Origin of the sequence: Actinomadura hibisca NBRC 15177, assembly GCF_001552635.1 — a bacterium.
Taxonomy (GTDB): domain Bacteria; phylum Actinomycetota; class Actinomycetes; order Streptosporangiales; family Streptosporangiaceae; genus Spirillospora; species Spirillospora hibisca.
The window spans coordinates 1-56609 of record NZ_BCRO01000070.1 but is presented as its reverse complement, the minus strand read 5'-3'; the positions used below and the strand labels follow the sequence as shown (position 1 = coordinate 56609).

At 72.5% G+C, this 56609-nt stretch carries 51 protein-coding genes, 1 other RNA gene and 1 pseudogene (1 of these 53 running past the window's edge); 21 read left to right on the top strand and 32 right to left on the bottom strand.

The window, feature by feature from the left end; translation table 11 throughout:
* Both AH6_RS29045 and AH6_RS29040 read left to right on the top strand, forming a co-directional pair.
* Positions 1-168, top strand: the end of a protein-coding gene (locus AH6_RS29045; RefSeq protein ID WP_067486147.1) for a hypothetical protein. It extends 744 nt beyond the left edge of the window; only the last 168 of its 912 coding nucleotides appear in the window; its start codon lies beyond the left edge, outside the window; it ends in the stop codon at positions 166-168.
* A gap of 104 nt (positions 169-272) precedes the next feature.
* Entirely contained in the window at positions 273-950 is a 678-nt protein-coding gene (locus AH6_RS29040) for a hypothetical protein (protein WP_067486146.1), read from the top strand.
* A 54-nt stretch (positions 951-1004) separates the two neighbouring features.
* On the opposite strand, the gene AH6_RS29035 is transcribed toward AH6_RS29040, so the two are convergent.
* Positions 1005-1400 (bottom strand): DoxX family protein, encoded by a 396-nt coding sequence (locus AH6_RS29035; protein ID WP_067486145.1) that lies wholly within the window; start codon positions 1398-1400, stop codon positions 1005-1007.
* Positions 1401-1553: 153 nt separating this feature from the next.
* On the opposite strand from AH6_RS29035, the gene AH6_RS29030 reads away from it, so the two are divergent.
* From AH6_RS29030 to AH6_RS46125, 3 genes are read left to right on the top strand one after another with little or no spacing between them, the layout of a single operon-like run.
* Complete coding sequence (locus AH6_RS29030; RefSeq protein ID WP_245679517.1) at positions 1554-2381, top strand: ATP-binding cassette domain-containing protein; 828 nt, start codon at positions 1554-1556, stop codon at positions 2379-2381.
* Positions 2378-4495, top strand: coding sequence for a YhgE/Pip domain-containing protein (locus AH6_RS46130; RefSeq protein ID WP_067486143.1), 2118 nt, complete (start codon positions 2378-2380; stop codon positions 4493-4495). The genes AH6_RS29030 and AH6_RS46130 overlap by 4 nt, the downstream gene beginning before the upstream one ends.
* A gap of 11 nt (positions 4496-4506) precedes the next feature.
* Positions 4507-5082 (top strand): TetR/AcrR family transcriptional regulator, encoded by a 576-nt coding sequence (locus AH6_RS46125; RefSeq protein WP_245679519.1) that lies wholly within the window; start codon positions 4507-4509, stop codon positions 5080-5082.
* A 19-nt stretch (positions 5083-5101) separates the two neighbouring features.
* On the opposite strand, the gene AH6_RS29015 is transcribed toward AH6_RS46125, so the two are convergent.
* From AH6_RS29015 to AH6_RS28990, 6 genes are all read right to left on the bottom strand, one after another.
* Entirely contained in the window at positions 5102-5575 is a 474-nt protein-coding gene (locus AH6_RS29015) for a MarR family winged helix-turn-helix transcriptional regulator (RefSeq protein ID WP_067486139.1), read from the bottom strand.
* A 199-nt stretch (positions 5576-5774) separates the two neighbouring features.
* On the bottom strand, positions 5775-7346 hold the full coding sequence (locus tag AH6_RS29010) for an acyl-CoA synthetase (protein WP_067486137.1): 1572 nt from the start codon (positions 7344-7346) through the stop codon (positions 5775-5777).
* Between the two features lie 18 nt (positions 7347-7364).
* Positions 7365-8522 carry a thiolase family protein gene (locus AH6_RS29005; RefSeq protein WP_067486135.1) on the bottom strand — a complete coding sequence of 386 codons (1158 nt, stop codon included), beginning with the start codon at positions 8520-8522 and terminating at the stop codon, positions 7365-7367.
* Complete coding sequence (locus AH6_RS29000) at positions 8515-9552, bottom strand: thiolase family protein (RefSeq protein WP_067486133.1); 1038 nt, start codon at positions 9550-9552, stop codon at positions 8515-8517. Before AH6_RS29000 ends, AH6_RS29005 begins: the two co-directional genes overlap by 8 nt.
* Positions 9549-10517 carry a Zn-ribbon domain-containing OB-fold protein gene (locus AH6_RS28995; RefSeq protein WP_083983572.1) on the bottom strand — a complete coding sequence of 323 codons (969 nt, stop codon included), beginning with the start codon at positions 10515-10517 and terminating at the stop codon, positions 9549-9551. Before AH6_RS28995 ends, AH6_RS29000 begins: the two co-directional genes overlap by 4 nt.
* Entirely contained in the window at positions 10507-12072 is a 1566-nt protein-coding gene (locus tag AH6_RS28990; RefSeq protein ID WP_067486131.1) for an acyl-CoA synthetase, read from the bottom strand. The genes AH6_RS28995 and AH6_RS28990 overlap by 11 nt, the downstream gene beginning before the upstream one ends.
* Before the next feature lie 164 nt (positions 12073-12236).
* On the opposite strand from AH6_RS28990, the gene AH6_RS28985 reads away from it, so the two are divergent.
* From AH6_RS28985 to AH6_RS28975, 3 genes are read left to right on the top strand one after another with little or no spacing between them, the layout of a single operon-like run.
* On the top strand, positions 12237-13049 hold the full coding sequence (locus tag AH6_RS28985) for a crotonase/enoyl-CoA hydratase family protein (protein WP_067486128.1): 813 nt from the start codon (positions 12237-12239) through the stop codon (positions 13047-13049).
* Positions 13050-13099: 50 nt separating this feature from the next.
* Entirely contained in the window at positions 13100-13369 is a 270-nt protein-coding gene (locus AH6_RS28980) for a hypothetical protein (RefSeq protein WP_067486126.1), read from the top strand.
* The gene (locus tag AH6_RS28975) at positions 13366-13605 is read left to right on the top strand and encodes a type II toxin-antitoxin system RelE/ParE family toxin (protein WP_083983571.1); all 240 of its coding nucleotides are present in this window, start codon (positions 13366-13368) and stop codon (positions 13603-13605) included. The genes AH6_RS28980 and AH6_RS28975 overlap by 4 nt, the downstream gene beginning before the upstream one ends.
* A 37-nt stretch (positions 13606-13642) precedes the next feature.
* Here the strand turns inward: AH6_RS28975 and AH6_RS28970 are convergent, their stop codons facing one another.
* Positions 13643-14479 (bottom strand): nitroreductase/quinone reductase family protein, encoded by an 837-nt coding sequence (locus AH6_RS28970; protein WP_067486125.1) that lies wholly within the window; start codon positions 14477-14479, stop codon positions 13643-13645.
* 344 nt (positions 14480-14823) lie between these two features.
* Between AH6_RS28970 and AH6_RS28965 the strand changes: the two genes are divergently transcribed.
* From AH6_RS28965 to AH6_RS28955, 3 genes are all read left to right on the top strand, one after another.
* Positions 14824-15747, top strand: coding sequence for an RNA polymerase subunit sigma-70 (locus AH6_RS28965; protein WP_067486123.1), 924 nt, complete (start codon positions 14824-14826; stop codon positions 15745-15747).
* 76 nt (positions 15748-15823) lie between these two features.
* A complete protein-coding gene (locus AH6_RS28960) occupies positions 15824-16258 on the top strand; it encodes a hypothetical protein (RefSeq protein WP_157431787.1) in 435 nt (144 codons plus the stop codon).
* Between the two features lie 79 nt (positions 16259-16337).
* On the top strand, positions 16338-16754 hold the full coding sequence (locus AH6_RS28955; protein WP_067486115.1) for a hypothetical protein: 417 nt from the start codon (positions 16338-16340) through the stop codon (positions 16752-16754).
* 69 nt (positions 16755-16823) lie between these two features.
* Here AH6_RS28955 and AH6_RS28950 read toward each other — a convergent pair whose 3' ends face one another.
* Positions 16824-17936 (bottom strand): NAD(P)H-dependent flavin oxidoreductase, encoded by a 1113-nt coding sequence (locus AH6_RS28950; protein ID WP_067486113.1) that lies wholly within the window; start codon positions 17934-17936, stop codon positions 16824-16826.
* A 149-nt stretch (positions 17937-18085) separates the two neighbouring features.
* Positions 18086-19378, bottom strand: a complete 1293-nt coding sequence (gene pgfA, locus AH6_RS28945; RefSeq protein ID WP_067486111.1) for a cell envelope lipid trafficking protein PgfA — start codon at positions 19376-19378, stop codon at positions 18086-18088.
* Positions 19379-19500: 122 nt separating this feature from the next.
* Between pgfA and AH6_RS28940 the strand changes: the two genes are divergently transcribed.
* The 3 genes from AH6_RS28940 (at position 19501) to AH6_RS46120 (ending at position 23108) form a co-directional block, all read left to right on the top strand.
* Positions 19501-21006, top strand: coding sequence for an MFS transporter (locus tag AH6_RS28940; RefSeq protein WP_083983570.1), 1506 nt, complete (start codon positions 19501-19503; stop codon positions 21004-21006).
* Positions 21007-21097: 91 nt separating this feature from the next.
* Positions 21098-21859: a class I SAM-dependent methyltransferase gene (locus AH6_RS28935; protein WP_067486109.1), complete on the top strand. Its 762-nt coding sequence runs from the start codon at positions 21098-21100 to the stop codon at positions 21857-21859.
* Positions 21860-21863: 4 nt separating this feature from the next.
* On the top strand, positions 21864-23108 hold the full coding sequence (locus AH6_RS46120; protein ID WP_083983569.1) for an acyltransferase family protein: 1245 nt from the start codon (positions 21864-21866) through the stop codon (positions 23106-23108).
* A gap of 1015 nt (positions 23109-24123) precedes the next feature.
* On the opposite strand, the pseudogene AH6_RS46115 reads toward AH6_RS46120, so the two are convergent.
* The 11 genes and pseudogenes from AH6_RS46115 to AH6_RS28880 all read right to left on the bottom strand — a co-directional run.
* A pseudogene (locus AH6_RS46115) lies at positions 24124-27219 on the bottom strand (alpha-(1->3)-arabinofuranosyltransferase domain-containing protein); the annotation flags it as partial.
* Between the two features lie 188 nt (positions 27220-27407).
* Complete coding sequence (locus tag AH6_RS28920; protein WP_083983568.1) at positions 27408-28769, bottom strand: glycosyltransferase family 4 protein; 1362 nt, start codon at positions 28767-28769, stop codon at positions 27408-27410.
* The gene (locus tag AH6_RS28915; protein ID WP_067486100.1) at positions 28766-29572 is read right to left on the bottom strand and encodes a glycosyltransferase; all 807 of its coding nucleotides are present in this window, start codon (positions 29570-29572) and stop codon (positions 28766-28768) included. The genes AH6_RS28920 and AH6_RS28915 overlap by 4 nt, the downstream gene beginning before the upstream one ends.
* 4 nt (positions 29573-29576) lie before the next feature.
* Entirely contained in the window at positions 29577-29708 is a 132-nt protein-coding gene (locus tag AH6_RS46780) for a hypothetical protein (RefSeq protein ID WP_281180292.1), read from the bottom strand.
* On the bottom strand, positions 29708-31411 hold the full coding sequence (locus AH6_RS28910) for an MmpA family trehalose lipid delivery protein (protein ID WP_067486097.1): 1704 nt from the start codon (positions 31409-31411) through the stop codon (positions 29708-29710). The genes AH6_RS46780 and AH6_RS28910 overlap by 1 nt, the downstream gene beginning before the upstream one ends.
* A gap of 110 nt (positions 31412-31521) precedes the next feature.
* Positions 31522-32307, bottom strand: coding sequence for an SDR family NAD(P)-dependent oxidoreductase (locus AH6_RS28905; protein ID WP_067486096.1), 786 nt, complete (start codon positions 32305-32307; stop codon positions 31522-31524).
* 31 nt (positions 32308-32338) lie between these two features.
* On the bottom strand, positions 32339-34456 hold the full coding sequence (locus tag AH6_RS28900; RefSeq protein WP_067486095.1) for an acyl-CoA dehydrogenase family protein: 2118 nt from the start codon (positions 34454-34456) through the stop codon (positions 32339-32341).
* A 70-nt stretch (positions 34457-34526) separates the two neighbouring features.
* Positions 34527-36332 (bottom strand): hypothetical protein, encoded by a 1806-nt coding sequence (locus tag AH6_RS28895; protein ID WP_157431786.1) that lies wholly within the window; start codon positions 36330-36332, stop codon positions 34527-34529.
* 75 nt (positions 36333-36407) lie between these two features.
* Complete coding sequence (locus AH6_RS28890) at positions 36408-37325, bottom strand: EI24 domain-containing protein (RefSeq protein WP_245679516.1); 918 nt, start codon at positions 37323-37325, stop codon at positions 36408-36410.
* A gap of 9 nt (positions 37326-37334) precedes the next feature.
* Positions 37335-38204, bottom strand: a complete 870-nt coding sequence (locus AH6_RS28885; RefSeq protein ID WP_067486089.1) for an SDR family NAD(P)-dependent oxidoreductase — start codon at positions 38202-38204, stop codon at positions 37335-37337.
* A 57-nt stretch (positions 38205-38261) separates the two neighbouring features.
* Positions 38262-38840 carry a TIGR03086 family metal-binding protein gene (locus AH6_RS28880; RefSeq protein WP_067486087.1) on the bottom strand — a complete coding sequence of 193 codons (579 nt, stop codon included), beginning with the start codon at positions 38838-38840 and terminating at the stop codon, positions 38262-38264.
* 64 nt (positions 38841-38904) lie between these two features.
* Between AH6_RS28880 and AH6_RS28875 the strand changes: the two genes are divergently transcribed.
* The 3 genes from AH6_RS28875 to AH6_RS28865 all read left to right on the top strand — a co-directional run bounded on the left by AH6_RS28875 (position 38905) and on the right by AH6_RS28865 (position 40561).
* The gene (locus tag AH6_RS28875; RefSeq protein ID WP_067486085.1) at positions 38905-39687 is read left to right on the top strand and encodes a helix-turn-helix domain-containing protein; all 783 of its coding nucleotides are present in this window, start codon (positions 38905-38907) and stop codon (positions 39685-39687) included.
* A 152-nt stretch (positions 39688-39839) separates the two neighbouring features.
* Positions 39840-40295, top strand: coding sequence for a helix-turn-helix domain-containing protein (locus AH6_RS28870; protein WP_067486083.1), 456 nt, complete (start codon positions 39840-39842; stop codon positions 40293-40295).
* A gap of 2 nt (positions 40296-40297) precedes the next feature.
* Positions 40298-40561, top strand: a complete 264-nt coding sequence (locus AH6_RS28865; protein ID WP_067486081.1) for a hypothetical protein — start codon at positions 40298-40300, stop codon at positions 40559-40561.
* A 142-nt stretch (positions 40562-40703) separates the two neighbouring features.
* Here the strand turns inward: AH6_RS28865 and AH6_RS28860 are convergent, their stop codons facing one another.
* From AH6_RS28860 to ftsE, 9 genes are all read right to left on the bottom strand, one after another.
* Positions 40704-41672, bottom strand: a complete 969-nt coding sequence (locus tag AH6_RS28860; RefSeq protein WP_157431785.1) for a hypothetical protein — start codon at positions 41670-41672, stop codon at positions 40704-40706.
* Entirely contained in the window at positions 41659-42207 is a 549-nt protein-coding gene (locus AH6_RS28855) for a DUF6932 family protein (protein ID WP_083983567.1), read from the bottom strand. The genes AH6_RS28860 and AH6_RS28855 overlap by 14 nt, the downstream gene beginning before the upstream one ends.
* Before the next feature lie 195 nt (positions 42208-42402).
* The gene (locus tag AH6_RS28850; protein WP_067486079.1) at positions 42403-43395 is read right to left on the bottom strand and encodes a hypothetical protein; all 993 of its coding nucleotides are present in this window, start codon (positions 43393-43395) and stop codon (positions 42403-42405) included.
* A 327-nt stretch (positions 43396-43722) separates the two neighbouring features.
* Positions 43723-44095, bottom strand: a transfer-messenger RNA (tmRNA) gene (gene ssrA, locus AH6_RS28845).
* A gap of 393 nt (positions 44096-44488) precedes the next feature.
* Positions 44489-46483, bottom strand: coding sequence for a penicillin-binding transpeptidase domain-containing protein (locus AH6_RS28840; RefSeq protein ID WP_245679515.1), 1995 nt, complete (start codon positions 46481-46483; stop codon positions 44489-44491).
* Between the two features lie 8 nt (positions 46484-46491).
* Positions 46492-46965 carry an SsrA-binding protein SmpB gene (gene smpB, locus AH6_RS28835; protein ID WP_067486078.1) on the bottom strand — a complete coding sequence of 158 codons (474 nt, stop codon included), beginning with the start codon at positions 46963-46965 and terminating at the stop codon, positions 46492-46494.
* Between the two features lie 4 nt (positions 46966-46969).
* On the bottom strand, positions 46970-48154 hold the full coding sequence (locus AH6_RS28830) for a S41 family peptidase (protein ID WP_067486077.1): 1185 nt from the start codon (positions 48152-48154) through the stop codon (positions 46970-46972).
* A gap of 52 nt (positions 48155-48206) precedes the next feature.
* Positions 48207-49112: a permease-like cell division protein FtsX gene (gene ftsX / locus AH6_RS28825; RefSeq protein WP_067486073.1), complete on the bottom strand. Its 906-nt coding sequence runs from the start codon at positions 49110-49112 to the stop codon at positions 48207-48209.
* A gap of 170 nt (positions 49113-49282) precedes the next feature.
* Complete coding sequence (gene ftsE, locus AH6_RS28820; RefSeq protein ID WP_067486071.1) at positions 49283-49972, bottom strand: cell division ATP-binding protein FtsE; 690 nt, start codon at positions 49970-49972, stop codon at positions 49283-49285.
* A 615-nt stretch (positions 49973-50587) separates the two neighbouring features.
* Between ftsE and AH6_RS28815 the strand changes: the two genes are divergently transcribed.
* Entirely contained in the window at positions 50588-50773 is a 186-nt protein-coding gene (locus AH6_RS28815) for a hypothetical protein (RefSeq protein ID WP_067486069.1), read from the top strand.
* 124 nt (positions 50774-50897) lie between these two features.
* On the opposite strand, the gene AH6_RS28810 is transcribed toward AH6_RS28815, so the two are convergent.
* Positions 50898-51929 carry a DUF8094 domain-containing protein gene (locus tag AH6_RS28810; protein WP_157431784.1) on the bottom strand — a complete coding sequence of 344 codons (1032 nt, stop codon included), beginning with the start codon at positions 51927-51929 and terminating at the stop codon, positions 50898-50900.
* Between the two features lie 139 nt (positions 51930-52068).
* Here AH6_RS28810 and prfB point away from each other — a divergent pair, with 139 nt between their 5' ends.
* The 3 genes from prfB to AH6_RS28795 all read left to right on the top strand — a co-directional run bounded on the left by prfB (position 52069) and on the right by AH6_RS28795 (position 55324).
* A complete protein-coding gene (gene prfB, locus AH6_RS28805) occupies positions 52069-53175 on the top strand; it encodes a peptide chain release factor 2 (RefSeq protein WP_083983566.1) in 1107 nt (368 codons plus the stop codon).
* A 96-nt stretch (positions 53176-53271) separates the two neighbouring features.
* Positions 53272-54240, top strand: coding sequence for a DUF8094 domain-containing protein (locus AH6_RS28800; RefSeq protein WP_067486065.1), 969 nt, complete (start codon positions 53272-53274; stop codon positions 54238-54240).
* A gap of 196 nt (positions 54241-54436) precedes the next feature.
* Positions 54437-55324: a DUF8094 domain-containing protein gene (locus AH6_RS28795; RefSeq protein WP_157431783.1), complete on the top strand. Its 888-nt coding sequence runs from the start codon at positions 54437-54439 to the stop codon at positions 55322-55324.
* A gap of 57 nt (positions 55325-55381) precedes the next feature.
* Here AH6_RS28795 and AH6_RS28790 read toward each other — a convergent pair whose 3' ends face one another.
* Positions 55382-56092 carry a formylglycine-generating enzyme family protein gene (locus AH6_RS28790; RefSeq protein ID WP_174555131.1) on the bottom strand — a complete coding sequence of 237 codons (711 nt, stop codon included), beginning with the start codon at positions 56090-56092 and terminating at the stop codon, positions 55382-55384.
* Positions 56093-56609: the final 517 nt, after the last annotated feature.

Below are 56609 nucleotides of genomic sequence, written 5' to 3'. Positions count from 1 at the left end.
GACTTCCGCGCCGGGCTTCCGGCCAAGGCGGGCACCAACACCGCGATCTTCGACTTCTACAGCACCAACCAGGGCTACACCGGCCAGGCGCTGAACAAGTCGCAGGTGGCCGCGTTCAAGGCGAAGGCCAAGGCCGCGGCGAAGGCCGCCAAGGCCAAGCGCAAGTAGCCGCCGCCCCGACCCGGCCCGCGCCGCCCGCCCCCGCCGGGCGGCGCGGGCCCGGTCCGGCGGTCTTGCGAACCCCGCTCCTCCTCCCACCCAAGCGAGGAAGCATGCGAACGCCCGGCAGGACCGCCCTGTCCCTCCTCGGCTCCGCCGCCCTGCTCGTCGCGGGGGCGACCGCGGCGCACGCCGCCCCCGGTTACTTCTACGACGACACCGTCGGCGGCGTGTACGCGGGCACCGCCCACGGCACCAGCATCGCCAACCCCACGCTGGCCACCCCGAGCGCCTTCGCGCTGGTGCACGCGTGCGGCACATCGCAGTTCGACGCCGCCGTCTCGGGCCTGGGCGGGTGGAGCTTCTCGTCGTTCTCCATGACCTGCCTCAACAACAAGGGCGGGACCACCACCCTCAACGCCCTCGGCGCGTTCGGCACGACGGGCGGCCAGTACAGCCCGGTCGCCGGTGGCAGGGACGGGCTCATCGCCCTCCCGGCCCCCTCCCCCGGCCTTGTCCTCCGGGTCGTGATGACCCTCCCCGGCCTGGGGATTCCCAGCCTGACGTGCGACTACGGCCTGACCACGACCACGCCGGCGTACTTCAACTGGTTCAACCGGACGAACGCGAACCGCCCCGTCGCCTACAACCCCCACGCGCAGCTCGCGCTGACCGGGGCGAGCTTCCAGCGCCTGACCGCCGACGTCCGGTGCTCGGCCGCGCTGGGACTGTCCGGCAAGTACCAGGTGCTCGCCACGCCCAGCGGCCACGACCTGCGCCTGGGGCCCTGACCGGGCACGTTCTCTCCGGCCCGCCCCTGGTGCGGGGGGCGGGCCGGAGGCCGGTCACGCGGGGGGCGTCGCCGCCGGGCGGGCCGAGCGGGCCACCTTCAGCGCGTAGGCGATCAGCGGGGCCTGGAACGGCAGCCGCCCGTAGGCGGCGGCGCGCAGCGGCAGCGCGCGGCGTCGCCAGTCGTAGGCCATCTTGAGGTTGGCGGGGTAGACGGCCACGAACAGCGCGGCGGCGGCCAGCGCCCCCTTCCGGCGGGTCCGCGGCAGGGCGACGGCCGCGGCCAGCGTCAACTCGGCGACCCCGCTGGCGTAGGTCCAGGTGCGGGCCGAACCGGGGATCTGCTCGGGCACGATCGCGTCGAACGGGCGCGGCACCAGGAAGTGCAGCGTGCCCATGGTGCCCAGCAGCGTGGCCAGGCGGCGGGCCGGGCGCGTGGAGTCGGTCGTCATGCGGAGAGTCTGCCATGTCGGACGGATAGTCCAATAGGGCGACCCGGGCCTGGACGGGGCGACGTGGTCGAGGTCACCCGGGTGACGGGTGACGGCGGCCGGGCGCGCGGCTAAATTTGAACTGACCGGTCAGTTCAAATTCTGCGAGGAAGCGTGCCGACCTCCGAACCCCCCGCCGACGGCCGCCAGGCCGCTCCCGACGCCGCGCCGTCCGATCGGGCCCCGGCCGAGCAGACCCCGTCGGAGCAGGCCCCGTCCGAACACGCCCCGCCCACGCGGGCCCTGCCCGTGCGGGCCGAGGGCCTGTCGTTGCGCGGGGCGCGCGGCTGGGTGTTCCGCGACGTGGCGCTGGACGTCCCGGCGGGCGGGCTCGTCGCCCTCACCGGCATCGCCGGGTCGGGCCGCACCGCCCTTCTCCTGTCCCTCAGCGGCCGCATGAAACCCACCTCCGGCACCGCGACCGTCGGCGACCTCGCCCTGCCCGCCGACCTGCGGGCCGTGCAGCGCGTCACCGCGCTCGGCGCGGTCACCGGCGTGACCGACCTGGACCCGGCGCTCAGCGTGCGCGAGCACGTCAGCGAGGCCCTGGACCTGCGGGAGGGCGTGTTCGGCCGGTGGCGCGGCCGGTCCGCGCGCATCCGGCGCGCGCTGGACGAGGTCGGGCTCGGCGACCTGGACCCCAAGGCCCTCGCCGAAGAACTGGACCCCGACCAAGCCCAGCTCCTCGGCGCGGCCCTCGGCCTGGTCGGCCGTCCCGGCGTGCTCATGCTGGACGACGTGGACGAGGGCCTGCCCCTCGACCGGCAGCGCGCACTGTGGCAGCGGCTCCGCGCCATCGCCGACTCCGGCGTCACCGTCCTGGCCACCTGCCACGACTCCGCGCCCGCCGACGGGCTCGCGCAGCGCGTCGAGCTGCCCGACCCCCGCGCCGCCCTCAGCGACGCCCCCAGCACCACTCCCGCCGAGGAGGAACCCCGATGAGACTTCCCGCCCTGACGACGGGCGGCCTGGAGCTGCGCCGCTTCCAGCGCAACCGGCTGACCAGGATCGCCCTCGCCGGGCTGGTCCTGCTCCCCCTGCTCTACGCCGGCCTCTACCTGTGGTCGTTCTGGGACCCCTACGGCAAGCTCAGCCACATCCCCGTCGCCCTCGTCGTGGAGGACAAGCCCGCCAAGGCCGACGGCAAGGAGGTCCACGCGGGCGCGGACCTGGCCGACGAGCTGAAGAAGCGCAAGGTCTTCGACTGGCGCACCGTCAGCGCCGAGACCGCCGACCGGGGCGTGCGCGAGGGCCGCTACTACATGGCGCTCACGATCCCGTCCGACTTCAGCGCGCGCATCGCCTCCCCGTCCGGCGACGGCACCCCCTCCCCCGCCGGGCTCAAGCTCCAGATGAACGACTCCAACAACTACGTGGTGGGCACCGTCGCGCAGGCGGCGTTCAAGGAGGTGAGCACGGCGGCCAGCGGCAAGGCCGTGCGGGGCTACTTCGACCAGATCTTCGTGTCGTTCGGCAAGCTGCACGGCAAGCTCGACGAGGCCGCCAAGGGCGCGGGCAAGCTCGCCGACGGGTCCGGCAAGGCGCACGACGGCGCGGGCGAGCTGGCCAAGGGCGCGGGCGAGGCCAAGACCGGCGCGGGCCGGCTCAAGGGCGGCCTGGACGAGGCCCACGCGGGCAGCGGAAAGATCACCACCAGCCTGGACACGCTGCACGACGGCACCCGCCAGGTCGCCGCCGGGACGCAGAAGTTGTCGGCGTTCGTCAATCAGGCGAGCGGCACCCTGCTCCCGGTGCTGCGCGAGAACGCCCCGCAGATCCGCGAGGCCGCCCTGCTGGTCGCGCGCGGGGCCGACGCGCTCGCCGACGGCGCGGGCGGGCTGCCCGCGCAGACCCGGCAGGCCGTCCAGCGCGCCGAGTCCGCCAGGGCCGGGCTGCGCGCCCACCTGGCCGCGCACCCGGAGATCCCGGCGAACGTCCGGCAGGACCTGCTGCGCTCCGCCGACCAGGTGGTGGACGTGGCGCGGCAGGTGGACCGCTACGTCCGCGCGCACACCGCCGACCTGCGCAAGGTCGCCGCCGACGCCCGCCGGGTCGAGAAGGCCGCCCGTCGCGTCGCCGAGGAGGCGCCGACGCTGGCCGCCAAGATCGCCCAGGCCCGCCGCGACGTCAACCGCCTCAACGCCGGGGCGCAGCAGATCGACGCCGGGACCGGCAAGATCCTGGCCGGGTCGGCGAAGCTGACCGACGGCCTGGTGACGTTGCAGGGCGGCGCGGGGCGGCTCCAGACCGGCCTCGGCAAGCTCGCCGACGGCTCGGTCACCCTGGAGACCGCGCTGCTCCAGATCTCCGACGGCAGCGGCAAGCTCGCCACCGGCCTGGACGAGGGCGTCAAGCAGGTGCCCGACTACGGCGACGACGAGCGCGGCGCGCGCGCCGACATGATGAGCGGCCCGGTGAAGCTGGCCAGCTCCACCGACAACGAGGTCCCCAACTACGGGACCGGCTTCGCGCCGTTCTTCGTGCCGCTGGCCCTGTGGGTGGGCGCGATGTTCGCCTACATGATGTTGCGGCCGATCAACCCGCGCGCCCAGGGCAGCACCGCGCCGGGCTGGCGGGTCGCGCTGGCCGGATGGCTCCCGGCGGCGGTGATCGGCGCGGGCCAGGTGCTGGTGGTGCTGGCGGTGCTGCGCTTCGCGCTCGGCCTGGAGGCCGAGCACTGGGCGGGGCTGGTCGCGTTCCTGGTGCTGGCGTCGGCGGCGTTCATGGCGCTGGTGCAGTGGGTCAACGCGCGGTTCGGGCCGGTCGGCCGGGTGATCGCGCTGGCGCTGCTGATGTTGCAGCTCACCTCGGCGGCCGGGACCTACCCGATCGAGACCAGCCCCGGCTTCTTCCAGGCGATCCGCCCGTTCCTGCCCATGTCGTGGGTGGTGGACGGGGCGCGTCGGCTGATCAGCGGCGGCGACCTCGCCGTGGTGTGGCAGGGTGGTGCGGTGCTGGCGGCGTTCCTGGCCGGGGGCCTGGCGCTCTCCGCCCTCGCCGTCCGGCGGAACCGGGTGTGGACGATGAAGCGGCTGCACCCCGCGCTGAGACTGTGAGGGGCGTGGCAGTGGGCCGGACGGCGACGCGGGAGCGGCTGTTCACCGCGGCGATCGAGCTGATCGCCGAGCGCGGGTTCGCCGCGACCACCGTGGACCAGATCGCCGAGCGCGCCGGGGTCGCCAAGGGCACGGTCTACTACAACTTCGGCAGCAAGGCGGCGCTGTTCTCGGCGCTGCTGGAGTACGGCATCGAGCGGTTCGCCGCGACGCTGCGCGAGGCCGCCGACGGGCAGGAGCCGCTGACCGCGCTGGAGGCGGTGGTGGGCGCGGAGCTGGCGTTCATCGGCGAGCACGAGTCGTTCGCGCGGCTGCTGATCGCCGAGGCGTGGCGGTCGGGCGGCGACTGGCAGCACGCCGCCGGGCTGATCCGCGAGCGCGCGATCGGGGTGCTGGCCGGGGTGTTGCGCGAGGCGGTGGCGGCCGGGCGGCTGCGGCCCGACCTGGACGTGGAGGTGGGCGCGTCGGCGGTGTTCGGGATGGTGCTGACGGTCGCGCTGGAGTGGCGCACGTTGCAGCCCGAGCGCGACCGGGCCGAGATCCAGGCGACGCTGATGGACCTGCTGCGCGGCCGCCTGGTCTCCTGAGACCTGGGCGGCGCGCGGGCTAGGGCAGGTCGCGGACGCGTTCGATCACGCGCGGCATGTCGGCGTTGGTGTCGTCGATCCAGCGCCGCAGGAACGCCAGCTCGCCGTCGCTGTAGGCGCTCACCCGGTCGTCGAACGACGCGCCGACCGGCTCGAAGTAGGAGCCGAAGCGCGCCAGCGCCTCCGGCACCACCTCGATGATCACGCGGCGGCGGTCGTCGGCGTCGCGCGAGCGCCGCACGTACCCGGCCTTCTCCAGCCGGTCGATCACGGCGGTGATCGCGCCGCCGGTGGTGATGCCCATCAGCCGGGCCAGCCCGCCGGGCGTCTGCGGGCCGTCCAGCGACAGCGCGTTCAGGGCCTGCGCGTCGGTGACGTTGAGCCCGGCCCTGGTCGCGGTGGCGTGGTGCAGCAGCACCGTGTACATGGTGCTGCGCTGGACCGCCAGCCGCAGCTCCGCCACCATCGCCGCGCGCTCCTGCGCCGTCGCCACGCCGCCTCCCGCCCGCTGAGTCTCCACAGAAGAGAGGTCGTCATTTCAACCACTCTGTACCGGAGAGCCTAGCGCGTGCGGCGGACCGGACGGCTCGACGACGTCGCGGGGGCCGTAAAATGGTTTTTTGTTAGGGCCGCTAACAACGGTCCTGACCGGCCCCGGGACCCACAAGGCCCCGGGGCCAACAAAGCCTCACTCAGGAGGCGGCGTCCTCCGCGACCCGCTTGGCCCACCGGTAGTCGGCCTTGCCCGCCGGGGAGCGCTTCATCTCCGCCACGAACGCGTAGGCGCGCGGCACCTTGTAGCCCGACAGCTCCTTGCGGCAGTGCGCGTCCAGGTCCTCGGGGTCCGGCTTCTCGCCGGTGGGCTGCACGACGGCGGCCACGCGGTTGCCCCACCGCTCGTCGGGGATGCCGGTGACGACCGCGTCGTACACGCCCGGGTGCCCCTTCAGGACGGCCTCGACCTCCTCGGGGAAGACCTTCTCGCCGCCGGTGTTGATGGTCTGCGAGCCGCGCCCGTAGACGGCGATCGAGCCGTCCTCCTCCACGGTGGCGATGTCGCCGGTCAGCAGCCAGCGCTTGCCGTCCACCTCGGGGAAGGTGCGGGCGGTCTTCTCCGGGTCGTTGTAGTAGCCGCTGGCGATGTAGCCGCTGCGCGCCACCTGGCCGAGCACGCCGGAGCCGGGTTGGACGGGGCGCAGCGCGTCGTCCAGCACCGTCACGTTCTCCACGTCGGGGGCGAACCGCAGGCCCTTCTCCGGGCTGGAGCCCGCGACGGCGGCGGCGGTCGAGCCCGACTCGGTGGACCCGAACCGGTCCAGCACCATCGCGTGCGGCAGCAGCGCCTGGATGCGGTCGCGGACCGTGCCGGTCAGGATCGCGCCGGTGGAGACGTAGGCGAACAGCGAGGAGGTGTCGTAGCCGCCGCGCGCCAGCTCGTCGGCCATCGGGATCGCCATCGCGTCGCCGGTGATGGTGAGGGAGTTGACCTTCTCGCGCTCGATCGTGCGCCACACCTCGGCGGCGTCGAACTTGCGCGTGTAGACCAGCGTCGCGCCCATGGCCCACGCCACGAACGTCGCCATCTGCGCCGCGCCGTGCATCAGCGGCGCGACCGGCATCATCACCAGCGGGCCGGACTCGGCGGCCATGCGCACGACGTCCTCGGGCCGGTCGGGGCGCGGCAGCGTCGGGTTCCAGAACGCGAACAGCAGCCGGTGCACCGTCCACATGACGCCCTTGGGCATCCCGGTCGTGCCGCCGGTGTAGATGATGTAGGTGTCCTCGCCCGAGCGCGCCGGGAAGCCGCGCGTGTCGGGCTGGTCGCGCAGCGCGTCCTCGTAGGCGACCGCGCCGGGGACGGTGGTCGCGCCGCCCACCGCGATCAGGTGCCGGAGCGCGGGGACCTGCGGGGCGGCGCTGGCGACGCGGTCGTCGAACTCGGTGTCGTACAGCAGCGCGACGCTGTCGGAGTCGCGGTACAGGTACAGCAGCTCGCTCTCGACGTACCGGTAGTTCACGTTGATCGGCACGGCGCGGATCTTGAGGGCGGCCAGGATCGCGGCGACGTACTCGACGCCGTTGTAGAGCTGGATCGCCACGTGCTGCCCCGGCCCCACCCCGGCCGAGGCCAGGTGGTGGGCCAGCCGGTTGGCGTGCGCGTCCAGCTCGGCGTAGGTCAGGCGGCTCGCGCCGCACACCACCGCGACGCGGTCCCCGATCGCGTCGGCGATGCCCTCGAACAGGTCGGCGTGGTTGAACTCCATCGGGGGGCCTCCGGGAGGTTACGGCTTGTCGCTGCCGACGATCCACATCGCGAAGAACTGGGCGCCGCCGCCGTAGGCGTGGCCGAGGGCGCGGCGCGCGCCGTCCACCTGGTGCTCCCCGGCCAGGCCGCGCACCTGGAGGGCCGCCTCGGCGAAGCGGATCATGCCGGACGCGCCGATCGGGTTGGACGACAACACCCCGCCCGAGGCGTTCCAGGGGATGTCGCCGTCCAGGGCGGTCGCGCCCGCCTCGGTGAGCTTCCAGCCCTCGCCCTCGCCGCAGAAGCCGAGGTTCTCCAGCCACATCGGCTCGTACCAGGAGAACGGCACGTACACCTCGGCGACGTCCAGTTCGCGGCGCGGGTCGGCGATCCCGGCCTGCCGGTACACGTCGGCGGCCGCGTCCTTGCCGCCCTGCGGGTTCACGGTGTCGCGCCCGGCGAAGAAGATCGGCTCGGAGCGCATCGCGGTGCCGTGCACCCAGGCGGGCTTGTTGGGGGCCTGCTTGGCGGCGTCCTCGGAGGCCAGCACCATCGCGCACGCGCCGTCGGAGGACGGGCAGGTCTCCAGGTAGCGGATCGGCTCCCAGAGCATCGGCGTGGACTCCACCATCTCGCGCGAGATGCCCGGGATGCGCAGGTGCGCGTACGGGTTCTTCAGCGCGTTCTGCCGGTCCTTGACCGCCACCAGCGTGCCGATGTGGTCGGGCGCGCCGGAGCGGCGCATGTAGGCGCGGATGTGCGGGGCGAAGTAGCCGCCCGCGCCGACGACCAGCGAGGTGGAGAACGGCGTGTTGACCGTGAGCGCCCAGGTGGCGTTCGACTCCGACTGCTTCTCCCACGCGACGGTCAGCACGCGCTTGTGCACGCCGCTCTGGATGAGGCTCGCCGCGACGATCGCGGTGGACCCGCCGACCGACCCGGCGGTGTGCACCCGCATGATCGGCTTGCCGCTCGCGCCGAGCGCGTCGGCGAGATAGGCCTCCGGCGCCATGACGCCCTCGAACAGGTCGGGGGCCTTGCCGATGACGACGGCGTCGATGTCGCGCCAGGTGAGCGCGGCGTCGTCCAGGGCCTTCTGCGCGGCCTCGCGCAGCAGTCCGGCCATGGACACGTCGAGGCGCTTGGTCTTGTAGACCGTCTGTCCGACGCCGATGATCGCGCAGGGGTTACCCATGGGTGGCTCCCGAGAGGACGCAGACGAGGTTCTGCTGGAGGCACGGCCCGGAGGTCGCGTGGGCGAGCGCGCGGTCGGCCGTGCCGTCGCTGATCCGGGCGGCGGCCTCGCCGATGCGGATCAGGCCCGTCGCCATCACCGGGTCGGCCGACAGCGGGCCGCCGGAGGGGTTCACCGTCACCTCGTCGCCGAGGCCGAGGGCCTCGCGCAGGATGAGTTCCTCGTGGCTGAACCGGGCGTGCAGCTCGGCGACCTGGACGCCCGCCGCGCCCGCCCGCTCCCCCGCCAGGCGCGCGGCCGCGGAGCGGGAGAGGTCGCGGACGCCGGGCGAGTGGGCCTCGGCGCGGTGGTCGATGCCGGTGATCCACGCGGGCCGCTCGCACAACTCGCGCGCCTTGTCCCCGGCCGCGAGGACGATCGCGGCGGCCCCGTCGGTGACGGGCGCGATGTCGTGGGCCTTCAGCGGCGCGACCTCGTAGTCGTCGCCCTCGGGGTCGGGCAGGTGGAGGGCGAACGGGTTGTCGCGCCCGGCCGCGCGGGACCGGGCGGCGACGGCGCGCAGGTCGTCCTCCTTCGCGCCGGACCGGTCGAGGTAGGCGCGGGCCTGGAGGGCGGCCATCGACGTGCCGTCGACGCCGAGCGGGGCCAGGTAGTAGGGGTCGTAGCCCTGGGTGGCGATCTCGGCGATGTCGCCCTGCGAGGTCTTGCCGAACCCGTAGACCAGCGCGGTGTCGATCTCGCCGTGCTGGAGCTTGACCCACGCCTCGTACAGCGCCCAGGCGGCGTCCATCTCGACGTGGCTCTCGGAGATCGGCGGCCACGCGCCGACGGCGTCCAGCGCCGACACGAAGGAGAACGGCGCGCCGACGAGGTAGTCGTTGGAGCCCGAGCAGGTGAAGCCGAACCGCTTCTGCCCGGTGCGCTCCTTGATCTCGGTGATGACGGGGGCCAGCAGCTCGGTCTCGGAGGAGCCGGTGTCCTCCCCGGTGTGCCGCGACTGCACGAACGCGACGACGGCGATGTCTCTCATAGGTAATCCTTGATCGCGTCGAAGGGCACGTCGGGCTCGTCGAGCGGCTCGAACCACTTGATGTTGCCCATGGTCTTGCCCCACTCCTCGCGCGGTTTCCAGGCGGCCTTCACCCGCATCCCCATCCGCACCTGGTCCGCGGGGATGCCCGCGACCAGCGTCAACATGGTCAGGCCCGCGCCGTCCAGCAGGATGTAGGCCGACACGAACGGCACCTCGGGCGCGCGCGGGTCGGGCAGGTTGTTGACCGCGAAGGTGGTGACGGTGCCGGTGTCGGGCAGCTCCACCTCCTGGGTGGTGGGCACGCCGTCCTTGGGGCACAGGCCCTTCATCGGGACGATGACCTGCCCGCACACGTCGCACTTGTGGCCGATGAGCTTGCCCTGCGACACGCCCTCCAGGAAGCGGTCCAGCGCGCGGCCGCCCTGGAGGCGGTACTCCAGCCGGGTCGGCGCGTTGATCATGGTGACCTCGGGCTGGAAACACTCGATGTCGCCGATCGTGCCGGTGCGCTCGACCCGCCACTTGGGGCGGACGCGCATGCCGGTCTTGAGGAGGCGCGGCGGCTTGGCGCCCTGCTCGAAGACGCCGAGGTCGAGGGCGTGCAGGACGGCGGTGTCGGCGCCGTCGGGGCGGATCAGCGCCCAGGCGAAGGGGCGGTCCAGGGGATGGGTCTTGCGCGGCTTGGCGACCCAGGACCAGGTGGTGACGGTGCCGACGGGGCCGACCGGGACGAACTCCTCGGTGATGGCGTCGCCGCTGTCCGGGTCGTACTCGGTGGGCGGGAACAGGACGCGGCCCTCGCGGGTGCGGACGCCGACGAGGTTGCCGCCGCGCAGCTCGCTGAGGAAGCGGCCGATGACGGGGCCGACCGAGCGCGTGTAGCCGCCGGGGAACTCCAGGATGTGGTTGGGCGGATCAGCCGGGAGGTCGGTCGGGGTTGGTTGGTTGGGCTCAGATCGCACTGTCGCGGTCCTTCCAGTAAGGGTCCCGCAGCTTGCGCTTGAGGAGCTTGCCGTTGGGCTCGCGCGGCATGGTCTCGATGAAGTCGATCGACCGGGGCCACTTCATCTTCGCGAGGCGGCCCTCCAGCGCGGCGAGGATCTCGGCGGCGAGCTCCGGGCCGGGTGCGACGCCCTCGGCGGGCTCGACCACCGCCTTGATCTGCTCGCCCCACTCCTCGTCGGGGATGCCGAAGACCGCGACGTCGGCGACCTTGGGGTGCAGGGTGATCTCGTTCTCGATCTCGGCCGGGTAGATGTTGGCCCCGCCGGAGATGATCATGTCGGACTTGCGGTCGGACAGGAACAGGAAGCCGTCGCCGGTCAGGTAGCCGACGTCGCCGACGGTGAAGAAGCCCTTGAGCCGGTTCTCCTCGGTCTTGCCCCGGTCGCCCTTGTACTCGAACTCGCTGCCGGCCATCTTCATGTAGATGGTGCCGGGCGCGCCGGCCGGGACCTCGTTCCCGTCGTCGTCCACGATCAGCAGCTCGCTGATCGGCCAGGCGTTGCCGACGGTGCCGGGGTGGGCGCGCCAGTCCTGCGGGGAGGCGATGGTGCCGCCGCCCTCGGTGGCGGCGTAGTACTCCCAGATGCAGTCGCCCCACCAGTCGAGCATGCGCTGCTTGATGGGGACGGGGCAGGGCGCGGCGGCGTGGATCGCCCACTTCATGGACGAGACGTCGTAGCGCTGCTTCACCTCGTCGGGCAGCCCGAGCAGCCGCTTGAAGTGCGTCGGCACCATGTGCGTGTTGGTGATCTTGTAGTCCTGGACCAGCCGGAGCGTGTCCTCGGCGTCCCACCGGTCGACGTAGACGAGCGTGTGCCCCATCTGCAACGCCGTGCCGCCGAACTGGGTGACGGCCGTGTGGTAGTTCGGCGAGGTGATCAGGTGCGCCTGCGGGGGCTGCCCGGCGGGGCGTCCCGGCTGGATGCCGAACATCGACAGCAGGAAGGACATCAGCTCGGCGCTGTCGTCGGGGTCGATGCCCGCGAGCCTGCGCCGGACGCCCTTGGGGCGGCCCGTCGTGCCGGAGGTGTAGTGCATGGTGGCGCCGTTGCTGCGGTCGTCGGGCAGCGTGTCGGGCTGCCCATCCACCAGCTCCCCGTAAGGCCGGAAACCCTCGACGTTCCCGAAGGCGAACCGCCGGTGCGCCTCCAGCCCGGCCTCGTCGGCGGCCCGCGCGCCCTCCTCGCCGTACCGCTCGTGGACGAAGAACGCCTTGGCCTCGCTGTCGGAGACGATGTAGCCGATCTCCGGCCCGGTCAGGTGCCAGTTGATCGGCGTGTAGTACCAGCCGGCCTGGAGCGCGGCCAGGTAGAGCACCAGGCCCTCGTGCCCGTTGGGGACCAGGCCGCAGACGCCGTCGCCCTTCTCCAGCCCCAGGGCGCGCAGCCCGTGCACCAGCCGGTTGGCCCGCGCGAGCAGGTCCCCGGCGGTGAACTCGGTCCCGTCCGGGTCGACGGCGGCGATCCACTCGGGATCGGCCTGCGCCAGCCGCCAGAAGCCCAACGACCCCATCGGATCTCCCCTCGGTGATCGCATGGTCAGTGAGCACCGTCACACCCGGGTGCCCAGCGGTGAAAGTAGATCACGTTCTCGTTTTGTCGGGCAAGACCTGTCGGCAAAGCCCGCTCACAACTAGAATCGGTTCTCGTTTCACCCCACGCACTCCGGAGGAACCGATGGCCGAACGGTTGCCGATCAGCACCGAGCACTGCACCGTCGAGCGGGACGGCCACGTCGTCGTCGTGACGATGAACCGCCCGGAGGCCCGCAACGCGCTCAGCTCGGCGATGCTCGTCGGCCTGGCCGGGGCGTGGGCGTACATGTCGGAGACGCCCGAGGTGCGGGTGGGGATCCTGACCGGGGCCGACGGCCAGTTCTGCGCGGGCGCGGACCTCAAGGCGATGGGCACGCCCCCGTCCGACCCCGAGGTGCAGGAGCGGATGCGGCAGATCCCGAACTTCCACTGGAAGGGCCTGCTGCGCGAGGGCCAGCCGACCAAGCCGCTGATCTGCGCGATCGAGGGTTACGCGGTGGCGGGCGGCACGGAACTGCTGGTCGGCACAGACCTGCGCGTGGTCGCCGAGGACGCGACCCTCGGCCTGTACGAGGCGAAGCGGGGCCTGTTCCCGATGGGCGGCTGCGCGATCCGCCTGCCCCGCCAGATCGGCTACGCGAACGCGATGGACATCCTGCTGACGGCCCGCTCGGTGTCCCCGCAGGAGGCGCTGGCGATGGGCCTGATCAACAAGGTGGTCCCGCCGGGCACGGCCCTGGCGGCGGCCCGCGAGCTGGCCGACCAGATCGCCGAGTGCGGCCCGCTGGCGGTGCAGGCGATCCTGCGCACCTACCGCGAGACGCAACACCTCGCCGAGGAGGAGGCCCTGAAGATCTCCGACGAGATCGGCTGGCCGGTCATCGGCTCGGAGGACGCGAAGGAGGGCTCGAAGGCGTTCAAGGAGAAGCGCCCCGCCGCCTTCAAGGGCAGGTGACCCCCGGGTAACGCAGGTGACCTCGCGTCCCGCGCGGGTACCCTTCCCTCATGAGCGCCGAACCGATCGAGCAGACCTCCGTGGACGCGGCGACCGAGCCGTACGAGGTCATCCACCTGGGCGGCGAGACCGCCGCCGTGGTGCCGCTGCACGACCTGCGCCGCCTGCGCGCCCTGGAGAAGGCCGCCGCCCCCGAGGCCCTTGACGAGGCCGAGGCGCACGCGGCGGGGCAGGCTTACCAGGAGTGGGAAGCCGCCGGGCGGCCCGGCGAGCTGTCCCATGACGAGGCGATGGAACTGCTGCTGGGCCGCGCCCAGTGACCATCACGTGGTCGCCCGAGGCGATCCGCACCGCCAGGCGGTTCATGCGGGACCAGCTCGGCATCAAGGAGATCGGCCAGGCCATAGAGCGCTTGGCCGAGGATCCCTTTCCGGCGGAGTCGTTCCCCTGGGGCGAGTACCGGCGACTGCGCGTCGGCCCTTACCGCGTGATGTACGTCATCCAGGACGAACGGATCACGATCGACCGGATCGACCGGGTCCAGCAGGGCGATTGATCCCGAGGGAGTTCCCTCGGGATCAACCCCGCGGCCGTCAGCTGAACAGGTCGTTCAGTAGGGGGACCAGTTGGTCCTCCTCGTAGGTCAGGTGCGCCTCCAGGTCCGTCGTCAGGCGGTCGAACTCCGCCAGCAGGGTCGCCGGGGGCGTGTCCTCCGCCTTGACGAGGGTCTGGATCTCCGCCAGCAGGGCCGCGACGACCTCGTGCTCGCGGGTCATCCGGGCCATCGCCTCGGCCAGCTCCGGGCGCGCCTTCGCCACCGCCGGGAAGATGCCGCCGTCCTCGGCCTGGTGGTGCACCGTCAGGCCCTGGCACATCGTCAGGCAGTTGACGCGCAGCTGCGCGCCCAGGCGCGGGCCCGCGGCGGCCAGCTCCTTGCGGATGATCCCCAGCTCGTGCCGGTAGCCGTCGTGGATCGCCTTCAGGCCGTCGCCCATCGGGCGGCCGCCCAGGTTCGGCGGGCCGGGGACCGCGACCAGCGCCACCACCGGGATCGTCCGGGACGTGCCCGCCTGGTAGTCGGCCCAGCCCGGCTCGGCCTCTACCGCGCGGGCGAAGGCCGCGTCGCGTTCGGCGCCCTCCAGCACCACCGCGTCCGCCTCGTAGATGAACGCGCCGTTCTCCACGGTCACGCGCGGGTTCGCGCGCAGGTTGTGGAACCAGGCCGGGTTGCGGGGCGAGCCCCCGGCCGACGCGATGACCAGCTCGCGGTCACCGTCGGGCAGGTAGCCGAGCGGGGTGGTGTGGGGACGGCCCGAGCGCGCGCCCTTCGTGGTCAGCAGCAGCAGGCGGGCCCCCTCGAACGGGCCGCTCATCCGGCCGTCGTTGGCGCGGAACTCCTCGATGATGGACGTGTTGAAGTCATTGGGCATACGTGTGGTCTCCAGGCATGGGTGAGATCCGCGCGGGGCGCGGTGAGAGAAAGAAGAAGGGCGTGCGATGCGATGCCGTCGGCGGCCCTGCGCGGGCGCGGTCATACCGGGAGAAAAAAGGGGGGGCGGTGCTTCGGCTACCGCCGGGGCGCGGGGACGGCGCGCTTAGGTCAGGCGGTGCCCGTGAACGTCATAGCCACGTCATCATCCCCAGCGAATACGGTGCCGGCCGCTATCCCGCCGGCCCCTTGCTCTTGGCGGGAAACGCTCCACAGCACGGTGCACATTACAGGGGAAAAGCGGTCGCGCTGTCAAGAGTTGATCTCTGCCGTTAGGCTCGCCGCATGGTGGACGGGACGGCGTTCGCGGAGCAGGCCGAGCGGTACCGGCACGAGTTGCGCGTGCACTGCTACCGGATGCTCGGCTCGTTCACCGACGCCGAGGACCTGGTGCAGGAGACGTTGCTGCGCGCCTGGCGGCGGCGCGAGACCTTCGAGGGGCGCGCCCCGCTCCGCGCCTGGCTCTACAAGATCGCCACCAACGCCTGCCTGGACGCCCTGAACGGCCCGGCCCGGCGCGAGGTCGTGGCCGCCGGCACGCCCATGGCCGAGGTCACCTGGCTGGAGCCCTTCCCCGACCGCGTGCTCGACCTGGTCGAGGAGCCGGACGCCGCCGCCATCGCCAAGGAGACCGTCGAGCTGGCCTTCCTCGCCGCCGTGCAGCACCTGCCGCCCAAGCAGCGGGCCGTCCTCATCCTGCGCGACGTGCTCGGCTGGCCCGCCGACGACGCGGCGGGCGCGCTGGAGATGACCGTCCCCGCCCTCAAGAGCGCCCTGCAACGGGCGCGGGCCACTCTGCGCGAACACCTGCCGGAGCGGCGCTCGGACTGGGCCGCGAACGGCGACGCCGAGGCGCGCGCCGTCGTGCGCCGGTACGTGGAGGCCAGCGAGCGCAACGACCTGGCGGGCCTCGCGGCGCTGCTGCGCGAGGACGCCCGGCAGACGATGCCGCCCATCGCCCGCTCCTACCTCGGCCGCGACGCGATCCTCGCGATGTGGGAACCGGTCCTGTCCGGCGACGGCGCGTGGGGCGAGTGGCGCTCGGTGCCGACGTGGGCCAACCGGCAGCCCGCCGTGGTCAACTACCTACGGCGGGACGGCGAGACGGAGTTCATGCCCGTCAACGTGGACGTGTTGCGGATCGAGGACGGGCTGATCGCTGAGATCACCACCTTCGGGCCCGAGCTGCTGGCCGCATTCGGGCTCTGAGAAGTTTTCCCGGGGACCGATTCCTTTTCCGGCGCGGCGCAGTCACATGGGTGTCCGCATCGAGAGAGGAAACGCCATGAACGAGACCGCCGCCAACGACACCGCCCTGCGCGCCCTGGGCCGGATCACCGGCACCTGGAAGGTCACCGGCGGGGCCGAGGGGACCATCACCTACCGCTGGATGGAGGGCGGCTTCTTCCTGCTCCAGGACGTCGATCTGGAGCAGGACGGGCACCGGATCAAGGGCCTGGAGGTGATCGGCCGGGAGCGCACGTTCGGCAGCGAGGAGCCCAGCGCCGACATCAAGTCCCGCTACTACGGCGGCGACGGCGACACCCTCGACTACGTGTACGAGCTGGAGGGCGACACCCTCACCATCTGGGGGATGGAGAAGGGCTCCCCCGCCTACTTCCGGGGCACCCTCGCCGCCGACGGCGACTCGCTGACGGGCGGGTGGGTCTACCCCGGCGGCGGCGGTTACAAGGCCACCATGACCCGCATTAAGGACTGACCGAAAAGGGGCCGGGGTTTGCGGTGATCGGCTCGCGGCATACCCGGGGCGCGAACGCGGAGCAGAGGAGTGACAGGCCATGGCCGTGCACATCTTGAGGAACCGCCGCCGCGCCTCGACCGCGGCGGCGACCGAGACGAAGGTCGCGCCCGCCGCGCCCGCGCCGGTCGCGCCCGCCCCGGGCCCGACGGTGGTGGAGCGCCGGCCCCGCCGGTGGCGGCGCAGCAGGCCCAACCCGATCAGCATGATGTTCCTGGCCGCCGGCTGGGCCGCCGCGCTGATCCTCGTCCTGGGAATGTTGCTGACCTGGGGCGGCGCCAATCCCGCCAACACGCTGGTGGACGCCACGCTGGACGCCGGGAGCTGGCTCGCCACGCCGTTCCACGACGTGTTCACCCGGCCCGAGCCCGACCAGCAGCTCTACATCAACTGGAGCATCGCGGCCGTCGTGTACTACCTGCTCGGCCGCGTCCTGTCCTGGCTGACCCGCTTCTGACGCGGGCGACGACCTCCGGGAGCGGGGCCCCTGGCGCGGGGCCCCGCTCGCGGGCCGTCCGAGCCGCCGCTAGTCCGCTTCAGTGATCGTGTTGAGGCGCTCGACCGCCTCCACGTACTCCTCGATCAGGTCGTAGACGACCTGCGCGGCGGGCTTCACCTGGTTCATCGACCCGACGATCTGCCCGACCGGGAAGGTCACCAGCTCGCCGTCGCCGGACCGCGCGATGCGCGGCAGCGCGTCGGCCACCAGCATGAACTGCATCGGCATCGGCAGGTAGCCGGGCGACTTCTCGCTCTCCCACGCCTCGGTCCACGCCGTCTTGAGGAACCGCGCGGGCTTGCCCGTCCACGCGCGCGAGCGCACGGTGTCGCGCGAGGTCGCCTTCAGCAGCTTGGGCAGGGCGCGCTCGGGGGTGTCGGCCTCGTCGACCGTCAGCCAGATCGAGCCGGTCCAGACGCCGTCGGCGCCCAGTGCCATGCCCGCCGCCATCTGCCGCCCGCGCCCGATGCCGCCGGCCGCCAGCACGACGGTCTCCGGCCCGACCGCGTCCACCACCTCGGGGATCAGCACCATCGTGGACACCTCGCCGGTGTGGCCGCCCGCCTCGGTGCCTTGCGCGACGATGATGTCCACGCCGACGTCCACCTGCTTGCGCGCGTGCCGGGCGGTGGAGGCGAGGCCCGCCACCTTCACGCCGTGCCGGTGGGCCAGCTCGACCACGTCGGCGGGCGGCGGGCCCAGCGCGTTGGCCAGCAGCGCGATCGGGTGCTTGAGCGCCACCTCGACCTGCGGGCGCGCGGTCTGGTCGGTCCAGCCCAGCAGCGCCCGGTTGGCGGTCTCGGTGGACGGCTCCACGCCGTGCTCGGCCAGCAGGTTCTCCAGGAACTCCCGGTGCTCGGCCGGGATCATCCCCTGGAGCTTGCCGAGCAGCTCGTCGGCGTCGCCGAGGTCGGCGCCCTCGTACTTGGCGGGCATGACCACGTCCACGCCGTACGGCTTGCCGCCGACGTGCTCGTCGATCCACCTGAGCTCCAGTTCGAGCTCTTCGGGGGTGAAGTACAGCGCGCCGAGCACGCCCATGCCGCCGGCGCGGCTCACCGCGGCGACCACGTCGCGGCAGTGACTGAACGCGAAGATCGGATACTCGATGCCGAATAGTTCGGTGACTGGTGTCCGCACGCCTCGACCCTAGGGTGCGGCCCGCAAAACTGCAACAGGTTCTAGTTAGGGATTGTTGGGCCAGGTCGGCACTGAGCGATGCCGCCTAGAACACGTATCAGGGAATGCGGAAGGCCCCGCACCGGGTTGTGGGGCCTTCCTGTGTTCGGTCAGCGGCGGCCGAGGCGGCGCGGGGCCGAGCGTCCCTTCGGCGGCGTCTTGTCACCGGGCGCGGGCTTGGCCTGCTCGCCCGCCGGGGGCTTGCCGCCGCCGGACGCGGCCGGGGCCACGGGCTTGGCCGGTCCGGTCGGGGCCACGCGCTTGTCCTCGCTGGGCGGGGGGACGCCGGGTTTGGTCGGGGCCGCCGGGAGGCCGCCGAACTTCCCGTCCGGGCCGCGCGGGCTCGCGGGCTTGCCCGGCGCGGCCGGACCGCCCTGCCCGGCCGCCGCCGGAGCGCCGTCGCCGAACTTCCCGTCCGGCCGCCGCGGCGCCTTCGGCGCGGGCGCGGCGTCGCTCTCCGCCTTGCGGCGGCTCGCCGCCAGCCAGCCCACCAGCACGCCCAGCGCCAGCAGCAGCACGCCGACGGCCACCGCTCCGTACGGGACGTAGGTCCGCACCATCGCGATCTTGAGGGCGTTCTCGTTCGCCAGCTTCACCAGGCCGGCCTGGCTCGCCGCCGTGGTCTTCAGGTCCGCCTGCGCGACCGTCAGCCGGCCCCGCCCGTCCGGCGTCTGCACGAAGCTGTTGATCTTCTGCTCGATGCGGACCGGCACCCCGGTGCGCGGGTCCACCCACTGGGTGATCGACGCCTCGAAGTAGCGGTCCACCTGCTGCGCGGCGGACTTCTCGCCCAGGCCCAGCAGGTCGCCGGGCACCTTGAAGTCGATCTTTCCGGTCTTGCTCGGCGGCACCTGCTGCACGAAGCGGTAGGCGTCGATCCCGGCGATCTCCTCCTCGCCGCTGAACCGCATGGGCACCTGCTGCCGCGTGGACATGTCGAAGAACGGGTAGTCGCGCTTCTCGACGTGCGCCAGCGGGTACAGCAGCCCGTACCCCGCCATCTTCACCGAGCCGTCGCCGCCGACGTGCGTGCCGCAGCAGTTGGTCAGCTCGGAGGTCTTGCGGTCGAAGGCGATCCGGTACGACTGGATGTCGATCTGCTTGTCGGGCGCGGTCTTGTCGTAGATGTTGGTCGAGGAGTCCCAGACCGCGATCCTGTCGTTGCCGTTGTTGGCCCGGACGTCGCCGCGCACCGTGTTGTCGGCGACCAGCGTGACGCCCTTGCGCGTCTTCAGCTTCGCCATGTCGAAGTACAGCGCGTCCTGCGCCTCCAGCTGGGTGCGCTGGTAGCGGTTCAGCGGCGCGACGACCGTCTTGTCCGCCACATACAGCTTGACCAGCGGCGCGAGGGTGAGGCAGAACGCCCCCAGGGCGATCAGGATGAGGCTGAGCGGTCGCCGCATGTCCATCTCCCCAGACTGCCGTCTCACCCGGCCTGCCGGGTCGCTTTCGCGTATGCCCGCGTTACCCTACATGACCCGGATCACCCCGTTCCTCCACCCGCCCGGCGTCCCGGAAGGCCCCCATGACCCTGCGCGCCCGCGTGCCGGACCGCCGGTGGCCCGCGCTCGCGGCGGCGCTGCTGGCGACGTTCATGGACCTGGTGGACGTGACGATCGTGACCGTGGCCCTGCGCGCCATCCAGGACGACCTGCACGCCTCCTACGCCGCCGGGCAGTGGTTCACCGCCGGGTACACCCTCGCGTTCGCGCTCCTGCTGGTCACCGGCGGCCGGCTCGGCGACATCCACGGCCACCGCCGCGTCTTCCTGCTCGGCGTCGCCGGGTTCACCGCGACCTCCGTGCTGGCGGCGGCGGCCGGGTCGCCGGGCGCGCTCATCGCCGCCCGGGTGCTCCAGGGCGCGTGCGGCGGCGTGATGGTCCCGCAGGTCATGTCGATCATCGCGACCGAGTTCCGGCCCGGCCGCGAGCGCACCACCGCGATCAGCCTGTACGGGCTGGTGCTCGGCGCGGGCCAGGTCGGCGGCCCGGTGCTCGGCGGGCTGCTCACCGGGGCGGGCGGCGGCCTCGGCTGGCGGCTGGTGTTCCTGGTGAACCTGCCGGTCGGCCTGCTCGCCTTCGCGGGCGCGTGGCGGTGGATGCGCGAGTCCCGCGCCGCCCGGCCGCCCCGGCTGGACCCGGCCGGGGCCGGGCTGGTCACGCTCGCCGCGCTGCTGGTCGCCGTCCCGCTGGTGCAGGGCCGCGAGCTGGGCTGGCCCGCCTGGACGGGCGCGGCGCTCGCCGCCGCCGGGCCGGTGCTCGCGCTGTTCGCCTGGCACCAGCGCCGCCGCGAGCGCGCCGGGCGCGACCCGCTGGTGCCGACCCGGTTGTGGCGGCAGCGCCCCTTCGCCGCCGGGTCCGCGCTGCTGTTCGTGCTGTTCTGCGGCGTCTCGGCCTACTTCATCATGCTGACCTGGATGCTCCAGTTCGGGCTGGGCTGGACGCCGCTGCACGTGGCGTTCGTCGGCCTGGCCTGGCCGCTGGGCGTCGCGTGCACCGCGCAGCTCACCAACCGCTACGGCCCGGCCCGCGCCCGCCTGCTGGTCGGCGTCGGCACCCCGCTCATGGCCGTCGGGACCGCCGGGCTCTCCTGGTCGGCCGCCCGGCACGGCCCCGGTCTCGCCGCCGCCGACCTGGTGCCGTGGATGGTCGCGGCCGGGATCGGCATGGGCCTCACCATCCCGATCCTGTCCAACCTGGTGCTGAGCGACCTGCCGCGCGGCGACGCGGGCGCGGCGTCGGGGGTGCTCAACTCGGTGATCCAGCTCGGCAACGCGATGGGCGTCGCGCTCGCCGGGGTGATCTTCTTCGGGACGCGCGGGCCGGGCACGGGACCGGCGGCGTTCACCGCGGCGGGGGCGCGGACGTTGTTGTTCAGCGCGGCGGCGTTCACGCTGGCGGCCCTGCTGTCGCCGCTGCTGCCGCGCCGGGTGGTGCACGGCGGCGGCCCTGACGTGCCGTCCGGCGAGCCCCGCGGCCTGCCCATACTCGGCCCGCCGGGAGGTAGCCGCCCGCCGCCTACCAGCAGGTAGGCTCCGGCGTACGTTTCACCCCGTTCGTCACCCATGCACGTCACCCACGCACGTCGCCCCCGCACGCCTCACCCGTCCCCGCGAGGTGATCATGTCCCCGGCCTCCCGGGCGGTCCCCCGGCACCGCGCGACGCTGGCCCGCTCGGTCCGGCTGTTCGCCGCGTTCCGGCGGGAGCGCACCGATCCCGAGTACTTCTACGGCCTGATGGCCCGCGACGCCGTCGCCCAGCTGTCCGCCCACGCCGACCTGGACGGCGCGGTCGTGATCGACGTCGGCACCGGCGCGGGCTTCACCGCGGCGGCGCTGCGGGCGGCCGGGGCCCGCTGCTCGGGCGTCGACCACGACCTCGCCGAGCTGACCGCACACCGCAAGCCCGGCGACGACGACCTGGTGGCGAGCGCGACGGCCCTGCCGTTCCGCACCGGCTCGGTGGACGTCTGCTTCTCCTCCAACGTGCTGGAACACGTCGCCGACCCCTGGCGCATGGCCGACGAGATGGTGCGGGTGACCCGTCCCGGCGGCGTGGTCTACCTGTCGTTCACCAACTGGTTGTCGCCGTGGGGCGGCCACGAGACCTCGCCGTGGCACTACCTGGGCGGCGAGCGCGCCGCGCGCCGCTACCAGCGGCGGAACGGCCACCCGCCCAAGAACCGCTACCGCCGGAGCCTGCACCCGGTCTCGGTGGCCGCCGCCCTCGCCTGGGCGCGGCGGCGGCCCGACGTGACGGTGCTGGCGGCGTTCCCCCGCTACCTGCCGCGTTGGGCGGCGGGCATCGTGCGCGTCCCGGTGCTGCGCGAGTTCGTCACCTGGAACCTGACGCTGGTGTTGCGCAAGAACCCCGCGAAGGACTGATCACGTGCACAGCCCCGCGCCCACCACGACCCGGTCCGCCGTCCCGCAGGTCTCGGGCCACCAGGACGCCCTGGACGGCGTGCGCGCGGTCGCCGCGCTGGCCGTGCTGGTCTTCCACGTCGCCTCCAACGCGGGCGCGATCAAGGCCCCGGACGGCGCGGGCTGGCTCTACAACGGCGGCCAGGTCGGCGTCGCGGTGTTCTTCGTGTTGTCGGGGCTGCTGCTGTACCGGCCGTGGGCGGCAGCCGTCCTGACCGGCCGGTCCGCCCCGCGCACCGGCACCTACCTGCTGAAACGCGCGCTGCGCATCCTGCCCGCCTACTGGGCGATGCTCGCGGTGTTCTTCGCCGTCGCCGCGCGCGAGCACCTCGCCGATCCCGCGTCGTGGGCGGCGATCACGACGCTCACCCATCCCTACGTGCCCGACCCGTGGTGGAGCGGCGACCTCGGCCCCCACCACATCGGGCAGATCTGGAGCCTGGCGGTCGAGGCCGCCTGGTACGTGCTGCTGCCGCTCACCGCCGCGCTGCTGGCCTGGTACGCGCGCCGCACGGGCGCGACCGACCCCGCGACGCTGGCGCGGCGGCTGCTGTACGGGCTCGGCGGCTACGCGTCGGTGTCCTTCCTCTACACCGTCGTCCTGTTCGTGCCCGAGCACCACCGCCGGATCGGGGTGTGGCCGCCGCGCTACTTCGCCTGGTTCGCGCTCGGCATGGCCCTCGCCGTGCTGACGGTCTGGGCGCGCGTGGACGAGCGGGGCCCGGCCGCCGCGCTGTGCCGCCGCGTCGCCGACTCGTGGGGCGCGTGCTGGGCCGCCGCCGGGCTGCTGCTGGTGGTCGCGGCGACGCCCGCGACCGGGCCGCTGTTCCTGGGCGAGCAGCCGCAGTTCTGGCCGTCGCAGTTCCACCTGCTGGTGAACGGGTTGTGCGCGCTGGCGTTCGTCGCGCCCGCCGCGCTCGCCCCGGTGCGCGCGGGCGGCGGCATGGGCGGCGGCACGGGCGACATGGTCCGCACGCTGCTGGGCAATCCGGTGATGCGGTTCCTCGGCCGCATCTCCTACGGGTTGTTCCTGTGGCAGATGCTGATCATCGTCGTCTGGTTCGAGGAGAGCGACCGGATGGGCCGGGGCTCGGTGGCGACGGATCTGCCCCTGCTCCTGGCGGCGACCATCGCAGCGGCGACGGCGGGTTACTACCTGGTGGAGAAGCCGTTCCAGCTGCTGGCGCGTCGCCTGGGGCGCGCCAGCTGATCACGATCGGCTCGGCGGCGGCGCGCGGCCGGGGCCGCCACAGCTCGATCGCCAGCCGCGCGACGACGGCCGCCCCCAGCAGTTGCGGGACCACGTCCCCGACCAGACCTGAGGGCGCGGCGGGGTTGTCCACCAGCCCGAACCGGATGCCGACGGCCAGGCACAACGTGCCCACCAGCGCAAACGCGGCCACCGGCCAGGGCGAGGCCACCGCCCGCGCGAACCGGGACGTACGGGTACGAGCCCACGCCGTCACCCCCGCGACCACGGCCGTCACCGCCCCGCCGACCGGACCGGCCACCCACAACCCCAGCAGCACCGCCAGGCCCAGCGCCGCCCACACCGGCCACCCGGTACCGGCCGGAAGTGGCCGACGTTGGCCACCACCGGGCCCGCGCAGGCAGGCCACCAGCAGCAGCACCAGCAGCAGGTTCAGCCCGGCCACCACCGCGATCCGCTGCGCGCGGTCGGGCCCGTAGGCCAGCTCGACGGTGCCGTTCGTCCCGGCCGGGACGATCCAGCCCTGCTTCCAGCCGTCCAGCCGGACCGGCTCCAGCGCCGTCCCGCCCACCCGCGCCTTCCAGCCCGGGTTGTAGTTCTCGTTGACGGTGAGGAACGACCGGCGCTCGGCCTCCACCTCGACCTTGCGCGACCCCGACGACCACTCGGTGACCCGCACGGCCTGCTGTGGCCGCCCGCCGGTCGCGGCGCGGCCGACCACGGCCGTCTCGATCCGGAACGGGTCGAACGCCGCCGACGCCAGCCGGTTCGCGCCCTCCCGCAGGTTCACGCCCCGCCCGCAGGCGGCGAACCGCAGCGGCTTCCCTTCCAGCACGTCGCCGACGGTCCCGACGGCGCGCGTGGGGACGGTGGCCCCGCCCAGCTTCACCTGGGGCCCGAACCCGCACTTGAGCCGCAGCGGGAAGTCGCGCAGGTTCGGCAGCGGCCGCACGCCCGGGATGACCAGGTCGGTGAGCTGCACCGGCTGCAACCGGCCGTCGCGGCGGAAGGTGACGGTGAGCCGGTCGGTGTTCATGGGGGCGAAGGAGAGGCGGCCCTTGGCGTCGGGCCGTCCCTCGCGGGTCTGGCCCTGCTCGCCCTCGACCATGACCTGCGTCGAGCCGCCCGCGCCGGGCGGTTGCCGCAGGGTGATCGTGCCGACCCGGACGCGGCCCCGCCACGCGACGGTGTAGGTGGGGGTGAGGTCGGACTCGGCGGCGATCCAGGTGGTCTCGGGGTCGCCGTCGAAGCCCGAGCGCGCCTGCGCCGCCGGGTGCTCGGTGATCGTCGATCCGGCGGCGACGCGGGTGGTGTTGCCGAAGGTGGTGTAGCGCTCGATGAGGGCGGGGTCGGTGAGCACGGCGGTGCCGGTCAGCGGGACGTTCCGGGCCGCCTTGGCGGTGAAGGTGCGGTCGAGGCCGTCGCCCTCCTCGTCGGCCGAGCCCAGGGAGGGGGCGCAGACCCAGCGGCGCGCGCCCTTCATGCAGTCGGACGCGGTGCCGGACGCGCGGCTCATGACGTAGGCGGCGTCCTTGGCGGTCTTGGGAGTAGGCAGCGTGAAGGTGCGGGCGGGCTTCACGCCGTCGATGGACAGCTCGGCGATCCCGGCGCGCGCCCAGGCGATCACCGGCGGCTCCTTGGTGAGCCCCAGGATGCGCACCCGCACCCAGCGCGTCTCTCCCGACGGCACCCGCAACTCCTGTGCGGCGGCGTCGGGCCGGACCGCCTGCGCCACGGTCCCGGCCTCGGTCTCCACCGCCACGCGGGCGATCGGCGGCCCGACCTTCTCGTTCTTCACGAACGACGCCGACAACCGCGACAACTCGCGCGGCCGGTCGAAGTCGACCTTCAACCACTGCCCCACCGGCCCGGTCCAACCGCCGGTCTCCCAGGCGGTGAACCGGTTGCCGTCCAGCGCCGCGTAGGGCGTCGCGGCGGTCTGGCGGGCCTGCGGGATCGCGTCCGCGCCCGCCGCCGACGACGACGCCGTGACGTTGCGGACCCCGCCGCCGTAGGTCGCGCTGGTCGTGTACTTCTCCCAGCCCTCGTCCAGCACGTCGGCGGCCTTGGCGCGGTCGGCGTCGGCCAGCGTCGGCGAGGTCTGGTGCAGCTCGCCGAAGTTGCGGCGCAGCAGGCGGGTCGAGTCCGACACCACCGGCGCGCCGCCCAGCTCGGGCGAGTCGTCGTTGAGCAGGACGGGCCCGCGCGGCAGCGCCTTGCCGTCGGCCATGGACAGCAGCGATTCCGGGCCGCCGTAGACGCGGACGGGACTGGTCGCGTCGGCCATGTCCACCACGTCGTCGGCGCCCGCGACCTCGTAGATCTCCAGCGCCGGGGACGGCTGGTCCAGGCCCGACACGGCGTCGTCGGTGAGGTCGCCGCCGACCGGCCCGCCGAACACGGCGACGCGCCGCAACCCCGGCGAGGAGCCCAACGCCTGGTGCAGCCGGGCGGGCCAGGCCCCGCGCAACGTCTCACGCCGCAGATCGTTGCGGACCAGCAGGTACCGCACGCCCATCCGGCCCAGGAACGCGGACATGCCGGGCGACGCGGTGCCCGAGCGCACCTGCTGGTCGATGGCGTCCAGCGCGCGCGTGTAGCCGGGCGACCCGGCCGGGACGAGCTGCCGCACGCCCCATCGCACCGACAGCAGGGGTTGCACGATGTCGTCCATCGGCCGTCCCCAGGTGTACTCGCCGAACGCCGCGCCCGGCAGGGCCAGCACGCCCTGCTGCCCGGCGCGGGCGTTGAGCCAGGACGCGGCGTCCCGCCAGTAGCTGGGAACCTCCTGGAACACGCCCGGCCCGGTCAGCCCGTTCGAGGCGGCCGTGCCCGCGATGCCGCCCAGGCCCAGCAGCGTGGCGGCCGGGACCAGCAGCGCCCGGCGCGGCCGGGACGGTCCGGCCGGGCCGTGCCGGACCGGCGCTCCGGCCTGCACGCTGGTGAGCAGGTGCGCGAGGCCGAACGCCAGGGGCAGCCGCACGACGGCGTCGAACTTGTGCACGTTGCGCAGCGGGGCCAGCGCGCCGTCCAGCAGCTCGCGGACCTGCCCGGAGAACAGGCCCGGCACGTCGCTGAGGTGCCCGGCCGAGATGATCACCAGGCCGGCCAGCAGCGTCAGCAGCAGGAACGAGCGTTCGGGCAACAACCGCCGCAGCAGCCCGGCCACCCCGAGCGCCGCCACCACGCCGGTGCACACCATCGGGACCGGCGACACCGACAACGCGTGCCCGACCGGCCACCACGCCTGGCCGTCCACGTTGAGGTAGTTGACCCAGCGTTCCGCGCCGCGCAGCGTGTTGACCAGCCCGGTGGGGCCGGTGGTGGTGTCGGCCTTCTCGGTGTAGGTCAGCCAGGAGAAGCCGTAGGTGCCGGTGAGCAGCAGCGGGACCAGCCACCAGAGCGTCGCGAGGCCCGCCGCGCCCGACCACCAAGCCAGCGTGCGGACGCGGGGGGCGGCGCGCGGCCGGGTCAGCACGTACAACACCGGCACGGTCAGCACCGCGATGGTGGCGGTGGCGTTGATGCCGCCGCACAGCGCGATCGCGATGCCCGAGCGGGCCGCCGCGCGCGCCCGCCCGCCGCCCTCGACGGCGGTGACCAGCGGCAGCACGATCCACGGCAACATCGCGACCGGCAGGTACTCCGAGGAGATCTGCCCGAGGGTCGCCAGGCCGCCCGGGGCCAGGGTGTAGGCCATCGCCCCGACCAGGCGGCTGGTGGGGCCGCCGACGCCCAGCCGCGCGGCCAGCCGCCGCGCGCCGAGGAACGCCAGGCACATCAGCGCCGTCAGCCACAACCGCTGGGTGATCCACGCGGGCAGCCCGGCGAGGTCGCCGAGCAGGTGGAAAGGGCCCATCGGGAACAGGTAGCCGACGGCCTGGTTCTGGAGCTGGCCGAACTGCTCGGGGTCCCACAGGTGCAGGGCGCGGCCGAGGAAGCCGCCCGGCTGCACCGCCATGTCGATCTTGGTGTCGGCGAGGATCGCGCCGGGCCGGGTGGCGAACGCCAGCGCCGCCAGCGCCAGGCAGCACACCAGCGCCCGCGTCCGCTCGCGGAAGCGCACGTCCCCGGCGGGGTCGGCCGGGGGGCCGCCGTTCGCGCCGCCCATCCTGCCGTCCGCCGGGCCGGGGCCGAAGGCGGCGCCGTGAGGCTCGGCGGTGGGCCGGTGGTGTCCGGGCACGGCGGCCGAAGACGGGTTCACCTCTCCGACGGCCATGCTCGCTTCCCTTTCCGCCGCGCCGCGCGCGTGCCCCCGTTCCGACCAGTCCCGCCGGTCCCCGCCGGTTCCGCCGCCGGTCAGGACCCCGCGCCCGCCACCGGCCTGCCGAGCAGGCGTTCCAGCGGCGTCGCCGGGCGGGCCGAGCGCACCGCGCCCGCGTCGGCGAGCAGCGCGTCCCGGGCCGGGCCCTCCACCACCAGCGGGTGCTCGTCACCGTACCGGTGCACCACGTGTGCCCGGTCATCGCCGGTGCCCGCGGACCGGGCCCGGACGGCGGCGGCCAGCAGCCGCGTCATCCGGTCGGCGGTGCGGGTCCAGTCGAACTCCCCGGCCCAGTCGCGGCAGGCGGCGGCGACCTCGGCGCGGCGGCCGGGATCGGCCAGCTCCTTCAGGGCGCGCTCGACGACGTCGGCGAGGTCCTCGTCCGGGTCGGCCAGCCAGCCGGTGGTCCCGTCGCGGACCGCGTCGCGCAGGCCGTCCACGTCGTAGGCGACGGTCGGCACGCCCAGCGCCGCCGCCTCGACCACGCTGAGCCCCCAGCCCTCGCCCTGCGAGGTGCTGAGGTGCAGGTCGGCGCGGGCGACCAGGGCCGCCTTGATCTCCTGGGAGACGTAGCCGTGCAGGGTGACGACGCCGCCGAGCCCCCGGTCGCGGACGGCGTCGGCCAGCTCGGCGGCCTCGGGGCCGTCGCCGACGATGTCCAGGCGCAGGCCGGGCCGCTCCTCGGTGAGCCGTCCGGCCAGGTCGAGCAGGCGGGACAGGCGCTTGTGCGGGACGAGCCGGGTGACGCACACCAGCGTTGGGTCGCCCGGCGAGGACGGCGCGGGGACCGCCGTCGCCGGGGGCGCGTCGGCCCCGTTGGGCACCAGGTAGGCCGGACCGGTCCAGCCCAGGCGCTCGCGGACGGCCCGCCGCGTCGAGGGCGACACCACCACGAACGCGTGCCGCCGGTAGGTGACGCGGCTCACCGGCCCCTCCAGGACGCGGCCGATCCACGCCAGCCAGGCCGGGAAGTACAGGCCGAACTGCCCGTCGTGCACGTGGTGGACCACACACAACACCGGGACGCGGCGGGGCAGCACCCAGGGCGTGAAGAACGGGATGCCGTTCTGGCAGTCGATCACGGCGTCGAAGGAGCGGCGGTGCCCCAGCGTCCAGGCCAGCGCCAGCGGGTACAGCGTGAAGGTGCCGCCGAGGCGCACCACGTCGACGCCGTCCACGCGGGAACGCCGCTCCTGGCCGGGGGCGCGGCTGGTGAGGAAGACGACCCGCGCGCCGCGCTCGGTGAGGCTGCGGGCCAGCTCCCAGGCGTAGCGTTCGGCCCCGCCCGCCGCCGGGTGCCAGGGGTCGCGCCAGTTGACGATCGCGATGCGCAGCCCGGCGACGTCGTCGATGGCGAAGGCGTCCGCGCGGGTGGGCAGGGGGGTCGCCGGGCTCATCCGGGACCGGCCGCGGACGCCGAGGGCAGCGCCGTGTCGGGAGTCAGGGCGGGCGCGGGAGCCGGGGCCGGGCGGCGGGCCGCCAGCGCGCGGACCCGGGCCACCTCCCCCAGGACGGCCAGGGAATGCCGCCGGATGGAGAAGGTGCTGCCGGGCCGGTCCTGCCACACCACCGGGATGTCGGTGACCGGCGCGCCCCGCCGCGCGCAGTGCATGAGCAGTTCGACGTCGAAGGCGAACCCGGCGGTGCGCAGGTCGGCCGCCGCCGCGCGGGCCAGGTCGCCCGCGAAGAACTTGAAGCCGCACTGGGTGTCGGAGATCCCCCCGGCCAGGTCGCGGACCAGCCGGTTGAAGGTGATCGCGCCCAGCCGCCGCAGCGGTTGCCCGTAGCCCTGCACGTCGGAGGCGGCATGGCGGCGCGAGCCGACGACGACGGGATGCCCGCTGGTCAGCAGCGCCAGCGCGCGGTCCAGGGCCTCCAGGCCGGTGGCCATGTCGGCGTCGCAGAACCCCACATAGGGGGCGCGGGTCGCCAGCAGCCCGGTGCGGACCGCCGCGCCCTTGCCGCGCTCGGCGCAGTGCAGCACGCGCACCGGGACGGGCCCGGACCAGGCGCGGGCGAGGTCGGCGGTGGCGTCGGTGCTGGCGTTGTCCACCACGATGATCCCGGCGCGCACCGGCAGCCCGGCCAGCCCGCCGCCGAGCAGCGTCAGCCCCGCCGGAAGCCGCGCGGCCTCGTTGTAGGCGGGCACGACGACCTCCAGCGCGACGGCGCCCGCCGTGCCCGGCGCTGCCCCGGCCAAGGCGTCAGCGGGAGCCGTAGTTGTACAGCGGCTTGATGACGGGGTCCTTCTGGGAGGCGTTCGCGAGCTGCACCGCGCCGAACGCGGTGCCCCCGGCGAGCAGGACGCCGATCAGGGCGGAGACGGCAATGCGCATCAGCGGGTCCTTCGGCTGAGGGGACGGAGGGGGTGCGGGGTGCCCAGATTAGTGCCTGGGGCGAGGAATGACCAGAAAACGACCAGTCCGGCGACGAGCCAGGCCAGCACGACGGGCGGGACGGGCACCGTGCGCTCGGCGACCGGGACCGCGCCGGGGACGCGGTAGAGCACAACATCGGGGCCCCGCAGGACCTCCCGGACGCCGGGCAGCCGCGCGCTCCAGGCGCTCGCGGTCTCCGGCTCGTCCACCAGGACGTAGCCGACGCCCGCGCCGCGCAGGTCCCCGGTGAGCGGGCCACTCGCCTTGATCAGGGGATCGAGCCGCCGCGCGCGGGGGTCCTCGGCCGCGACCGTCACGGCCCGCCCGGGGACGCCCACCGTGACGGCGTCGTTGGCGATCACGCGGCGGTCCAGGTAGCGGGGCAGCGGGTCCAGGACCCGGCGGCCGTGGTTCCACGGGTAGGAGCGGTGGTAGGCCCAGGGCAGCAGCAGGACGTCGCCCGCCGCCCGGTCGGCCTCGATGATCTGCTTGGCGCGGGCCCAGTCGTCCGGGTAGTCCACCGCGCGCAGCCGTCCCGCCCCGCCCATGGCCAGCGACGGCAGCACCAGCACCGGGACCAGCGCCGCGCCGAGGGCCGCCACCGGGAGCCGCGCCTCGCACGCCCGGTCGGCCGCCACGCCCAGGCCCACCGCGACCACCACGGCGAGCGGCGCGACGAACTGCTGCCCGTCGCGCAGGAGCGCCAGGCACGACCACAGGCGGATCGCGCTTTCGAGCATCGGGCTCGCGACGGCTCCGAGCGCCGCGACCACGAACCCGACGGCCGCCGCGACCGCCGCGCCGTGCGCCCACGGCGTCCGGCAGTACTTCGCGTACGCGACCAGGGCCACCAGGACCACGATCAGCCACGCGACGGCCAGGACGGGCGTTCCGTACCCGGCGGGCACGGCCTCGCCGTTCCAGACGCCGCCCAGCGCCAGCAGGCTGCCGAGCGTCCCGAAGGGGGTGTCGGCGCGGGCGGCGAAGGCGTCCACTCCCGACACGTCGCCCGGAATCCCGGCGGACCGCAGCAGGCCCGGCGCCAGCCACGGCAGGCTCAGCGCGACGCCCGCCGCGACCACACGCGGCGTGGCCCGTCGCCGTCCGGCCCCGGCGAGCGCCGCCGCCAGCGCCGCCAGCCCGGAGACCGCCAGCGCCGCGAACCCGCCGATGGCCGCAGGAATCAACGCCCTGACCAGGCGTTTCCCGCCCCCCGGCTCCCCCGCCGACACTGCGGCGGCCACCACCCAGGGCAGCGCCGCGTACCCCAGCAGCAACGCCCACTGCCCCAGCAGCAGGCGCTCGGCGACGAAGGGGTTCCAGGCGTAGCAGACCCCGGCGGCCAGGCGCGGGAGCAGCCGCTCCGAGGGCACCAGCGACGCCGCCGACACGCACGCCATCACGAAGATCGCCAGCAGGATCGCCTTCTGCGCCCACCCGCCCGGCAGCACCAGCGACAGGGCCGCCACGAACGCGTCGCTCGGCACGTGCCGGGGCACGGTCCCGGTCAGCCCGAACGTCAGGGCGTTGAACACCGGCTCCGGCACGAACACCATGTCGTACGACAGCACGAACCCGGGCGCGAGCGCGGGCCCCAGGGCCAGCAGCCCGAGCCCCAGCCCGGTGAGAGCGGCCGGCAGGTGCCGCGAACGCCTGGTCATCAGGGGCCCGAGGGTATCGGACCGTTGTGCCGCGAATGCCACGGAAAGGGAAGGCGGCCGCGGACGCCCCCCGCGCCCACGACCGCCTGGTCTCTGGGAAATCGCCACCTTTAGCGGCGCTTGGCCCCCGTCGCGCCCATCAGCCAGTCCGTCAGGCGCGGGGCCAGCCACGCCTGCGCGGCGACGGCCCGCAACATCAGCGGCAGCAGCACGCGGCGGCGGTCCCGCGCGGTGGCGGCGACCAGGGCGCGGGCGACCTGCTCGGGGGTGACGGTCGGGACGATCGCCGAGACCGCCGGGACGCGCTCCTCCGAGCCGGGGTTGTTGGCGAAGTAGTCGCTGGAGACCTTGCCGGGCATCACCTCGGTGACGCCCACGCCGGTGCCGCGCAGGTCGGCGCGCAGCGCGTTGACCAGGCCGCGCAGGCCCCAGCGGGCGGCGGCGTAGCCGAACGCGCCCGGCCAGGTCGCGCGGGAGACCGGGGAGTTGACCACGACGATCCGGCCGCTGCCGCGCCGCACCATGTCGGCGGCGAACGCGCAGGTCACGTAGCCCGCCGCCAGGTAGGGGACGGCGGCCATGGCGCGGAAGTCGTGCGGGGTGGACTCGTCCACGAACAACCAGCGGCCCGCGCCCGCGTTGTTGACGATCACGTCGGGCACGCCGAGCCGCGCCTTCACCTCGGCGGCCAGGGCCACGACCTCGTCCGGGTCGCCGAGATCGGCGGGGAACACGTGCGCCGCGCCGTCCAGCTCCTTGGCCAGCTCGTTCAGCCGGGCGGCGTTGCGCGCGACCAGCGCGACGTCCGCGCCCGCCCGCACGAACTCGCGGGCCGCGGCCGCGCCGATGCCCGAGGACGCGCCCGTGATCAGGACGATCTTGCCGCGCAGGTCCACCCGAACTCCCCCGAACTGATGTGAAGGAGTTTCATGTTACGGGATCGCGCGGCAAACCGAGAATCCGCTCCCCGATCACGTTCAGGTTGACCTCGGTGGTGCCGCCGCCGATCGACATCGCGCGCGAGGCCAGCAGGTAGCGCGTCCACCTGCGGCGCAGGTCCGACTTCCAGCCGCCGGTCAGCACGCCCTCATCGCCCAGCAGCGTGAACCCGTACTCGGTGACCTGCTGGCCGTGCTCCATCGCGACCAGCTTGCGCACGTTGGCGGTCGCGCCCGGGTCGGTGCCCGAGAGCTGCTTGAGCGTGGCGCGCAGCCCCAGCAGGGCGAACGCGTGCTCGTCGCAGGCCAGGCGGCCCAGCTCGGCACGCACCACCGGATCGTCGGCGAGCCCCAGCTCGGTCGCCAGGCGCACCAGTTTTGGCAGGTCGCCGCCGAGCTGGAACGAGCTGGTCAGCCCGACCCGCTCGTTGGCGAGGGTATTGCGGGCCACCCGCCAGCCCTCGTTCACCGGGCCGACCACCAGCTCGTCGGGCACGAACACACCGTCGAGGAACACCTCGTTGAACACCGCGTCGCCGGTGCACTCGCGCAGCGGCCGGACCTCGACGCCGAGCGAGGCCATGTCCACCAGGAAGTAGGTGATGCCGTCGTGCTTGGGCCGATCGGGATCGGTGCGGGCGACGCAGATGCCCCACTGCGCCTCGCGGGCCAGCGACGTCCAGATCTTCTGCCCAGTGATCTCCCAGCCGCCCTCGACGCGCTCGGCGCGGGTGGCCAGGCCCGCCAGGTCCGAGCCCGCGCCCGGCTCGGAGAACAGCTGGCACCAGACGATCTCGCCGCGCAACGTCGGCGGCAGGAACCGTTCCTGCTGCTCGGGGGTGCCGTACTGGACGATCGACGGCACCGCCCACGCCGCGATCATCAGCGGCACCGGCCGCACCCCGGCGGCCTTCAGCTCCTGCTGGATCACGATCTGCTCGAACGGCGCGGCGTCGCGCCCCCACGGCTTCGGCAGGTGCGGCACGACCCAGCCGCCCTCGGCCATCGCCGCGCGCTGCTCGACCGGCTCCAGGGCGGCCAGCTCGGCGACCTGCGCGCGGACCCGCTCGCGCAGCGGCTCGACCTCGTCCGGCAGCTCGATGCTCATGGGCCGCCGCACGCCCTCGACGGCCAGCGCCGCGACCTCGGCGCGCGCCTGCGCGGCGCGGCCGATCAGCGCGCGGAGCGACAGGGCGCGGCGGTAGAGCAGGTGGGCGTCGTGCTCGTAGGTGTAGCCGATGCCGCCGTGGACCTGGATGTTGCCCTCGGCGCACTGGACGGCCGCGTCGCCCGCGAGCGCGGCGGCGACGCCGAGCGCGTAGGCGCGCTGCTGATCGGGCTCCTCAAGTGCGCGGACGGCGTCCCAGACGGCGGCGCGGGCACGTTCGAGCGCGATGAGCATGCGGGCGCACTTGTGCTTGACGCCCTGGAACTGGCCGATGGGACGCCCGAACTGCTCGCGGGTCTTGGCGTAGGCGACCGCGTCGTCCAGGGCGCGCCCGGCGACGCCGCAGGCTTCGGCGCCCAGCAGCACGACCGCGAGCGCGCGCACGTCCACGCCGGTGACGAGCCGTTCCTCCGGCACGTCCCCGGGCGCGACGACGGCACCGACCGAGCGCGTCAGGTCCAGCGACTCCAGCGGCGTGACCTCGGCGTCCTCGACGATCGCCCAGCGCCCGTCGCCCAGGGGCAGCACGAGGACGTCGGCCTCCGCCGCGCCGAGCACGGGCCCGTCCGGGACGAGGCCGATCGCGGCGGTCCGCGACCCGTCGGACAGCGCGGGCAGGATCTCGGCACGGGCCTTGCCGGTGCCGCCCGCCGCGACGACGGCGGCAGCGAGGACCGTCGGCGTGTACGGACCGGGGACGGGACAGCGCCCCAGCTCCTCCAGGGCTACGGCCTGCTCCAGCAGCCCGTAGCCCTGGCCGCCGTGCTCCTCGGCGAGGTGCAGCCCGAGCAGCCCTTGCCCGGCGAGCGCGGCCCAGTATTCAGGCCGCCCCTCGTCCCCCAAACCGGCCCTGACCTGCTGCGGCGTGATGTGCCGCGCCGCGAACCCGCGCACCGACGCCGCCAGCGCCTCGTGCTCCTCGGTCAACCCGATCGCCATGACCGCACCTCTCCTCGGGGAGTAAGTCACAGCTTATTAGAACGGGATTCGCTTCCCAGGGCCAGGCCCGTCAGGACGCGACGCGCAACTGCCCGAAGAACTGGTTGATGTCCGACCACATCTTGCGGTGCGTGTTGGGCATCGAGACGAACACCACCGCCGGGACCGGCTTGCCCGTGTCGATCACGGCCGTCGCGACGACCTCGCCGGTGGCCCGCACGCCCGCCCGCTTGTAGGTGAAGTAGGACGCGACCAGCCAGCCCTTGCGCCCGCCCACGTTCAGCGGCTGCGACGCCAGCGGCGCGCTCCGGTGCGGGAAGGAGTAGTAGTTGTCCTCCAGCCCCTTCGCGGCGAGGCCCGCGACGTTCTTCAGGCTCTGCGGCCCCTCGTAGGCGCTCTGCAACGTCGGGATCAGCGAGCCGGTCAGCAGCTGCCCGTACCAGGGCTGCCCCGCGCGCCGCTCGGTGACCAGGACCTGCTGGCCGGACCAGCCCTGGGTGCCCAGCTTGTTCTTCTTGGTCGGCACCTGCCAGGGCGGGCCGAGGCGCGGGTAGGACAGGCCCGAGAAGCGGTCGTTGACGCGGCCGAGCACCTTGGTGGGCTTGCCGGGGAAGCGGCGCAGCACGCGGTCGGGCGGGAGCTGGGCCTGCGGGGGCTGCGGCTTCTGCGCGGCGGCGGGACGGCCCGGCTTGCCCTCGGCGGGGGCGGGACCGGAGTCGTCCTTGTTCTTCATGTAGTAGACGCCGCCGGCGGCGAGCACGGCCACCACCAGCAGGCCGACGCCGCCGAACAGCACCAGCCTGCCGCGGCCGCCCTTCCCGTCGTCGGGGCCGCGGCCCAGCTTGGCGTCGGCGGCCTGCTCGTCGGCCATCCAGTCGGGCATCTGCCAGTTGCCGCTGCTGGGCTTGCCGGGCTTGGCGGGGCCGTCGGGGCCGGTGGGGGCGACGTAGCGGTTGTCGCCGCCGTCGTCGTCGCCGTCGAACAGGGCGCCCTCCCAGTCGGGGCCGTGCTGCTCGCCGTCGGGGACGGGGGCGACCTTGACGTCGTCGGGCTCGACGTCGCGCGGCGCTTCGGGAGCGTCCTCGGGGGCGGCGTGCGGGGCGAAGAGGGGTTCCTGGGGCGCGGGCGTCCAGTCGTCCTCGACGTGCGGCGCGGGCGGCGGGCCGGTGTCGGCGGGACGGGCGGCGGGCTCGGCGTGGGCGGGCCGCGGCCCGGCGCTCGCGGGGCGGATGGGCTCCTTGGCCTCGACGTAGATGGGCAGGGGCCCGGTGTCGGCAGGGCGAGCGGGCTCATCGTAGGCGGGCAGAGGCCCACTCTCCGCCGAACGAACGGGCTCGTCATAGGCGGGCAGCGGCTCGCTGTCCGCCGCACGGACGGGCTCATCGGCCTCAACGTAGACGGGCAGCGGCCCGGTGTCGTCACTCTCCTGCGCGGGCAGCGGCCCGGTCTCACCGGTCCGGGCCGCAGGCACCTCGGCCTGCGCGGGAAGCGGCCCGGTGTCGTCCGAGACGACGGGCCCGTCCTCGTCATGGACGGGCTCCAGCTCCGGGGCGGCGGGCTCGGGCCGGGTGGGCACGTCACCCTGAGCCGGGAAGGACCCGGCCTCCTCGACGTCCTGGACGGGAGCGGCAGGGCGGGCGCGCGGCATCTCGACCTTGCCCCACACGTCGTGCGGGACGGGCTCGGGCTCAGGCTCGGCCTCGGCGGAGAAGTCGGTGCGGCCGGCGGGCGCGGGGACCTCCACCTCGGGCACTCCGGCGGCCCCCGGACGGCCCGGAGCCCTCTCCCCGCGGGACCCGGGCGCCGCGGGACGCTCGACGGTGTCGTTCTCGCTCATATCGGTCCAGCGCACGCCGCGCTCCCCCTGATCGGACATGCGGCACACGTTACGCGAAGATCGCTATTTACGACCGGGCCGCTAATCACGGCCAGGACACATCTTCCTATCGCCTCAGTGATGTTGCCCGGCGGTCAGCTCATCCCCGCTGACCTGCGGATTGTCCGCGAGCCGTTCCCTGGCCAGCAACGTTGCCCCCGCCACCGCGCCCGGCATCGCCAGCACCGCGCCGAGGGGAATGAGGAAGACCACAAAGGTGGCCGCGCCGAAGCCCACCGCCAGGGTGCGGTGCCGTTTCAACCGCGCGAACCGCTCCCGGCGGAAGATCCCGCGCCGTTCCAGCGCGATCGACGTCAGTTCCCCGGCCAGCAGGTAGCCCGAGACGCACGCGGCGACCACCGGCACCACCGTCTGCCCGATCACCGGGATGAACCCGCAGGCGAAGAAGACGACCGCCAAGCAGATCGCGACCAGGGCGAGCAGCACCGTGTCGCCGATCATACGCACGATCTGGCGCAGCAGCGGCTCGTCCCACTCGGGCGGGGCGCCGCCCTGCGACTCCTCCACCCGCACGGCGATGCGCTCGTAGAAGGGGTCGCCGACCAGCAGGGTCAGCGCCGTGAAGGTCAGGATGGCCAGGAACAGCGACGCGCCGAGGACGGCGATCCCGGCGATGACGCGGGTGGTGTCGCGCAGCCCGGACGACCAGTCGTCGGCGAAGGGCGTCACCCAGTCGGCGACGTCGCCCACGTTGGCGGCCAGCAGGCTGAGCCCGGCCACGTACACGACCAGGACGATCGCGGCGGGGATCAGCCCGAACAACCACTGCCCGGGCCGGCGCGCGACCCAGGCCAGCCCCCGCAGGAAGTAGCCGACACCGTTGAACAGATCCTTGACGGCCCCGGGCTCCGGCGGCCGCTGTCGAGCCGGGGCAGCCGGCCGATGGCCGGGCGGCGGCCCCTGCCGGAACTCCGGCGGAGGACCGGGCGGGGGCACCGGCTGGGACGGACGCGGTTCGTACGGCTGGTTCACAAGGCCAAACTATCGGGCCGGAAGCCCCGCGAGGTGGGCCGAACGCTCCCAGACCGCCCGTCGCAGCTCGCGGTCCTTGCTCGCGGCCGACGCCGGAAGCAGCCGCGCGCCCGGCGTCGAGGAGTAGAAACCGCCGCTGCTGCCCGCGAACTCCGGCTCGGTCGCCAGCCGCAACGCCATGCGCGCACCCTGCTCGGGCGTGCGCAGCAGCGGCGTCCGGGCGGCCAGCGGGCCGAACCGGCCCGCACCCGGTACTTCGCGCGTCAGGTCGGTGGCGACCATGCCGGGGCAGACGGCGTTGATCGTCACGCCGGTGCCCTGGAGGCGCTCGGCCATCTCCTGCGTGAACAGGATGTTCAGCAGCTTGGACCGCGCGTAGACCCGCAACGAGCCGAGCGCGCCGTAGGAGCCGGGCTCGGCCAGCCGGTCCACGTCGAGGCGGCCCGCGTTGCGGTGCGCCTCGGAGGCGACCATCACCACCCGCGACGGCGCGGACGCCACCAGCAGGTCGCGCAGCAGGTTGGTGAGCAGGAACGGCCCCAGATGGTTGGTGGCGATCATGCGGTCGAAGCCGTCGGCGCTCACCTTGGCGCGCAGCGTGTGCACCCCGGCGTTGTTGACCAGCACGTCCAGCCGCCGGTACCGGTCGCGCAGCCGGGCGGCCAGGTCCCGGACGTCGGCCCGCGAGGAGAGGTCGGCCAGGAAGGTGTCCACCCGCGCGCCGGGGGCACGGCCGGCCAGGTCGGCGGCCGCGGCCTCGGCGCGCACCGGGTTGCGGCCGACGATCCCGACCCGGTAGCCGCGCCCGGCCAGCCCCGCGGCGATCTCCCGGCCGATGCCCGAGGTGGCCCCGGTGACGACGGCGATCCTTTCGTCCATGGACCCACCCAAGCGGAGATCCACGTCACAGTGGAAGACCTGGCGGACGATTTTTGATCATGGCGTCCAGCGGGGGTCGCGACCGGACTCCGCGAGCGCCCGCTCGAACGCGGACGCATCAGGGGCCACCGCGACGGGCTCGGCGAACCCGCCGTACTGCCGGTACAGCTCCGCGCTCTCGGTGACGACCTTGAGCATCAGCTCGCCGACCTCGGGCGGCACGGCGATGTCCTGCCCGGTGGCGCGGGCGACGTCCCACCCGTGCACGGTGAGCTCCTTGATGATCATCGGCAGCACCTCCTCGGCCGGATACTCCTGATCCCCGAGCAGAACCGGCCCCTCCCAAGCCGAGGGCTCGCCCCAGGCGACCACGGCACGATCGAGCTGCACCGCATAAGCCTCAGCCCACCCAGCCTCACCAGCGAAGTCGCGCTCCATCAACTCCCCCGGAATGTCCCGCCTGAGCGCCCGACACTCCAGCCCGTGCGAGGTGTAGAGGACCCAGTGGTTGACCAACGTGCGAACGTCGAACTCGGCGCACGGCGTAGGCCCGTCCAGCTGCTCGGCCCGGACCCCACGAGCGATACGGGCGGCCTCAGCGGCGCTGGCGGCGAGGCAAGAGTGAAGTTCGTTCATGCCCTCGAACCTAAGAGCGCGACCACGCCGCCCTCTTGAAGAAACACGCCACTAACCTGTTGATATGACGGACACGCCCCGGGGCCTCCTCTACCCGAGGAAGCAGGACGAGACGGTGCGCTCCGCGACACACCGGCCCGGCCCGCACGCGGCCCGTTTCGTCGAGTTCTACTGGCACGTCCGCTGGGACGTCCCGGAGCCGCTGGACACGAAGGTGCTGGCCCACCCGAACATCCACCTGGTGTTCGAGGAGCCCGAGGCACGCGTCTACGGCGTGGACAGGAACCTGTTCGTGCGCCGCCTAGAAGGCGCGGGCCAGGTACTGGGCGTGAAATTCCGCCCAGGAGGCTTCCGCCCCTTCACAAACGGCCCGATCGCGGACCTGGCAGACCAACGGATCCCAGCCACCGACTTCTTCGGCCCAGAAATAACCACCTGGACCCCAACGGTCCTGGCCGCCGGAGACACCGAAGCAATGGCGGCCCAAGCCGAGGAATTCCTACTCCCCCGCCTCCCCAAGGCCCCCGACAGCCTGGCCGAAGACGTAGCGGGAATCGTCGAACGCATCACGACTTCCCCGTCCCTCCTGCGCGTGGACCAGGTGGCCGAAGAAGCAGGCATGTCAGTCCGAACCCTGCAACGCCTGTTCGCGGAGTACGTAGGCGTAAGCCCGAAATGGGTGCTCCGCCGAGCCCGCCTGCACGAAGCAGCGTCCCGCGCCGACCAGGGCACCCCCGTGGACTGGGCGTCCCTGGCAGCCGACCTGGGCTACGCGGACCAGTCACACCTGACCAGAGACTTCACCGCGACGGTAGGCACAACCCCAGCCCGCTACGCCCGCGCCTGATTCTCCCGTCCCTCCACGAGACTGGCCGCGCACCGCCTCCCCACTGCACCAAAACGCCACATAGAGATCTCCATCAATCCACAGGCGGCCGGGGAACATTTGCGTCTGCTTCGTTTGCTGCACATACTGCGAAGAGAGTCGAAGGAGGCGTGATGACAGGCGTGCAGGTCAAACGCATCGAGCCGGGAGCCATCGACTCCGAGGTGGCCGACCGTGCGATGAAGCGGATCAAGGCGTATCTCATGCGCCACCCGGACGAACAGACCATCCAGGTCGTCGGCGAGGTCGGCGGCCGGGAAGCCTTGGTCCTGCCGCGCGAAGCCGTCTCCCTGCTGGCCTTCATCCTGAGTCAGGCGGCGGCCGGGCGAGGCGTGTCCGTGATGCCCTCCCACAGCGAGCTGACCACCCAGCAGGCGGCGGACATGCTCAACGTGTCCCGCCCCTACCTGATCGGCCTCCTGGAAGGCGGCGAGATCCCGTACCGGTTGGTGGGCAGGCACCGCCGCGTCCGGTTCGACGACCTCATGGAGTACAAGAGACGGACTGAGGCCGACGGCCGGGCCGCAGCTGACGAACTGGCGGAGCTCGGACAGGAACTGGGAATCTGACCGTGCCCTTCGTCGTGGTCTACGACGCCAACGTCCTCTACGGCAACACCCTCCGCGACCTCCTCATCCGGGTCGCCCAGTCCGGCGCGGTGCAGGCCAAGTGGACCGACCGCATCCTGGACGAGGCGCTGCGGAACCTCACGGCCAACCGGCCCGACATCGCCCCGACGAAGCTCGCCCGGCTGCCAGACACGAGGGGCCGAAGAGGAACTACAGCCTGGGAGGATACGGCACTTTCTAGCACCTGGCGCCAGCATCCACCCTGACATACCTGAGCAAGATTATTAACGCGCTCGCGCGGATTTCCCGCGCAGCCGCGCATGCGTGACGATGACGGCCCTCACACCTTGCAAAGGGTGAGGGCCGTCATCATTACCGTCGAAACCGTGCTCGCCCCTTCACAGAGTGCTAGTCATCGTCCAGAGAATCGTCCATGGGGGAAATCTGCAGGATGGTGAGCGAGCGGCGCACGTGGCCGTCCGGCTGCTCCTGCAATGCGACTCGCACGCGCAGCTCCACAGCGGCACCGATGTGCCATCTGCTGATCTCGGTGGGCTCCAGCTCGCTCGCACTCATCTTCACGGTTTCGCCGTCGGGCAGCGCGACCAGCCAGTGCTGCATGTCGGAAACAGTGCGCAGCACACCAGTGAAGGTTTGCTCTTCGGCGTCCAGACCCCGGCCAGCCACGAACTTCTGCATGCGGCGGGCCGTCGTGGGCGTGATGCTGGCCCTGACGGTGGCGTTGCCGGGTTCTGCCCAGGTGGCGTCCAAGCTGATCTCTGAACGACTGATTGCCCTGGCGAGGTTGGCGAGAGTGCTTCCCACGCGGGGCCCGAGTTCCCGTAGCGCGCTCGCGAGTTCCTCATCTACCGGAACATCAGTGCTGAACCTGCCCAGCAGCGCGATCAGCTCCTCCGAGGCGCGATCGGCCAACGGACGGGGAGGGTCGATCATCGCCACATTCCCTCCCGGTTCGACCTCTTCCAGGGACGGGCTCTGCGGTTCGACCGTCAAGACGATCGAGCCAGCCAACGGGGCGGCATTCAGCACAAGGGTGGTCCGGCTGACGATCTCGGCGGGCAGTACACCGCGGAGCGCCTTGGCTTGCTCCAGAGCCGCTCCTGTGGCCGATACCGCTCGCTGCCACCCTGCCGCAATCTGCCCGACCAGGCTGAGTTCGGCCGAGTGCTCTCGCACGCCAGCACCGTATAGGCGCAGTTCGCCATGGGACCGCAGGGCGCGCACCTGGCCGCCCCGCTTGGCGATGAACGCCTCGATGGAGCGCTCGCTCCACTCGCCTGGCGCACCCGGCGCCGGCGACGGCCCCACTGGTTCCGGAGTGCGCTCAAGGAACCAGGTCAGGTCATCTGTACCCATCGATGATCACCTCCAGATAGCCCCGTCGCGGAATGGAGTCCAGGCGAGGGTCGTCGCTGCGGATCCGGCTCCACAGGTCGTCCCAGTACCCACGTTTCCACAAATACTGCCTGGTCTCGGCGGTCGGCACCGGACCGGGGGTCGGCATCCACTCCAGAATGTAGGAATCGATACGCAGCCCGTAGAGGTCTTTGACCCGCCCCTCCGTCGCGGCATTGACCAGCTGGGCCACTTTCGGGTCGCCCCCCAGCGCCTCGTTGTATTTCGCCGTGTCCACGATGTACAAGCAGTCGATGTCATTGGGATCGGCCTTGTCCGTAAACAGGCTTCCTGACAACCAGCACGCTGGGATCTCCCCCAGCACCTTCTGCAGCGCGGCGGTCAGCCGCAGCCACTGCCCCCAGATCTCCTCCCGATCACCACTCTGACCCTTGATATAGGCCGTCTCAGCCTGTTCAACGGAACAAACCCACCGTCCCGGCGGAATCTGCCCGTTGACCAGATCAGGCGGTCCTGCCGCGCTACTCCTGGTCATGCGCGCATGATGACCGCTGATCTTGCGTGCGCGCAGGCACAGGCCGTATTAGGCCAGATTTTTCCGGGTGTCGCCCAACGACACCGCTGCAAAGGACGAAATCGGCTCCGCCCCGGCACAGGGCGGGGCAGCCTTGTGCTCCAGTCTTAGGCTCAGCGCGGTAGCGGCCACCCATGGCTTGCCGCCCAGACCGGATCAGGCTTCGGACCGCTCCGTGACGGCGAAGCCCGTGCCGACGAGCACCTCACCGACGGGCGTCTCAGCCCACGCAGCGAGTCTTTCGGGCTTCTCGGCGCCGAGGTTCAGCAGATCGGCAATCTCGGTGGCGGTCGGCCGGGTCGCGAGGGCACAGCTCGCGATCGTGTGCCCCGTCGCGCTGCTCGGCTCTTCCTCCTCCGGATCGTCGGGCACCCAGCGGCAGACGTCGACACTCCACGCGCCGCGGAGGGGGTGATCGGGCTGTGGCGCATCGATCGCAAGGTAGTAACCGTCGGAGCCATCCGGCTCATCGAAGATCGCAAGATGCTCGGCCTCGAAACGGGCCTCTCCACCTCGGTACAACGCGAAAACGTCGGCCAGCAGTCTCAGGTCAGCCACCGTCGTCTCGCGCCGCCCATCGGTGATTTCGGCTTCCTTCCGGTTCATGGACGTGCGAATCCGCCGGTCCAGTTCCGGAGCTCCGCCGTCGAAGAGCACGAACGGGGAAGCAAACTCCCAGTACCGTCGGTCATCCGTCTCCGGCGGCTCGGTTCCCTCAGAGTATTCGGCCAATGCGTACGTCAACTCGCGGGCTTCGACCTCCAACTCCGCCTCGATCGCCGTACGGACCGGCCCGGGCACCGCCGCCATCGCACGGTCCAGATCAGCCAGCGCCTGATGGAGCAGCAGCTTGACGTACTCGTACCACAGGCTGTGCGCTCCCTCGAGCAGACCGGGACGCGCGTCCCGCTGGGTCAGGGCCGCGATGTGGGCCTCCGGGTAGTGCCGGAAACCGCCCTCGCGCTCGTCGTAGACGCTCACGGGCACAGTGACGAGCGCAGAGATCCGGTTGAGCGCCTCGACGACGGGCCGTGCGAGGGCCGCGTCGGCAAGGCTCGTCACGGTCGACGACGTGACACCGGCCGGCCCCTCATATGTCGCCAGGATCTGCACTTTGCCGCGGTTCGGATGCTGGGAGTAGATGGTCACCAGGGCACCTCTCGGCCGATGGCTCCGCCAGGACGCACCGGCAGCAGGAAGGTAAGGGGGACGGAGGCGGTGGCGAGGGCGCGTTCCGACGCTCCATGCCTCGAAGAGATCAGCGGTGGCTCAGGCTCTGTCCCGAACTCCTTGCTCGTTACGACGGTAAGGCACGAAAGCCGCTCACAACACCCTCGGTAAGGAAGTGGTGGCGGATGCGTCCGAGGACGGTGCCGTCGTTGCAGTGCGGAGGATGGCAGAACGGGCCATGGCCGGTCTCCTGAAAGCACAAGTGCCCGGGCCCTGAGCTGTCGCTCAGGGCCCGGGCACTTGGTGTGGTGGAGGTGGCGGGAATCGAACCCGCGTCCTTCGGTGATGAGTCAGGGCTTCTCCGGGTGCAGCCTGCATAGTCGCTTTCTCAGCCCCGGCGCTCACGCAGGCGAGTCGCCGACAGGCTCAGCCGCTGTTAGTTGTTCCTACTCACCCCGCGACCGGGTGGGCAGGTGGAGTCTCCTTACGATGCCAGACCCCGGGTCGGAGACTCTCCCGGGCTGACAGAGTCGCTACTCGCCTCAGGCGGCGAGAGCGAACTCAGACTGCTTCTTGTTGGCAGTTTTTGTTCGCCGTCACAGGATTTACGAGGTCATGACGACCACCCTCGACCCGCTTCCCCTGGCTCGACCTACCGAAGTCGAAGCCGGTCACCCCCATGTTGAGTTGTCAAGCCGGACGTCCTGCCGCTGGCAGGGGCCCGCATTGCTGACGCTACAAGGTTAACGCCCGTGATGCCAACGGGATTCCCGCCGGGGGGAGGGAAGATCCGGGGGCGGGGAGAGTGACGCCCCGGTGGGCGCGAACGGATCGCGCCCACCGGGGCCGACCGGCAGGGTCGGGCCGGTCCGGACGGCAGAGCCTCCCCCGAGACGAGGCTCTGGTCTCATCACGGCGACTGAGTCCGCAACCCCCCAAGCGGTGTCCCAGTCACCCGTAAAGACGCTCGGGACCGGCCGGAGGGTTGCGCCCCCGACGTAAAGAGATCACAAAGTGGTAACGGAGCCGGGAACCCCTGTAACGGCAGGGGTTCCCGGGCGATGAACGGCGCTCAGCGGGCCGGGGGCGTCGTGCCCGCCGGGGCGCTGGAGGTCCCGGACAGGAAGTCGCCGACGATCCTGGCCATGTCCGCCTTGCCCTCGACCGCGATCGCGAAGCCGTAGCCCCCGTTGCTCCCCACGAACCACGAGACCGTCTTGTTCTGCCCGTTCTCGGGATAGGTGACCGTCGCCACCATGCCCAGCTCCGCCGACCGCGCGCCCGCGCTCCGGGCCGCGCCCTGCCTGGTCGACAGCCGCAACATCCGCTCCAGGTCGCCGCTGGTGGTGGAGTCCAGCGCCTGCGACGGGGCCAGCTCGGTGTTGCGCGGGTTCTGCAGCAGCTGCGGGGGACGCCAGTTGCCCACCTCGGTCGCGCCCGCCACCAGCGCCATCGACAGCGGGCTCACCCGCACCTTGCCCTGGCCCGCCAGCAGCGCCGCCTTCTCCCCGTCGTTGGCGGGCGCCGGAACCGTGCCCGAGAACGACGGGACGCTCAGGTTCAGGTTCTTGCCGAACCCGAACCGCGCCACCGCCGACATCAGCGTCCCGTTGTCCACCTTGCCCGCCAGCGACGCCAGCAGCGTCGCGCAGCTCTGCGCCAGATGGTTCTGGAACGGCGCGGCGGGACGGGCCCCGGCGGGGTTGACGATGGCCCCGCCGCCGCCCACGTCCACCCGGGCGGGGCACGGGACCTTGGTGTTCAGCGTCACCCCGGCGTTCATCAGCGGCCCGGCCGCGATGATCGCGAAGGTGGCGCCGGGCGGGTAGTGCCCCTCCAGCGCCAGGTTCTTACCGCCGGTGTTGTGGTTGGCGGCCGCCCACACCTCGCCCTGGGCCGAGCGCACCGCGACCATCGAGGCCGGGTACGGCACGCCCGCCAGCGCCTGGTCGGCGCGCTTCTGCAGGTCGCGGCTCAGGAACGTGCGCACCGGCTGCGGCGTCTCGCCCGGCCAGGAGATCAGCTCCTGGACGTCCTTGCCCGCCGCGTCCTGCGCGACCACCCGGACGGTGGGCGTGCCCGCCAGCCGCCGCTGCTGGTGGAGCTGGAGGCCCTCGGTGCCGATGGTGTCGCCGGGCTGGTAGGGCGCGCCGACGGTCTGGAGCTTGTCGGCGGTGGCCGGGCCCAGCGTGCCGACGACCTCGGGGGCCTGCGCCGCGCCGATCGGCAGCGCCCGGGTCGTCACCTCGACGCCCGCGATGCCGCGCAGCTGCATGATCAGCGCGTTGTGGGTGGGCCGCTGCAACGTCAGCAGCGGCAGGAACTGCTGCGGCGGGGCCGAACGGACCCGGCCCAGCAGCCGCGTCACGTCCAGGCGGCGGTTGCCGTCCAGCCGGGTGGCCTTGGCGAGCTGGTCCAGGGTGCGCTTGGGGTCGGCGAGGCGGCCGGGCGTGACGCCCACCACCGTCGCCGCGACCGGGCTCAGCAACGACCGGTCCTTGGAGTCCCGGATCGTCTCGCGGTTCGGGGTCTCGGTGACCACCGCCAGCCGCTGCCCCTCCTTCAGCCGCGGATGGATGATCGAGGGGTCCCAGACCACCTTCCAGTGGCCGCCGATCCGCTTGAGCCGCATCAGGCCCGTGTAGGTCCAGGGCTTGCCGTTCTCGCCCAGGTCGAACTTGACCGAGAACCGCGCGTCGGCCGAATCGCCCTTCTTGACGATCGCCACCCCGGTCTTCCTGTTGCTGCCGGGCTGGACCGGCACGCCCAGCGCCAGCTTCATCGACACCGCGTCCAGCTGGGTGCGCACCTGGCCGAGGGTCCTCTCCACCGCCGTCTGGTCGGCGCCGGTGGTGAGCTTGGAGGCGGCCTTGTAGTTGCCGACCTGCCAGGCGATGAGGAAGTCGCGGACGGTCGGCATCGCCGACGGCTCGGCGAAGCAGCCCGTCGCCGTGCCGGCCACCAGCGCCGCGCCGGTCGCCATGGCGACCACCCGGCGCAGCGGCGCGCGGACCGGCCGGCGTCGCGTCGTCCGGGCGTGCGCCCGCCCGCGGGCTCGCTTGGACATCGCCACCCTTACCGTCTCCTGAACCGGGCCGCAGCCGCCTTCTGCATCTCCCGGTCCGCCTCGCGCTTGGCGATCGCCTGGCGCTTGTCGTAGGACTTCTTACCACGGGCCAGGCCGATCTCGACCTTGGCCTTGCCGTCCTTGAAGTACAGCGCCAGCGGGATCAGCGTCCAGCCCGGTTCGGACGACTTGTCGATGATCTTGGCGATCTCCCGCCTGTTCAGCAGCAGCTTGCGCCGCCGCCGCGGCGCGTGGTTGGTCCAGGTGCCCTGCACGTACTCGGGGATGTGCACGTTCTCCAGCCACACCTCGCCGTCCATGACGTGGGCGTAGCCGTCGGCCAGCGAGGCGCGGCCCGCGCGCAGCGCCTTCACCTCGGTGCCCATCAGCACCATGCCGGCTTCCCAGGTGTCGTCGATGTGGTAGTCGTAGCGGGCGCGCTTGTTCTGCGCGATGAGCTTGCGCCCTGTCTCACGTGGCACGTGATCAGCCTCGGTCCTTCTCCGGCAACGTCGCGAGCAGCCCCCGCAGCACCGCCTGGGCGCGCTGCTCGGCCGCTCTGGGCGGGCGGTCGGCGGAGACCGCCACATCGGGGTCGATCCCCACCCCGTCGAGGTTACGGCCGCCGGGGGTCCGGTAGCGACCCACGGTCAGCTCGATCGCCGAGCCGTCCGGCAGCCGCACCGGCTCCTGCACCGAGCCCTTGCCGTAGGTACGCGATCCTACGAGCACCGCGCGGTCGCGGTCGCGCAGGGACCCGGCGACGATCTCCGCGGCGCTGGCCGTCCCGGCGTCCACCAGCACCACCAGCGGCACCGCGGCGTCGCCCGGCGCGGTCACGTCGCGCCGCTCGGCCGGGCCGCCGCGCCGCTGGTAGGTGACCACCGGGCCGTCCTTCAGGAACGCCGACGCGGTCTCCACCGCCTCTTCCAGCAGGCCGCCGGGATTCCCGCGCAGGTCCAGGACGACGCCGCCGCGACGGTCGGGATGCCGCGCCACCGCGTCCCGCACCTGCCGCCCCACCCCGCGCGTGAAAGCGGCCACGGCGACCAGCCGGGCGCGTCCCGGCAGGTCGCGGACGGTGACGTCGCTCCCGGCCACCGGCGCGCGGACCAGCCGGAACCGGCGCTCGCGCCGGTCGCGCTCCACGGTCAGGGGCACCCCCGTGCCGGACGCGCCGCGCAGCGCGGCAGCGATCTTGGTCACGTCCCAGCCGGCCACCGCCGCCTCGCCCACGCGCAGCACCACGTCGCCGCCCCGCACCCCGGCGCGGTCGGCGGCCGAGCCCGGCTGCACGCTGGCGACCCGGACCCGCCGGTCGCCGCCGTCGCCGGTGCCCAGCCAGAGGCCGACACCGCTGTAGCGGCCGTTCAGGCGGCCCTGGAAGTCGTCGTACTCGCCCGCGGTGTAGTGCCGCGCCCAGCGGTCGCCCAGGCGGCGCAACATGCCGTCCACGGCGGCGCGTTCGAGGTCGGCGCGGGAGACCGGCGTCTCGGCGTCGCGGCCGATCCGGTCGACGGCCTCGTCCAGCAGCGACGGGCCCTGCCCCGCGCTCAGCCCGCCCTCGGCGCGGCGGCCGTGGTCGCTGCCCAGCGCCCCGGCCCCGTAGGCGCACAACACGGCGACGGCCACGGCCGCCCCGCGCAGCACCCGACCGGTGACCCGGAACATGGGCTCCAGTCTAGGTCGGGCATGCGGGACGGCCGCGCCGAGCCCGCCGGACTCAGACCTTCAGGTAGCGGCGCAGGGTGAGGAACGACGCGCCCGCGCACAGCAGCACGCCCACGCAGATCGAGAAGATGATGATCCCGAACACCGAGCCCCAGCCCAGCTCCAGCGCGAAGCCCACCGACTCGCGCAGCTGGTCGATCAGGTAGATCTTGCTGCCGACCAGCAGCACGGCGGCGAACATGCCGCCGATCAGGCCCGCGATCGCGCCCTCCAGGATGAAGGGCATCTGGATGTAGAGGTTGGAGGCGCCGACCAGCCGCATGATCCCGGTCTCGCGGCGCCGGTTGAACGCCGACAGCCGCACCGTGTTGCCGACCAGCAGCACCGCCGCCACCACCTGGATGAACGCGATGAGCAGCGCGGCCCACTGGAGGCCGTCCAGGATGCCGAAGAACTTCTTCAGGATGTCCTGCTCGTTGACCACCGCGTCGACGCCCGGCTTGCCGCGCACCACCTCGGCGACCTTCTCGAACTCCTTGGGGTCCTTCAGCCGGATCCGGAAGGAGTCGGGGATGTCGCCGACCTTGGTGCTGGAGACGAACGCCGGGCTGGAGGCGAAGCGCTGCTGGAAACGCTTGTAGGCGGTGTCCCGGTCCTCGTAGACGACCTTGGAGACCTCGGGCCGGCCGTCCAGCAGCTTCTTGAGCTCGGTCTTCTCGGGGTCGGAGACGTCCTTGCGCGCGCAGTTCTGGTTGCTGCTCGTCTTGGCGCACAGGAAGATCGAGACTTCGACCTTGTCGTTCCAGAAGCTCTGCGACTTGTCGACCTGCGCCTTGATGAGCAGGCCGGTGCCGAAGAGCGCCATGGCGATGGCGACGGTGATGACGAGGGAGATCGTCATCGTGAGGTTCCGGCGGAGACCGATCCAGATCTCCTGGAATACGAACTGTGCGCGCATGCCTCGCTGTCCTTGATCGCCTGTGCCCGCGGGGAGCCGGGTCCGGTGCAGGCTATGCCATCCGTCCGGATCGCACCTGCTTGAACCGAATCCGCATGGATGTCAGTCGTTAGGTCTACGTCCCGGCCGGGGCCGCCGGTTCGACGGCGGCGGCGGCCGGGACGCGGGTGTCAGTACGCCTGCCCGTAGACGCCGCGGGACTGGTCACGGACCACGCGGCCGTCCTCCAGCTCGACGACGCGCTTGCGGAAGGCGTCGACGATCGCGGCGTCGTGGGTGGCCATGACGACGGTGGTGCCGGTCCGGTTGATGCGGTCCAGCACCTTCATGATGCCGATCGAGGTCGCCGGGTCGATGTTGCCGGTGGGCTCGTCGGCCAGCAGGATCATCGGCCGGTTGACGAAGGCGCGCGCGATGGCGACGCGCTGCTGCTCGCCGCCCGACAGCTCGTCGGGCATGCGGTGGCCCTTGCCCTCCAGGCCGACCAGGTCGATGACCTCGGGCACGACCTTCTGGATGAAGCGCCGCGGCTTGCCGATCACCTCGAGGGCGAACGCGACGTTCTCGAAGACGTTCTTGTTGGGCAGCAGCCGGAAGTCCTGGAACACGCAGCCGATGCGGCGGCGCAGGTGCGGGACCTTCCAGTTGCTGAGCCGGCTCAGGTCCTTGCCCGCCACGTGCACGTGACCCTGGGAAGGACGCTCCTCTTTGAGGATCAGTCGCAGGAAGGTCGACTTGCCGGAACCGGAGGGACCCACCAGGAACAGGAACTCGCCCTTCTCGATGGCGACGTTCACGTGCTGGAGGGCCGGCCGGTTCTGGTTCTTGTAGACCTTGGTGACGTTGTCGAAATGGATCACGGCTGCATCACGGCGGTTCAGTGTAGGGGTCGAGTGGCGCGGCGTCGCCGGCACCTCGGACGAGTCCGCGGTCCCGAGCCGCCGCCGGGGCTCCTCGGCCCTTGGGACCGACGGGCCTTGGAGCACTATAGATGGGGTGGTCAACTGCCTTGACCGGGACAGGCCGGTCCCGAGGGTCACAAGACCCTGCCGGGAAGAGCGGATGACCTTGGCGGACAGGGGTGCGGAACCCGGACGAAATGACCTTGTCCGGTGGCCTGCGGGCCGGTGGCGCACCCGGTTCGGACGCCGTGGGCGACGCGTCGGACGGGACTGGGAAAGACGTGACCGCAGACGAGTCCATGGCCCATGCCACGGACGGGACCGGGGACGGAACTATGGACCAACCCGGGGCCGGGGCCGCGCGCGGGACCGCGAGCGGTGCGCCGTCCCTGGTTGCCATGCGATCGTCTCCCGACGTCCGGCCGGATTCGTGCCCGTCAGGCTCCCGGCCTTGCCGGATCGACCATACAGTCCGGCTACGCTGGATGATGGTGAAAGATGCCCAATAGGTCGTCGATCGACGTTCTCGCCAGCACGGCCGCACCTACCGCCCACGGAGATGGGGGCCCATCGATGAGCTGTGAACACCTGATCTGCGCCCACTGCTCGCACCCGGTGTCGGAGGGCCGCTGCGCGACCTGCCGCGCCGCCCACGCCGAGCTGCACAGGCACGGCCCCCAGATCCCGCCGGCGCTGGTGCTGGCCGGGCTGGTGGCGCTGCTGTTCGCGGCCCTGATGCTCCGCCACCTGGCCACCTGAGGCCGCCGCGGGCGCCCGCCCGACGGCCGGAAGCCGCCGAACGACCGGAAGCCCTCCGGCAACCGGCCACCCTCCGACGCCCGGGTAGCCGCCCGACGGGCGGGAGCCGCCGAACGGCCGCCGCTCAGGGGTTCTTGGGCGGCGGGGTGCTCGCCTTGGTGACCGCGCCCGCGTTGGCGATCACGTCCGCCTTCGGCTGGTCCTTGCCGCTCTTGGCCCGGACCGGGTCCACCGCCGCGAACTGCAACGTCTCGGCGGTGTTGATGTCGGTGCCCTTCACCGTCCCGTCCAGCAGGTGCGCCACCTCCGGCGGGATCGGCGGCTTGTGCTCCCGGTCCTTCACGCTGGTGACGCTGTTGCGCGACAGGGAGTAGAGGACCAGGCCGTCCTGGTGCTCGGTGCGCAGCGCGAAGATCGGGAACGGGGTCGCCACGAAGACCGCCTGGAGGTTCAGCCCGCGTTCCTTCGCGCGCTTCTCGGCCCGCTCGGTCTGCTGGTAGTAGCCGGTGGTGACCGGCCCGCCCTTCATCACCTTGGCGACCACGCTGGCCGGGCCCTCGGAGGCGAGGGTGGCCTGGATGCCGGGGACCTCGCGGGGCCGGATCAGCACCGAGCCGTCGGTGCTCGGCAGGTGGGGCGCGTAGCCCTCGGCGTCCAGCTTGATCTTGGGGACCCTGGCCTTGGGCGCCAGCTCGGTGGCCAGGCTGAGCTTCCAGTCGTCGGCCGCCGAGCGCCGGACGAACGCCATCAGCGCCGTCCGCGTGCTCTTGTCCCGCCCCCTGACGGTGCGGGCGGCCTCGGCCACGAACCACTGCGGGTAGGTGCCCTGCGGCAGCTTCGGCACGTACATCCGGGGCCTGGCGTACTCGTAGCGCTTCACCGGGTCGCCGTCGAAGGCGGCCTTGCGGTACTCGGCGGCCGTCAGCAGCGCCTGGCCGTCCGACACCCACGACAGCGCCAGCCGCTCGTCGCCCGCGGCCCGCGCGACGTCGTCGTTGGCGGTGTAGGCGGCGAACTCGCGCTCGGCGTCCTGCGGGGTCAGCGGCGCGGGCGTCGGCGCGGCCGAGGTGGGCATCGGGGACGGCCTGGCCTCGCTCTTGCCCTCGGCGCAGGCGGCCAGCGGCGCCACGACCACGAGCGCGACCGCCGCGGCCACCGATGTCCTGTGCACCCTGTCCCCCGGCCTCTCTCCGCGAACCCGTGACGCGGGTCCGGCGACGCTGCTCCGTGATTGTGCCATCCACAGGGTATTGACGGGCGCTCGGGCACTGCCCCGGCGGCGATAGGCTCGGGGGGTGGCAGGAATCGATCCAGAAGATCAGCTCAAGGAGCTCGGCTCGACCCTGACCAGCATCGAGCAGGTGCTGGACTTGGACGCGATGCGACGCGACATCGCCGAGCTGCGCGAGCAGTCCGCCGACCCCGACCTGTGGAACGACCAGGACCGCGCCCAGTCGGTGACGCGGCGCCTGTCGTACCTGGAGGCCGAGCTGGGCCGGGTCGAGGGGCTGCGGCAGCGGCTCGACGACGCGGCCACGCTGTACGAGATGGCCGCGGAGATGGACGACGCCGACACCCGCGCCGAGGCCGACCAGGAGCTGGAGGCGCTGCACAAGGCCGTCCAGCAGCTCGAAGTGCGCACCCTGATGTCGGGCGAGTACGACTCCCGCGAGGCGCTGGTCACGATCAACGCCCAGGCCGGCGGCGTGGACGCGGCCGACTGGGCCGAGCAGCTCCAGCGCATGTACCTGCGCTGGGCCGAGCGGCACAACTACCCCACCGAGATCTACGAGACCTCCTACGCCGAAGAGGCCGGGATCAAGTCCACCACGTTCGCGGTGAAGGCCCCCTACGCCTACGGCACGCTGCGCGGCGAGCACGGCACCCACCGGCTGGTGCGCATCTCCCCGTTCGACAACCAGGGCCGCCGGCAGACCTCCTTCGCGGGCCTGGACGTGGTGCCGGTCGTCGAGCAGAGCGACCACGTCGACATCGACGAGGGCGAGCTGCGCATCGACGTGTACCGGTCGTCGGGGCCGGGCGGCCAGGGCGTCAACACCACCGACTCGGCGGTGCGCATCACGCACCTGCCGTCCGGCATCGTGGTGTCCTGCCAGAACGAGCGCAGCCAGCTCCAGAACAAGGCCAGCGCGATGAACGTCCTCCAGGCCAAGCTGCTGGAACGCAAGCGGCAGGAGGAGGCCGAGCAGATGTCGGCGCTGCGCGGCGAGGGCACCAGCAGCTGGGGCACGCAGATCCGCAACTACGTGCTGCACCCGTACCAGATCGTGAAGGACCTGCGCACCGGCGTCGAGGTGGGCAACCCGACCGCGGTGCTGGACGGCGACATCGACGAGTTCGTCGAGGCCGAGATCCGCTGGATGCGCCAGCAGGAAAGCTGACATCAGGGTCTTTCCGGATTCGCAGCGTGATCACTCGATGACCCTGCGATGATGTGAGGCGGACCTGCACCACCGCCTCTCCCCTCGGGGGCCCTCATGCCCGTACGCTCCGCGGCCGTCCTGCTGCTGCCGCTCGGCGCGTCCCTGCTCCTTCCGGCCTGCGGCTCGGACTCCGACCCGGCCTCGGCCTCGGCTCCGCCCGCGCTGACGCAGGACCAGGCGCGGCAGGTGTTGTCGCGCTACACCAAGGCGGCGGGCCAGGCCGGGCAACGGCTGGACGCGTCGGGCCTGTCGGCGGTGGCGACGGGGCCGCAGCTCACGATGGACACGGCGGCAGTGAAGCTGCGGCGGGTCACCAAGCAGAAGCCGGGCCCGCTGGCGTTCACCAAGCCGGTCTTCTACATCCCGCGCACGACGGGCTACCCGCGCTGGTTCGCCGCCGACGCGATCTCGGGTTCGGACAAGCAGACGCTGCGGCACGCGCTGCTGTTCACGCAGGCGAAGGCCGACGCCCCCTGGCTGCTGGCCGCCGACCCCTACCCGAGCGACGCGGCGCTGAGCCGGGTGCAGCTGGACGGCGACGGCTACGCGACGGCCGTGCCCCCGGCGGCCCCCGGCCTGTCCCTGGCGCCGGGGAAGGTCGCCGCCGCCCACGCCGCCCTGCTGACCGACGGCGCGAAGGCGCCCGGCGCGGCGTCGCTGGCGCCGGGCCCGAAGACGACACAGGCGCGCGAGGCGCTGGAGCAGGGCGTGAAGCTGCTGAACAAGCGCGGCGTGAAGCTGACCTCGTCGTTCACGCCGGACGCGACCCCGGCCTACGCGCTGCGCACCAAGGACGGCGGGGCGGTGGTCTGGTACGTGCTGCGGCAGAACGAGGCGTATTCCAGCGCCCGGCGGGGCACCCTTTCGGTATCAGGTGATCTTTCCGGGCTCGCTCCGGCGCGCACGGTCAGGAACCGGCTGACCACGACCGTCCTGATCCAGTACCTGGCCACGGTGCCGCCGAAGGGCGCGGCGACCGTGACGGGGATGTACCGCAAGGCCGTCGCCGCGGACGGCACCTAGCGCTGTTCCAGCGCCCCAACCGCCCCGCCGGGCGTCGGGGCGGTCCCGCTTCTTCCTGACCGCTGCGGTGGGACCGCGCCGACGCCTTACGGGGCGGATGGGGATTGCTGCTGACGGGCTAGGGCGGAGGCGGCGGCTCTACACTGGCGCGGCAGATGTCCTGGAGCGTCCGTTGGGGTGGAGTATGCGCCGGTTGGTGGCCGTGGTCGCCGCGCTCACGTTCACCGCGTCGTGCTCCGGGGAGCCGTCGGGCGGCGGCGAGGCCGAGCGCACGCCCACGGGCGACCCGGCCGTGACCGTAGAGGAGTCGGCCCGCGCGCTGAAGGACTGGATGTCCCGGCACAACAAGGCGCTGACCTCGGGCGACGAGAAGCGGTGGCGGGACACGGTCACCGGGGCGCTGGCGGCGCCCGTCGAGGCGCGGGTGAAGACCTATGGGGGCCTACCGGAGTCGGCGCGGATCTCCTTGCTCAATCCGGTCCTGTACGTACCGCGCCAGAACGGCTATCCCCGCTGGTTCGGGGCGGCCGCGCTGGAACGGACAGAGGAGGGGAAGGAGCAGCAGATCCTGGCGGTGTTCGTGCGGACCGCCGAGAAGGAGCCGTGGCGGGCGGCGCACTGGCTGACGTTCAAGGGCCGTCCTCCCGAGGTGGCTTACGACGCGGAGGGATATGCCGTTCCGGCCGACGACCGCGCATTGCCTGCGGCCCATGCTGCTTATCTGACTTCGGGCGATCAGACGGCTCTGACGCCTGATGCCTATTCGACCAAGGCGCGGGAACGGAAACAGGGAGATTGGCGGGCTGAGCAGGGGCGTTTCAGCGCTGGCCCGGGGGCTTCTTATGCACTGAAGACCAAGGACGGCGGCTCGCTGGTCTGGTACGGGCTCAGGCAGGAGCAGACGCTCAAGGGCGGGTCGATGGGCACGCTGCCTGGTGATTTGCGGTCTTATCTGGAGCGGGCCGATATTGATCCGGGTGAGAAACTGCGGGCGGATTGGCAGTGGCTGGCGATTGGGTATTCGCCGGTGAATGGGCGGGCGAGCATTTTGGGAGAGTCGGTTTCGCTGACGGACGCTGATTGAGGGGCGTTGGGGTGATGGGACCGATCCATCAATCGGACGCGGATCGGTTCGGTGTTCTCAGAGAGAGCGGGCGAGGCGGAATCCGAGGTCGTCGATGCGCAGCGTCGGGTGGCTCTTGCGGCGGGCGGACGCCTGGCATCCCCAGGCACGATCATGGGCTCCTCCGCCACGGAAAACGCGGTAGGGGCCGTAGACGGCCGGGTCGTAGAGGTCCCAGCACCATTCCCAGACGTTGCCGATCGTGTCGTGCAGGCCCCAGGCGTTCGGGGCCTTCCCTGCGACGTCGTGCACTTGACCGCCTGAGTTCTTGCGGTACCAGGCGATGTCGTCCAGCTCGCCGTAGCGGACGCCGGTCGTCCCGGCCCGGCAGGCGTACTCCCATTCGGCTTCGGAGGGCAGGCGGTAACCGTTGGCGGTCCAGTCGCAGATCACGTCCTGGGCGTTGGGGTCATCGCCGATGGTGTAGCAGGGGGTGAGTTTTGAGGCTTGGGAGAGGAGGTTGCAGAACTGGACGGCGTCCAGCCAGGAGACTTCGGTTACCGGGGTGTGGGGGCCGGACGTCGCCGTGTCTGGGGCGGTGGGCGTGGGGGTGGCGTTGTTGGGCGTTCCGTTGTACAGCCCGCGGGTGGCGGGACAGCGCGCTATTTGGAAGGCGTCGAGTTCGACGGTCCAGTCGGGCTTGGAGCCGCCGCCTCGCAGGAGGATCTCACCGGCGGGGATCTCGATCAGGCCGATGGCGGGGCGGAGTGGCGCTGCTTCGGGAGTCATGGCGGCTTGACACTATCCAAGAAGGTCGACTGTTGATCATTGGGTAGATCTTGCAGGACTTGTGCATGTGGCGAGGAGCCCTTGCCCACCTGTTCTGCCAGCTCAGCCACGCCGGGGGGTCTGCACCTGACCAGCGACGCTAGCCTGCACGGGGTTAGGGACACCTGCACGCCAGCCTCAGTCCACGCCAAAGGCCCGCGCTCCGCGCGTGACCAACAACCCCGACCCCGTGCCCCGAACATGACCCGCGACCTCAGTCCGCGCCCCGCACCCGACCAGCAACCCCGACCCTGCGCCCTGCACATGACCAACAATCCCAACCCAGCGCTCCGCGCTAACCGCACGCTCCGCGTCGAAGCCGCGCTCCGCGCTAAGGCACGCTCCGCGCTGAAAGGCACGCTCCGCGTTTAGCGCTCCGCGCCACTACCTCAGCCCGCGCTCCGCGCGTGACCAGGGACCCCAGCCCCGCACCCCAGGCGTGACCAGCGGCCCCAGCCCCGCGCTCCGTACAAGCGCG

Excerpts from the sequence above, each read along its gene's own strand:
- AH6_RS28970 (WP_067486125.1), bottom strand. The coding sequence starts at position 14,479 with ATGCCCAATGACTTCAACACGTCCATCATCGAGGAGTTCCGCGCCAAC.
- pgfA (WP_067486111.1), bottom strand. The coding sequence starts at position 19,378 with ATGCGGCGACCGCTCAGCCTCATCCTGATCGCCCTGGGGGCGTTCTGC.
- AH6_RS28900 (WP_067486095.1), bottom strand. The coding sequence starts at position 34,456 with ATGGCGATCGGGTTGACCGAGGAGCACGAGGCGCTGGCGGCGTCGGTG.
- AH6_RS28990 (WP_067486131.1), bottom strand. The coding sequence starts at position 12,072 with ATGGGGTCGTTGGGCTTCTGGCGGCTGGCGCAGGCCGATCCCGAGTGG.
- AH6_RS28920 (WP_083983568.1), bottom strand. The coding sequence starts at position 28,769 with ATGAGCCCGGCGACCCCCCTGCCCACCCGCGCGGACGCCTTCGCCATC.
- AH6_RS28910 (WP_067486097.1), bottom strand. The coding sequence starts at position 31,411 with ATGACCAGGCGTTCGCGGCACCTGCCGGCCGCTCTCACCGGGCTGGGG.
- AH6_RS28885 (WP_067486089.1), bottom strand. The coding sequence starts at position 38,204 with ATGGACGAAAGGATCGCCGTCGTCACCGGGGCCACCTCGGGCATCGGC.
- AH6_RS28980 (WP_067486126.1), top strand. The coding sequence starts at position 13,100 with ATGAGCGCCGAACCGATCGAGCAGACCTCCGTGGACGCGGCGACCGAG.
- AH6_RS28815 (WP_067486069.1), top strand. The coding sequence starts at position 50,588 with ATGAGCTGTGAACACCTGATCTGCGCCCACTGCTCGCACCCGGTGTCG.
- AH6_RS28955 (WP_067486115.1), top strand. The coding sequence starts at position 16,338 with ATGGCCGTGCACATCTTGAGGAACCGCCGCCGCGCCTCGACCGCGGCG.
- AH6_RS29035 (WP_067486145.1), bottom strand. The coding sequence starts at position 1,400 with ATGACGACCGACTCCACGCGCCCGGCCCGCCGCCTGGCCACGCTGCTG.
- AH6_RS29000 (WP_067486133.1), bottom strand. The coding sequence starts at position 9,552 with ATGAGAGACATCGCCGTCGTCGCGTTCGTGCAGTCGCGGCACACCGGG.
- AH6_RS29040 (WP_067486146.1), top strand. The coding sequence starts at position 273 with ATGCGAACGCCCGGCAGGACCGCCCTGTCCCTCCTCGGCTCCGCCGCC.
- AH6_RS28965 (WP_067486123.1), top strand. The coding sequence starts at position 14,824 with ATGGTGGACGGGACGGCGTTCGCGGAGCAGGCCGAGCGGTACCGGCAC.
- AH6_RS29010 (WP_067486137.1), bottom strand. The coding sequence starts at position 7,346 with ATGGAGTTCAACCACGCCGACCTGTTCGAGGGCATCGCCGACGCGATC.
- ftsX (WP_067486073.1), bottom strand. The coding sequence starts at position 49,112 with ATGCGCGCACAGTTCGTATTCCAGGAGATCTGGATCGGTCTCCGCCGG.
- AH6_RS46780 (WP_281180292.1), bottom strand. The coding sequence starts at position 29,708 with ATGCGCATTGCCGTCTCCGCCCTGATCGGCGTCCTGCTCGCCGGGGGC.
- AH6_RS28855 (WP_083983567.1), bottom strand. The coding sequence starts at position 42,207 with ATGACCAGGAGTAGCGCGGCAGGACCGCCTGATCTGGTCAACGGGCAG.
- AH6_RS28935 (WP_067486109.1), top strand. The coding sequence starts at position 21,098 with ATGTCCCCGGCCTCCCGGGCGGTCCCCCGGCACCGCGCGACGCTGGCC.
- AH6_RS28985 (WP_067486128.1), top strand. The coding sequence starts at position 12,237 with ATGGCCGAACGGTTGCCGATCAGCACCGAGCACTGCACCGTCGAGCGG.
- AH6_RS28870 (WP_067486083.1), top strand. The coding sequence starts at position 39,840 with ATGACAGGCGTGCAGGTCAAACGCATCGAGCCGGGAGCCATCGACTCC.
- AH6_RS28860 (WP_157431785.1), bottom strand. The coding sequence starts at position 41,672 with ATGGGTACAGATGACCTGACCTGGTTCCTTGAGCGCACTCCGGAACCA.
- AH6_RS28895 (WP_157431786.1), bottom strand. The coding sequence starts at position 36,332 with ATGTCCGATCAGGGGGAGCGCGGCGTGCGCTGGACCGATATGAGCGAG.
- AH6_RS28960 (WP_157431787.1), top strand. The coding sequence starts at position 15,824 with ATGAACGAGACCGCCGCCAACGACACCGCCCTGCGCGCCCTGGGCCGG.
- AH6_RS28875 (WP_067486085.1), top strand. The coding sequence starts at position 38,905 with ATGACGGACACGCCCCGGGGCCTCCTCTACCCGAGGAAGCAGGACGAG.
- AH6_RS28940 (WP_083983570.1), top strand. The coding sequence starts at position 19,501 with ATGACCCTGCGCGCCCGCGTGCCGGACCGCCGGTGGCCCGCGCTCGCG.
- AH6_RS29005 (WP_067486135.1), bottom strand. The coding sequence starts at position 8,522 with ATGGGTAACCCCTGCGCGATCATCGGCGTCGGACAGACGGTCTACAAG.
- AH6_RS46130 (WP_067486143.1), top strand. The coding sequence starts at position 2,378 with ATGAGACTTCCCGCCCTGACGACGGGCGGCCTGGAGCTGCGCCGCTTC.
- AH6_RS28880 (WP_067486087.1), bottom strand. The coding sequence starts at position 38,840 with ATGAACGAACTTCACTCTTGCCTCGCCGCCAGCGCCGCTGAGGCCGCC.
- AH6_RS28840 (WP_245679515.1), bottom strand. The coding sequence starts at position 46,483 with ATGTCCAAGCGAGCCCGCGGGCGGGCGCACGCCCGGACGACGCGACGC.
- AH6_RS28790 (WP_174555131.1), bottom strand. The coding sequence starts at position 56,092 with ATGACTCCCGAAGCAGCGCCACTCCGCCCCGCCATCGGCCTGATCGAG.
- AH6_RS28830 (WP_067486077.1), bottom strand. The coding sequence starts at position 48,154 with ATGTTCCGGGTCACCGGTCGGGTGCTGCGCGGGGCGGCCGTGGCCGTC.
- AH6_RS28800 (WP_067486065.1), top strand. The coding sequence starts at position 53,272 with ATGCCCGTACGCTCCGCGGCCGTCCTGCTGCTGCCGCTCGGCGCGTCC.